Origin of the sequence: Mycobacterium sp. 94-17, assembly GCF_035617725.1 — a bacterium.
GTDB lineage: Bacteria > Actinomycetota > Actinomycetes > Mycobacteriales > Mycobacteriaceae > Mycobacterium.
Window position 1 is genome coordinate 57,672 of the sequence record NZ_JAPIYN010000006.1, and the last position, 56,221, is coordinate 113,892.

The 56,221-nt window shown below is 67.6% G+C and carries 58 protein-coding genes, 1 tRNA gene and 1 pseudogene (2 of these 60 only partly in view); 29 read left to right on the top strand and 31 right to left on the bottom strand.

What is annotated here, in order from left to right; translation table 11 throughout:
* A protein-coding gene (locus tag OQ789_RS09230; RefSeq protein WP_324685434.1) for a DUF881 domain-containing protein crosses the window boundary here: on the top strand, positions 1-16 show its end. It extends 728 nt beyond the left edge of the window; 16 of the gene's 744 nt are visible here — the last part of the coding sequence; the start codon falls outside the window, past its left edge; it ends in the stop codon at positions 14-16.
* A 39-nt stretch (positions 17-55) separates the two neighbouring features.
* Complete coding sequence (locus OQ789_RS09235) at positions 56-754, top strand: aminodeoxychorismate/anthranilate synthase component II (RefSeq protein WP_324685155.1); 699 nt, start codon at positions 56-58, stop codon at positions 752-754.
* Here OQ789_RS09235 and pknB read toward each other — a convergent pair.
* From pknB to OQ789_RS09270, 7 genes are all read right to left on the bottom strand, one after another.
* Positions 732-2,606, bottom strand: a complete 1,875-nt coding sequence (gene pknB / locus OQ789_RS09240; RefSeq protein WP_324685157.1) for a Stk1 family PASTA domain-containing Ser/Thr kinase — start codon at positions 2,604-2,606, stop codon at positions 732-734. The two genes, OQ789_RS09235 and pknB, sit on opposite strands and share 23 nt — an antisense overlap.
* Complete coding sequence (locus tag OQ789_RS09245; protein ID WP_324685159.1) at positions 2,603-3,880, bottom strand: serine/threonine-protein kinase; 1,278 nt, start codon at positions 3,878-3,880, stop codon at positions 2,603-2,605. Before OQ789_RS09245 ends, pknB begins: the two co-directional genes overlap by 4 nt.
* Positions 3,877-5,355: a D,D-transpeptidase PbpA gene (pbpA, locus tag OQ789_RS09250; protein WP_324685161.1), complete on the bottom strand. Its 1,479-nt coding sequence runs from the start codon at positions 5,353-5,355 to the stop codon at positions 3,877-3,879. The genes OQ789_RS09245 and pbpA overlap by 4 nt, the downstream gene beginning before the upstream one ends.
* Complete coding sequence (locus OQ789_RS09255; protein WP_324685162.1) at positions 5,352-6,758, bottom strand: FtsW/RodA/SpoVE family cell cycle protein; 1,407 nt, start codon at positions 6,756-6,758, stop codon at positions 5,352-5,354. The genes pbpA and OQ789_RS09255 overlap by 4 nt, the downstream gene beginning before the upstream one ends.
* Positions 6,755-8,260 (bottom strand): PP2C family protein-serine/threonine phosphatase, encoded by a 1,506-nt coding sequence (locus tag OQ789_RS09260; RefSeq protein WP_324685163.1) that lies wholly within the window; start codon positions 8,258-8,260, stop codon positions 6,755-6,757. The genes OQ789_RS09255 and OQ789_RS09260 overlap by 4 nt, the downstream gene beginning before the upstream one ends.
* Before the next feature lie 52 nt (positions 8,261-8,312).
* Positions 8,313-8,780, bottom strand: coding sequence for an FHA domain-containing protein FhaB/FipA (locus OQ789_RS09265; RefSeq protein ID WP_324685164.1), 468 nt, complete (start codon positions 8,778-8,780; stop codon positions 8,313-8,315).
* Between the two features lie 124 nt (positions 8,781-8,904).
* A complete protein-coding gene (locus OQ789_RS09270) occupies positions 8,905-10,548 on the bottom strand; it encodes a DUF3662 and FHA domain-containing protein (RefSeq protein WP_324685166.1) in 1,644 nt (547 codons plus the stop codon).
* A gap of 254 nt (positions 10,549-10,802) precedes the next feature.
* Between OQ789_RS09270 and OQ789_RS09275 the strand changes: the two genes are divergently transcribed.
* Positions 10,803-10,885, top strand: a tRNA-Leu gene (locus OQ789_RS09275).
* A 178-nt stretch (positions 10,886-11,063) separates the two neighbouring features.
* Here OQ789_RS09275 and OQ789_RS09280 read toward each other — a convergent pair.
* Positions 11,064-11,363, bottom strand: a complete 300-nt coding sequence (locus tag OQ789_RS09280) for a hypothetical protein (protein ID WP_324685169.1) — start codon at positions 11,361-11,363, stop codon at positions 11,064-11,066.
* 509 nt (positions 11,364-11,872) lie between these two features.
* Here OQ789_RS09280 and OQ789_RS09285 point away from each other — a divergent pair.
* The gene (locus tag OQ789_RS09285; protein WP_324685171.1) at positions 11,873-12,487 is read left to right on the top strand and encodes a GNAT family N-acetyltransferase; all 615 of its coding nucleotides are present in this window, start codon (positions 11,873-11,875) and stop codon (positions 12,485-12,487) included.
* A gap of 37 nt (positions 12,488-12,524) precedes the next feature.
* Here OQ789_RS09285 and OQ789_RS09290 read toward each other — a convergent pair whose 3' ends face one another.
* The 4 genes from OQ789_RS09290 to OQ789_RS09305 all read right to left on the bottom strand — a co-directional run bounded on the left by OQ789_RS09290 (position 12,525) and on the right by OQ789_RS09305 (position 15,790).
* Positions 12,525-12,854 carry a GNAT family N-acetyltransferase gene (locus tag OQ789_RS09290; protein ID WP_324685172.1) on the bottom strand — a complete coding sequence of 110 codons (330 nt, stop codon included), beginning with the start codon at positions 12,852-12,854 and terminating at the stop codon, positions 12,525-12,527.
* The gene (locus OQ789_RS09295; protein ID WP_324685174.1) at positions 12,841-13,833 is read right to left on the bottom strand and encodes a pirin family protein; all 993 of its coding nucleotides are present in this window, start codon (positions 13,831-13,833) and stop codon (positions 12,841-12,843) included. Before OQ789_RS09295 ends, OQ789_RS09290 begins: the two co-directional genes overlap by 14 nt.
* Before the next feature lie 64 nt (positions 13,834-13,897).
* Positions 13,898-15,280 (bottom strand): acyl-CoA dehydrogenase family protein, encoded by a 1,383-nt coding sequence (locus OQ789_RS09300; protein ID WP_324685176.1) that lies wholly within the window; start codon positions 15,278-15,280, stop codon positions 13,898-13,900.
* A gap of 93 nt (positions 15,281-15,373) precedes the next feature.
* Positions 15,374-15,790: a WhiB family transcriptional regulator gene (locus OQ789_RS09305; protein ID WP_324685178.1), complete on the bottom strand. Its 417-nt coding sequence runs from the start codon at positions 15,788-15,790 to the stop codon at positions 15,374-15,376.
* Between the two features lie 145 nt (positions 15,791-15,935).
* Here OQ789_RS09305 and OQ789_RS09310 point away from each other — a divergent pair, with 145 nt between their 5' ends.
* The 6 genes from OQ789_RS09310 to OQ789_RS09335 all read left to right on the top strand — a co-directional run bounded on the left by OQ789_RS09310 (position 15,936) and on the right by OQ789_RS09335 (position 19,997).
* Positions 15,936-16,718, top strand: a complete 783-nt coding sequence (locus tag OQ789_RS09310; protein WP_324685179.1) for a helix-turn-helix transcriptional regulator — start codon at positions 15,936-15,938, stop codon at positions 16,716-16,718.
* The gene (locus OQ789_RS09315; RefSeq protein ID WP_324685180.1) at positions 16,715-17,518 is read left to right on the top strand and encodes a C40 family peptidase; all 804 of its coding nucleotides are present in this window, start codon (positions 16,715-16,717) and stop codon (positions 17,516-17,518) included. The genes OQ789_RS09310 and OQ789_RS09315 overlap by 4 nt, the downstream gene beginning before the upstream one ends.
* Before the next feature lie 48 nt (positions 17,519-17,566).
* Complete coding sequence (locus tag OQ789_RS09320; protein WP_324685182.1) at positions 17,567-17,929, top strand: DUF4226 domain-containing protein; 363 nt, start codon at positions 17,567-17,569, stop codon at positions 17,927-17,929.
* Between the two features lie 129 nt (positions 17,930-18,058).
* The gene (locus tag OQ789_RS09325; protein ID WP_324685435.1) at positions 18,059-19,321 is read left to right on the top strand and encodes a DUF4226 domain-containing protein; all 1,263 of its coding nucleotides are present in this window, start codon (positions 18,059-18,061) and stop codon (positions 19,319-19,321) included.
* Positions 19,322-19,371: 50 nt separating this feature from the next.
* Entirely contained in the window at positions 19,372-19,689 is a 318-nt protein-coding gene (locus OQ789_RS09330) for an ESX-1 secretion-associated protein (protein ID WP_324685183.1), read from the top strand.
* Positions 19,686-19,997: a DUF2694 family protein gene (locus tag OQ789_RS09335; protein ID WP_324685185.1), complete on the top strand. Its 312-nt coding sequence runs from the start codon at positions 19,686-19,688 to the stop codon at positions 19,995-19,997. The genes OQ789_RS09330 and OQ789_RS09335 overlap by 4 nt, the downstream gene beginning before the upstream one ends.
* 14 nt (positions 19,998-20,011) lie before the next feature.
* On the opposite strand, the gene OQ789_RS09340 is transcribed toward OQ789_RS09335, so the two are convergent.
* On the bottom strand, positions 20,012-20,155 hold the full coding sequence (locus OQ789_RS09340; RefSeq protein ID WP_324685187.1) for a hypothetical protein: 144 nt from the start codon (positions 20,153-20,155) through the stop codon (positions 20,012-20,014).
* Positions 20,156-20,237: 82 nt separating this feature from the next.
* Between OQ789_RS09340 and OQ789_RS09345 the strand changes: the two genes are divergently transcribed.
* Together OQ789_RS09345 and OQ789_RS09350 are read left to right on the top strand one after the other, a co-directional pair.
* Positions 20,238-21,794 carry a DUF5632 domain-containing protein gene (locus OQ789_RS09345; RefSeq protein WP_420716074.1) on the top strand — a complete coding sequence of 519 codons (1,557 nt, stop codon included), beginning with the start codon at positions 20,238-20,240 and terminating at the stop codon, positions 21,792-21,794.
* A 63-nt stretch (positions 21,795-21,857) separates the two neighbouring features.
* Positions 21,858-22,175, top strand: a complete 318-nt coding sequence (locus tag OQ789_RS09350) for a DUF2710 family protein (RefSeq protein WP_324685191.1) — start codon at positions 21,858-21,860, stop codon at positions 22,173-22,175.
* Between the two features lie 119 nt (positions 22,176-22,294).
* Here OQ789_RS09350 and OQ789_RS09355 read toward each other — a convergent pair whose 3' ends face one another.
* Both OQ789_RS09355 and OQ789_RS09360 read right to left on the bottom strand, forming a co-directional pair.
* The gene (locus tag OQ789_RS09355) at positions 22,295-23,068 is read right to left on the bottom strand and encodes a TIGR03084 family metal-binding protein (RefSeq protein WP_324685193.1); all 774 of its coding nucleotides are present in this window, start codon (positions 23,066-23,068) and stop codon (positions 22,295-22,297) included.
* Positions 23,069-23,118: 50 nt separating this feature from the next.
* A pseudogene (locus tag OQ789_RS09360) lies at positions 23,119-24,451 on the bottom strand (MFS transporter).
* 97 nt (positions 24,452-24,548) lie between these two features.
* Between OQ789_RS09360 and OQ789_RS09365 the strand changes: the two are divergent.
* Entirely contained in the window at positions 24,549-25,157 is a 609-nt protein-coding gene (locus OQ789_RS09365) for a YqgE/AlgH family protein (RefSeq protein WP_324685197.1), read from the top strand.
* A gap of 20 nt (positions 25,158-25,177) precedes the next feature.
* Here OQ789_RS09365 and OQ789_RS09370 read toward each other — a convergent pair whose 3' ends face one another.
* Positions 25,178-25,519, bottom strand: a complete 342-nt coding sequence (locus tag OQ789_RS09370) for a hypothetical protein (protein WP_324685199.1) — start codon at positions 25,517-25,519, stop codon at positions 25,178-25,180.
* A gap of 59 nt (positions 25,520-25,578) precedes the next feature.
* A complete protein-coding gene (locus OQ789_RS09375) occupies positions 25,579-26,682 on the bottom strand; it encodes an LpqN/LpqT family lipoprotein (RefSeq protein WP_324685201.1) in 1,104 nt (367 codons plus the stop codon).
* Positions 26,683-26,865: 183 nt separating this feature from the next.
* On the opposite strand from OQ789_RS09375, the gene leuS reads away from it, so the two are divergent.
* Positions 26,866-29,775, top strand: a complete 2,910-nt coding sequence (gene leuS, locus OQ789_RS09380) for a leucine--tRNA ligase (protein WP_324685203.1) — start codon at positions 26,866-26,868, stop codon at positions 29,773-29,775.
* Positions 29,776-29,782: 7 nt separating this feature from the next.
* Here leuS and OQ789_RS09385 read toward each other — a convergent pair whose 3' ends face one another.
* From OQ789_RS09385 to OQ789_RS09430, 10 genes are all read right to left on the bottom strand, one after another.
* Positions 29,783-30,454, bottom strand: a complete 672-nt coding sequence (locus tag OQ789_RS09385; protein WP_324685205.1) for an SDR family oxidoreductase — start codon at positions 30,452-30,454, stop codon at positions 29,783-29,785.
* 58 nt (positions 30,455-30,512) lie between these two features.
* A complete protein-coding gene (locus OQ789_RS09390) occupies positions 30,513-31,016 on the bottom strand; it encodes a MarR family winged helix-turn-helix transcriptional regulator (RefSeq protein ID WP_324685207.1) in 504 nt (167 codons plus the stop codon).
* A gap of 65 nt (positions 31,017-31,081) precedes the next feature.
* Entirely contained in the window at positions 31,082-31,831 is a 750-nt protein-coding gene (locus OQ789_RS09395; RefSeq protein ID WP_324685209.1) for an amino acid ABC transporter ATP-binding protein, read from the bottom strand.
* The gene (locus tag OQ789_RS09400) at positions 31,828-33,642 is read right to left on the bottom strand and encodes an ABC transporter substrate-binding protein/permease (RefSeq protein WP_324685211.1); all 1,815 of its coding nucleotides are present in this window, start codon (positions 33,640-33,642) and stop codon (positions 31,828-31,830) included. The genes OQ789_RS09395 and OQ789_RS09400 overlap by 4 nt, the downstream gene beginning before the upstream one ends.
* A 49-nt stretch (positions 33,643-33,691) precedes the next feature.
* A complete protein-coding gene (locus OQ789_RS09405; protein WP_324685213.1) occupies positions 33,692-34,429 on the bottom strand; it encodes a GntR family transcriptional regulator in 738 nt (245 codons plus the stop codon).
* A 115-nt stretch (positions 34,430-34,544) separates the two neighbouring features.
* The gene (locus OQ789_RS09410; protein WP_324685214.1) at positions 34,545-35,357 is read right to left on the bottom strand and encodes an LLM class F420-dependent oxidoreductase; all 813 of its coding nucleotides are present in this window, start codon (positions 35,355-35,357) and stop codon (positions 34,545-34,547) included.
* 15 nt (positions 35,358-35,372) lie between these two features.
* Positions 35,373-36,329: an alpha/beta hydrolase gene (locus tag OQ789_RS09415; protein WP_324685215.1), complete on the bottom strand. Its 957-nt coding sequence runs from the start codon at positions 36,327-36,329 to the stop codon at positions 35,373-35,375.
* A gap of 188 nt (positions 36,330-36,517) precedes the next feature.
* Positions 36,518-37,615 carry an inositol-3-phosphate synthase gene (locus OQ789_RS09420; RefSeq protein ID WP_324685216.1) on the bottom strand — a complete coding sequence of 366 codons (1,098 nt, stop codon included), beginning with the start codon at positions 37,613-37,615 and terminating at the stop codon, positions 36,518-36,520.
* Between the two features lie 57 nt (positions 37,616-37,672).
* The gene (locus OQ789_RS09425) at positions 37,673-38,215 is read right to left on the bottom strand and encodes a PadR family transcriptional regulator (RefSeq protein ID WP_163714125.1); all 543 of its coding nucleotides are present in this window, start codon (positions 38,213-38,215) and stop codon (positions 37,673-37,675) included.
* Between the two features lie 146 nt (positions 38,216-38,361).
* The gene (locus OQ789_RS09430; RefSeq protein WP_324685217.1) at positions 38,362-39,240 is read right to left on the bottom strand and encodes a DUF1707 domain-containing protein; all 879 of its coding nucleotides are present in this window, start codon (positions 39,238-39,240) and stop codon (positions 38,362-38,364) included.
* A 122-nt stretch (positions 39,241-39,362) separates the two neighbouring features.
* Here OQ789_RS09430 and OQ789_RS09435 point away from each other — a divergent pair, with 122 nt between their 5' ends.
* The 8 genes from OQ789_RS09435 to dnaB all read left to right on the top strand — a co-directional run bounded on the left by OQ789_RS09435 (position 39,363) and on the right by dnaB (position 47,891).
* A complete protein-coding gene (locus OQ789_RS09435) occupies positions 39,363-39,797 on the top strand; it encodes a DUF5318 family protein (protein ID WP_324685219.1) in 435 nt (144 codons plus the stop codon).
* Positions 39,790-42,411: a transglycosylase domain-containing protein gene (locus OQ789_RS09440; RefSeq protein WP_324685221.1), complete on the top strand. Its 2,622-nt coding sequence runs from the start codon at positions 39,790-39,792 to the stop codon at positions 42,409-42,411. Before OQ789_RS09435 ends, OQ789_RS09440 begins: the two co-directional genes overlap by 8 nt.
* A 14-nt stretch (positions 42,412-42,425) precedes the next feature.
* On the top strand, positions 42,426-44,087 hold the full coding sequence (locus tag OQ789_RS09445; protein ID WP_324685436.1) for a glycosyltransferase family 87 protein: 1,662 nt from the start codon (positions 42,426-42,428) through the stop codon (positions 44,085-44,087).
* Positions 44,088-44,249: 162 nt separating this feature from the next.
* Entirely contained in the window at positions 44,250-44,540 is a 291-nt protein-coding gene (gene rpsF, locus OQ789_RS09450; protein WP_007771721.1) for a 30S ribosomal protein S6, read from the top strand.
* A gap of 126 nt (positions 44,541-44,666) precedes the next feature.
* The gene (locus OQ789_RS09455) at positions 44,667-45,188 is read left to right on the top strand and encodes a single-stranded DNA-binding protein (protein ID WP_324685225.1); all 522 of its coding nucleotides are present in this window, start codon (positions 44,667-44,669) and stop codon (positions 45,186-45,188) included.
* 42 nt (positions 45,189-45,230) lie between these two features.
* Complete coding sequence (gene rpsR, locus OQ789_RS09460) at positions 45,231-45,485, top strand: 30S ribosomal protein S18 (RefSeq protein ID WP_003874730.1); 255 nt, start codon at positions 45,231-45,233, stop codon at positions 45,483-45,485.
* 30 nt (positions 45,486-45,515) lie between these two features.
* Positions 45,516-45,974, top strand: a complete 459-nt coding sequence (rplI, locus tag OQ789_RS09465) for a 50S ribosomal protein L9 (RefSeq protein WP_324685227.1) — start codon at positions 45,516-45,518, stop codon at positions 45,972-45,974.
* A 540-nt stretch (positions 45,975-46,514) separates the two neighbouring features.
* Positions 46,515-47,891: a replicative DNA helicase gene (gene dnaB, locus OQ789_RS09470; protein ID WP_324685229.1), complete on the top strand. Its 1,377-nt coding sequence runs from the start codon at positions 46,515-46,517 to the stop codon at positions 47,889-47,891.
* A gap of 139 nt (positions 47,892-48,030) precedes the next feature.
* Here the strand turns inward: dnaB and OQ789_RS09475 are convergent, their stop codons facing one another.
* The 3 genes from OQ789_RS09475 to OQ789_RS09485 are packed head-to-tail and all read right to left on the bottom strand — an operon-like array spanning position 48,031 to position 49,192.
* The gene (locus OQ789_RS09475; protein WP_324685231.1) at positions 48,031-48,147 is read right to left on the bottom strand and encodes an SDR family oxidoreductase; all 117 of its coding nucleotides are present in this window, start codon (positions 48,145-48,147) and stop codon (positions 48,031-48,033) included.
* A 14-nt stretch (positions 48,148-48,161) separates the two neighbouring features.
* Complete coding sequence (locus tag OQ789_RS09480; protein WP_324685232.1) at positions 48,162-48,671, bottom strand: carboxymuconolactone decarboxylase family protein; 510 nt, start codon at positions 48,669-48,671, stop codon at positions 48,162-48,164.
* Positions 48,668-49,192, bottom strand: coding sequence for a VOC family protein (locus tag OQ789_RS09485; RefSeq protein WP_324685233.1), 525 nt, complete (start codon positions 49,190-49,192; stop codon positions 48,668-48,670). The genes OQ789_RS09480 and OQ789_RS09485 overlap by 4 nt, the downstream gene beginning before the upstream one ends.
* Positions 49,193-49,597: 405 nt before the next feature.
* On the opposite strand from OQ789_RS09485, the gene OQ789_RS09490 reads away from it, so the two are divergent.
* A complete protein-coding gene (locus OQ789_RS09490) occupies positions 49,598-50,296 on the top strand; it encodes a TetR/AcrR family transcriptional regulator (RefSeq protein WP_324685235.1) in 699 nt (232 codons plus the stop codon).
* 63 nt (positions 50,297-50,359) lie between these two features.
* Here the strand turns inward: OQ789_RS09490 and OQ789_RS09495 are convergent, their stop codons facing one another.
* Entirely contained in the window at positions 50,360-50,731 is a 372-nt protein-coding gene (locus OQ789_RS09495) for a DoxX family protein (protein WP_324685236.1), read from the bottom strand.
* A 124-nt stretch (positions 50,732-50,855) separates the two neighbouring features.
* On the opposite strand from OQ789_RS09495, the gene OQ789_RS09500 reads away from it, so the two are divergent.
* The 6 genes from OQ789_RS09500 to OQ789_RS09530 form a co-directional block, all read left to right on the top strand.
* Positions 50,856-51,842, top strand: a complete 987-nt coding sequence (locus OQ789_RS09500; RefSeq protein WP_324685237.1) for an RNA polymerase sigma-70 factor — start codon at positions 50,856-50,858, stop codon at positions 51,840-51,842.
* Complete coding sequence (locus tag OQ789_RS09505) at positions 51,839-52,672, top strand: enoyl-CoA hydratase/isomerase family protein (protein WP_324685239.1); 834 nt, start codon at positions 51,839-51,841, stop codon at positions 52,670-52,672. The genes OQ789_RS09500 and OQ789_RS09505 overlap by 4 nt, the downstream gene beginning before the upstream one ends.
* Positions 52,673-52,783: 111 nt before the next feature.
* Complete coding sequence (locus OQ789_RS09510; protein ID WP_324685240.1) at positions 52,784-53,215, top strand: cellulose-binding domain-containing protein; 432 nt, start codon at positions 52,784-52,786, stop codon at positions 53,213-53,215.
* A gap of 141 nt (positions 53,216-53,356) precedes the next feature.
* Positions 53,357-53,866 carry a GtrA family protein gene (locus tag OQ789_RS09515; RefSeq protein ID WP_324685241.1) on the top strand — a complete coding sequence of 170 codons (510 nt, stop codon included), beginning with the start codon at positions 53,357-53,359 and terminating at the stop codon, positions 53,864-53,866.
* Between the two features lie 344 nt (positions 53,867-54,210).
* Positions 54,211-54,951, top strand: coding sequence for an SDR family oxidoreductase (locus OQ789_RS09525; RefSeq protein WP_324685438.1), 741 nt, complete (start codon positions 54,211-54,213; stop codon positions 54,949-54,951).
* Positions 54,952-55,050: 99 nt separating this feature from the next.
* On the top strand, positions 55,051-56,221 hold the 5' portion of the coding sequence (locus OQ789_RS09530) for an FAD-binding oxidoreductase (protein ID WP_324685244.1). The gene runs 263 nt beyond the window's last position; the window shows 1,171 of its 1,434 coding nt (coding positions 1-1,171); the start codon lies at positions 55,051-55,053; its stop codon lies off the right edge, out of view.

Below are 56,221 nucleotides of genomic sequence, written 5' to 3' on the forward strand. Positions count from 1 at the left end.
CCCGATCGACTACTGACACCCACCGACCCTTCTCGCGTGGCGGTAGCCTGGCACGATGCGCATCCTGGTTGTCGACAACTACGACAGCTTCGTGTTCAACCTGGTGCAGTACCTCGGTCAGCTGGGTGTGGACGCCGAAGTCTGGCGCAACGACGACCCCCGGCTCTCGGACTCGCCGGACGGGCACGCTGCCGTCGCCCGTCAGTTCGACGGGGTGCTGCTCAGCCCGGGGCCGGGCACCCCGGAGCGCGCGGGCGCGTCGATTCCGATGGTTCGGGCGTGCGCCGCCGAACACACCCCGCTGCTCGGGGTGTGCCTCGGGCACCAGGCCATCGGCGTCGCATTCGGCGCAACCGTCGACCGCGCCCCCGAACTGCTGCACGGCAAGACCAGCAGCGTCTACCACACCGATAGTGGTGTGCTGCAAGGACTTCCAAATCCGTTCACGGCGACCCGCTACCACTCGCTGACCATCCTGCCCGAGTCGCTTCCTCCGGCGCTCGAGGTCACGGCGCACACCCGCAGCGGCGTGATCATGGGAGTGCGACACACGGCGTTACCGATTCACGGCGTCCAGTTCCACCCGGAGTCGATTTTGACCGAAGGGGGCCACCGAATGCTGGCGAATTGGCTCGCCGACTGCGGGTGGGAACGTGACGACACGTTGGTGCGCCGCCTCGAAAACGACGTGCACGCCGCGGTGCGGCCGTACTTCCCGGTCGATCCGACCGCTACTGACCGAACTTCAGCGTGATGATGCCGTCCCGGTTGATCCCGGCGCCGGCCGGCGGGTTCTGATACACGACCCGATGGGATTGGCCGCCGCCGGCGTCGACGTCGGGGCCCTTGTCCAAGATCCCCGTCCAGCCCAGCGCGCGTAGCCGCGGTTCGGCGTCGGTCCAGAACATGCCGGACAGGTCGGGCATGACGAACTGATTGCCCTTGGACACCTGCAGTTCGATCACCGAGTCCACCGGAACCATCTGTCCCTTGGGCGGATTGGTGCCGATCACCTCACCGGCCGGGCGGGTGCTGTCCACCTGCACCTGCGTGACCTTGCTGAACCCGTAGACGGTGAGATTCTTCTGCGCGATGTCGACGGTTTGGCCCGCGATATCGGGAACCTGCTTGGTTTCCGGCCCGGACCCGACGATGAGGGTGACGACGTTGGTGATCGCCGACGTCTGGTTGGCCGGCGGGTTGGTCCCGATCACCTTGCCCAGCAATTCCGGGGTCGACGGGGAGTTGGCCTGCTTGAACTTGCTGAAACCGGCGGCTTTGAGCTTGCTGACCGCGTCGGAGTAGACCAGCGACGACACGTCGGGGATCTCGCGCTGCTCGGGCCCGGTAGAGACGTTGATGGTGATCTCGTCGCCGGCATTGACCGACGCGTTGGCGCCGGGATCGGTACCGATGACGTGATCGGGCGGGATCGTCGAATCCGGCTTCTGCAGCGTGCGGGTCTTGAAACCGCGGTTCTGCAGCGCCGCGACGGCGTCGGCGGACACCTGCCCGCGCACGTCGGGCACCTGCACATCACGGGCATTGCCGCCGAACGTGTTGAAAGCGATGACGACGACGATCGTCAACACCGCGAGCGCGGCCACGGCGATAACCCAGCGGCCTACCGAACCGACGCTGCGGTCCTCCCCCGCGTCGGAGAGAACCTGGCGCGGCAGCGGGTCGGTCCGCTGTGGGCCCGCGGTGGCCGACGACAGCAGGGAGGACCGGTCGGCGTCGGTGAATACCTTGGGCGCCTCCGGTCGTTCACCGTTGTGCACCCGGATCAGGTCGGCCCGCATCTCCGCCGCGGTCTGATAACGGTTGTCGGGATTCTTGGCCAGCGCCTTGAGCACCACGGCGTCGAGGTCGGCGGAGATGCCGTCGTGGCGCTGCGACGGCGGTACCGGGTCTTCCCGAACATGTTGGTAGGCAACGGCTACGGGTGAGTCACCGACGAAAGGCGGTTCACCCGTGAGGATTTCGTAGAGCACGCAGCCCAGTGAGTACACATCCGAACGCGCATCGACGCTGTCGCCGCGGGCCTGCTCGGGAGACAGATACTGCGCGGTCCCGATCACCGCGGCGGTCTGGGTGACGCTGTTGCCGCTGTCGGCGATCGCACGGGCGATCCCGAAGTCCATCACCTTGACCGCGTTGGTGGTGCTGATCATGATGTTGGCCGGCTTGACATCGCGGTGGATGATGCCGTTCTGGTGGCTGAAGTTCAGCGCCTGGCACGCGTCGGCGATGATCTCGATGGCCCGCCGCGGGGGCAGCGGGCCGTCGGTGTGCACGATGTCGCGCAGGGTGACGCCGTCGACATACTCCATCACGATGTAGGGCAGCGGGCCGGTGGGGGTCTCGGCCTCGCCGGTGTCGTAGACGGCGACGATGGACGGGTGATTGAGCGCGGCGGCGTTTTGCGCCTCGCGCCGAAAACGAAGATAGAAGCTGGGGTCGCGGGCCAGGTCCGCGCGCAGCACCTTGACCGCGACATCGCGATGCAAACGGACGTCGCGGGCCAGGTGAACCTCGGACATACCCCCGAAGCCGAGGATTTCGCCCAGCTCGTAGCGGTCGGACAGGTGCTGCGGCGTGCTCATTGCGGTGTTCCGTGTCGGGCCGGCGCGTGGTGAAGGCCGGACGATCCCATTGTCGCGTGAGCGGGCCGGTTGAGCCGTATTTCGGGCCGGGCCCCGAAACCGCTCGGCGTCTTGCTCGGCGCCGAGGTGGGCGGGATCCCGGTGTCCGTCACCGTCGGCGGCTGTTGCTGCTGGTCGCCGCGCGAATTGATGACGATGAGCACCGCGATGATGATCGCCAGCGCGCCGAGCACGCCGGCCGCCCACAGTAACGCGCGCTGGCCCGAGGAGAAGGTACGACGGGCCGGGGGCGGGCGGTGGCCGCCGGTGGTCGGACGCGACCGGCGCGGCGCGGCGCTCCGGCTCGGAGACACCACGGCGGCGCGGGTCGTCGGGCTGGACGGGATCGCCGCCGGCGAGGCGCGGCCCGGGGGCGGCGACTGACTCGGCCGCGGCGGACGGCGACCGGCGCGCACCGCGGCCACGGCGTCGGCGAACGGGCCGCCGCTGCGGTAGCGCATCGCGGGGTTCTTGACCAGGGTGATCTCGATGAGTTCGCGCACGTTGGGCGGCAACTCCGAGGGCAGCGGCGGCGGCGGCTCCTTGATGTGCTTCATCGCCACCGTCAGGGCGCCGTCACCGGTGAACGGCCGCTTGCCCGAAACGACCTCGTAACCAACGACTCCCAGCGAGTACACGTCGCTCGACGGGGTGGCGTCGTGGCCCAGGGCCTGCTCGGGCGCGATGTATTGGGCGGTGCCCATCACCATGCCCGTCTGGGTCACCGGGGCGGCGTCGACGGCCTTGGCGATCCCGAAGTCGGTGATCTTCACCTGGCCCGTCGGGGTGATCAGGATGTTGCCCGGCTTGACGTCGCGGTGCACCAGCCCGGCGGCGTGCGCCACCTGCAGCGCGCGACCGGTCTGCTCGAGCATGTCCAGCGCATGCCGCAGCGACAGCCGGCCGGTGCGTTTGAGCACCGAGTTCAGCGGCTCTCCGTTGACCAGCTCCATCACCAGGTAGGCCGTCCGGCCTTCCCCGTCCAGCTGGCTTTCGCCGTAGTCGTGGACGGCGGCGATGCCGGGGTGGTTGAGCATCGCGGTGGTCCGCGCTTCGGCGCGGAACCGTTCGATGAACTCGGGGTCCTGGGAGAACTCCTGCTTGAGGACCTTGACCGCGACGCGCCGGCCCAGCCGGCTGTCGACCGCCTCCCACACCTGACCCATGCCGCCGGTGGCGATCAGGCGCTGGAGGCGGTATCTGCCAGACAGCGTCACACCAACTCGCGGGCTCATGGTCCTCCCTGTAGCGCGGCCTGGATCACAGCCCGTCCGATCGGCGCGGCAAGTGCACCCCCCGTCGCGGACAGGCGGTCGGCGCCATCCTCTACCAACACCGCCACGGCGACCTTCGGGGTCTGTGCGGGCGCGAAAGCGATGTACCAGGCGTGCGGCGGTGTGTGCCGCGGATCGCTGCCGTGCTCTGCGGTGCCAGTCTTCGATGCGATCTGCACGCCGGGAATGGCCCCTTTCTGTTGTGCGACCTTCTCGGCGCCGACCATCAGCTCTGTTAGCTTAGCGGCGACCTGCGGCGACACGGCGCGCCGCTGCTCATATGGCGCCGTGGTGCTGATCGTGGTCAGGTCGGGCCCCTTGAGGCTGTCGATGAGGTAGGGCTGCATCGCCACCCCGGCGTTCGCGATGGTCGCGGCGATTTCGGCATTCTGCAGGGGCGTCAGGGCGACGTCCTTCTGGCCGATGCTCGACATGCCCAGCGCGGCGGCGTCCGGAATGATGCCCACGGTCGACTCCGCGACCTGCAGCGGGATGACGCTCGGCGTGCTGTCCAGCCCGAACGAGTGCGCCATGTTGCGCAGCGCGTCGGACCCGGTGAGGATGCCGAGCTGGACGAATGCGGTGTTGCAGGACAGGGCGAAGGCCTGCTGCAGGGTCACCGTCGGGTCGCTCCCACACGGCTGTCCGCCGTAATTCTCCAGCGTTGCGGTGCTGTCGGGTAGCGGAATGGACGGCGCGGCGGTCAGCCGCTGGGTGTCGGAGGCGCCGGCCTGCAGCGCGGCCGCGGTGGTGATCACCTTGAAGGTGGACCCCGGCGGGTACGTCTCGGAGATCGCGCGGTTGGTCAACGGGTTGTTGGGGTCGGCACCGAGCTTCTGCCACGCCTGCGCCTGCACGTCGGGATCGTGCGACGACAGCAGGTTGGGGTCATAGGACGGTGAGGACACCATCGCCAGGATCTTGCCGGTCGCCGGTTCGAGCGCGACAACGGCGCCCTTGCACGGCGGACCACCGCATTCCTGTTGCATCGCATCCCAGGCGGCCCGCTGGACCCGCGGCCGGATGGTGGTGTCGACGTTGGCGCCGCGTGGGTCGCGACCGGTGAAGAAGTCGGCCAGCCTGCGACCGAACAGCCGCTCGTCGGAACCGTTCAACAGCTGGTCCTCGGCGCGTTCCAGACCGGTGCTGGAATAGCGCAGCGAGTAGAAGCCGGTGACGGGCGCGTACTCGGCGGGGTTGGGGTAGACGCGCAGGAAGCGGAAGCGGTTGTCGGTGGCGACCGAATAGGCCAGCAGCTGCCCGCCGGCCACGATTTGGCCGCGCTGGCGCGAATACTCGTCGAGCAGGACCCGCTGGTTGCGCGGGTCGGCGCGCAGCGAGTCGGCGGCGAAGACCTGCGTCATCGTGGCGTTGATCAACAACAACACGATCAACGCCATCACGGTCACCGAGATCCGGCGCAGGGAGGCGTTCATACTTTCTCGATCACCTCAGTGCTGGCCGCGGCGATCGCCGGCTCTTTGTGGCGGCCGCGCAGCGGACGGCGGGCGCTGTGCGAAATGCGGACCAGGATGGCCAGCAGCACATAGTTCGCCAGCAGGGACGAGCCGCCGTAGGACATCCACGGCGTCGTCAGCCCGGTCAGGGGAATGAGCTGGGTCACCCCGCCGACGACGATGAACAGCTGAACGGCCAGCGTCGACGCCAAGCCCGCGGCCAGCAGCTTGCCGAAGCTGTCGCGGGTGGCGATCGCCGTGCGCAGGCCCCGCACGATGACGATGGTGTAGAGCATCAAGATGCTGGCCAGACCCACCAACCCCAGCTCTTCGCCGAACGCGGCGATGATGAAGTCGGTGGACGCGGCCGGCACCGTGTCGGGCTGACCGTTGCCCAGGCCGGTCCCGAAGATCCCGCCGGTGGCAAAACTGAAGAGCGACTGGACAATCTGGTAGCCGCTGCCGTCGGGGTCGGAGAACGGGTCCCACCACATGCGTACGCGGACCCGCACGTGGGCGAAAATGTAATACGCGACAACGCTTCCCGCGGCGAACAGCACCAGGCCGATCGCCACCCAGCTGAAGCGTTGGGTGGCGAGGTAGACCACCACCAGAAACGATGTGTAGAGCAATAGCGAAGTGCCAAGGTCTTTTTCGAACGCCATGACGCCGACGGAGATCACCCACGCCGCCAGCAGGGGCGCGAGATCACGGGGCCGGGGCAGCGTCAGACCCATGAAGTGCTTGCCCACGCTGGTGAACAGGCCGCGCTTGGCGATCAGCACCGCTGAGAAGAAGATCAGCAGCAGGATCTTGGAGAACTCGGCGGGCTGAATTGAGAAGCCGGGCAAGCGAATCCAAATCTTGGCGCCGTTCTGTTCCGACAGCGATGCCGGCAACAAAGCGGGGATCACCAGCAGGACCAAGCCGGCCAGTCCGCAGATGTAGCCGTAGCGTGCCAGCTGCCGATGGTCCTTCAAGAACGTGACCACCAACGAGAAGGTCACCACGCCGATGAGGGTCCACAGCATCTGCTGGGTCGCGCTGGGGTGGTGGCGGCCGCTGAGCTGATTGGTGACCAGGTCGAGCCGGTGAATCATCACCAGGCCAAGCCCGTTGAGCAGCGCCACGATCGGCAGCAGCAGTGGATCGGTATAGGGAGCGAAGCGCCTGATGGCCATGTGCGCCGACCCGAAAACGACAAGAAACACCAGCCCGTAGCTGATCGCGTTCCAGTGCAGGTCTCGCTCTTGGTTGGCTTCGACGATCAGCAGCGCGGCGACGGTGATCAGTGCGGCGAAGCCCAGTAGCAGCAATTCGGCGTTGCGCCTGGTGGGCAGCGGGGGTGTGACCGCGACCGGCGGCTGAAGTTGTGTCGTCATGCCACCGTCCGGCAATCGATGCCCGGCTGAGGTGGCGGCCCGGGAAGCGCGGTCACTGTCTGCGACGTGGTCGTCGGGCCTGCTGGCGCGGAGTTCGTAGGACCGCTGGCGCTGGTGCTCGGGGCGGGGCTGGCGCTCGACGAGCTGGGGGGAGGTGCTGGCGATGCTGTGGTGCCGGATTCGGGTGTCTCGCTGCGGGGGCGCGGTGAGCCGGGCGGGGAGGTGGCGCGTGGCGACGGACATATCGGTAAGAGGTATTCGGCCAATAACTGCCGCAGCTGCGACTCGGCCTGGTCCAGGCTGCCGCCCGGCAGTCCGGTCTGCACTTGGACCTGGCCGGGGCGGCGCAGGTCTTGCAGCGTCATCGGCTGGCAGTTGGACTGGCCGGCGGATTGCCCGTAGCTGATCAGGGAGAGCTCGTTGCGGGCGTTGAGACAGCCCACCAGATAGGGCTGCTGCAACGGAACGCCCAGCAGGGTGCCCTGGATTCCGCGGACGATGGAGATCCTGCCGCTGTATTCCGCGACGTAGTAATTGCGCTGGATGATCCACCACCCGACGGTGAGGCCCGCGAACGCCAACAGCACCGCCAGGCCGACGACAAAAAACATCTTGCGCCGCGACCAGCGTGGCCGGCTCGGCAGTTCCGATTGCGGCGCAACACGTTTGGCGGACTCATCGCGGGGCCGAATCGCTGACGCACGCCCGGCAGACGTGTTGGGCAGCGTCATTTGATCCTCGTCACCCGACACCGCGCCGGCGAGGATCGGCTGGGTCTGCCCGTAGTCGTAGTCGACGACGTCGGCGACCACGACGGTCACGTTGTCGGGGCCGCCGCCGCGCAGCGCCAGTTCGATGAGGCGGTAAGCGGCCTCGGCGACGTCGGGGATCTGCAGCGCCTCGAGGATGGTCTCGTCGCTCACCGGATCCGACAACCCGTCCGAGCACAGCAGATAGCGGTCGCCGGCACGCGCCTCGCGCATGGTCAGCGTCGGCTCGACCTCGTGACCGGTGAGCGCCCGCATGATCAACGACCGCTGCGGGTGGCTGTGAGCCTCTTCCCGGGTGATGCGGCCTTCGTCGACCAGGGTCTGGACGAACGTGTCGTCCTTGGTGATCTGGGTCAGCTCCCCGTCGCGCAACAGGTATCCGCGTGAGTCGCCGATGTGCACCAACCCGATGCGGTCGCCGGCGAACAAGACGGCGGTAAGGGTGGTGCCCATCCCCTCCAGCTCGGGTTCGGCTTCCACCTGGGCGGCGATGGCCGCGTTGCCGGAGCGCACCGCGTTGTCGAGCTTGGCCAGCAGATCGCCGCCCGGCTCGTCGTCATCCAGGTGCGCCAGCGCCGCGATCACCAGCTGGGACGCCACCTCGCCCGCGGCGTGACCGCCCATGCCGTCGGCCAGCGCGAGCAACCGGGCGCCGGCGTATACGGAATCTTCGTTGTTGGCGCGTACCAGGCCGCGATCACTCCGCGCGGCATATCGCAGGACCAACGTCATGGGCGCGACTCCTCGATCCCGGCTGTGCCGGCATCATCGTCGTAGGCGCGGGTCACGGGCGCAGCTCGATCGCCGTCTTGCCGATTCGAATCGGAGTTCCGATCGGAACTCGTACCGCAGTCGTCACCTTCGCCCTGTCAAGGTAAGTACCGTTGGTCGATCCTAGATCCTCGACGTACCACTCCGAGCCGCGCTGAGAAAGCCTGGCGTGCCGCGTCGACGCGTAGTCGTCGGTGAGCACCAGCGTGGAGTCGTCAGCCCGTCCGATCAACACCGGTTGTCCGCTGAGGGTGATGCGTCCGCCCGCCAGCGCGCCTTCGGTGACTACCAGATAGCGGGCGGCATGCCGGCGCTGGCGCGACGGCAGCAGCGTGGCGCGCAGCGCCAATCCTCGTCGCACCATGACCGCGCCGGTGGGCGCGTAGATGTCGGTCCGCAGGATCCGCAGCACGGACCAGATGAAAACCCACAGCAGCATCAAGAATCCGGCGCGCGTCAGCTGCAGTACCAGTCCCTGCATCTGGCGTCCTTTCCGTCCTAGCGTGGCATCCCCGGCGCCCGTGACTCCGAGCACATCGGCTACGTCACGATACTTGGACGGTGCACGACACGGGGCGAAGCACGGCAGCGTTGAGCCCTGCGGCTCAGTGGATCCGGACGATGATCTCGGAGTGGCCCAGGCGGACGACGTCGCCGTCGGCCAACTGCCACTCCTGGACCGGCGCATTGTTCACCGTGGTGCCGTTGGTCGAGTTCAGATCCGACAGCAGCGCGACCTGTCCGTCCCACCGGATCTCGAGGTGCCGCCGTGACACACCGGTGTCGGGCAACCGGAACTGGGCGTCTTGCCCCCGGCCCACGATGTTCGAGCCCTCGCGCAGCTGGTAGGTCCGGCCGCTGCCGTCGTCGAGCTGGAGGGTGATCGTGGTGCCGCCGGCGCCGTAGCCGCCCTGGCCGTAGCCGCCGTAACCACCCTGCTGGCCATAGTCGGCGGGCTGGCCGTACTCGGCCTGCTGCCCGTAGTCCGCTTGCTGCCCGTATTCGGCCTGCTGCCCGTATTCGTATTCGGGGCTGGCGGCCTCGGGGTAGCCGCCGTACGTTGCGCCCTGCGCGTGCTCGGAGTACTGGGTGTACTCGGCGGAGCCGTAGTCCTGGCGACCGTATCCCCCGCCCTGCGGGTAGCCCTGTTCGTAACCGCCGCCCTGATCGGGATAGCCGGGTCGTTGCTCGGGCGGAGCGTAGCCGCCCTCGTCCTGGCGGGCCGGGCCGCGACCGTAATCGCCGTATCCGCCGTAGCCCTGCTGTCCCCCGCCCTGCTGACCGCCGCCCTGCTGACCGCCGGGGGGAGGGCCGTAGCCGCCGCCCTGCCGGTAACCCTGGTCGTAGCCCTGGCCGCCGTAGCCGCCGGGCGCGGGCGGACGCTGCTCATACGACTGCGGATAACCGCCCTGCCCCTGCTCGGGGTAGCCACGCTGGTCTTGGTAGCCCTGCTGGGGCGCGTAGCCGCCCTGACCCTGCTGGTCGGGGTAGCCGCGCTGGTCCGGGTAGCCCTGCGCTGGGGGGTAGCCGCCGCCGTGGCCCTGGTCGGGGTAGCCGCCCTGCTCCGGGTAGCCGGCCTGTTCCGGCTGGCGGGGCGGCGGGTAGCCCTGCTGAGGCGGGTAGCCGTGCTGCTCGGGTGGGTATCCACCCCGCTGGTCGGGAGCCCCCTGGGGGTCCGGGCCACCGTGCGCGTCGTCCTGGGGACGGCCGTAGCGCTCGTCGTAGTACTCGTCGCCGGATCGGCCCGGCCCCTGAGCCCCTCGGTAGCCAGAATTGTCAGTCATTGGTGCTACTCCTCGTTCTTCGCCGAACGCGTTATGTGATTGTGGCCGGGCGCAATCGTCGGCCGTCGGTCGGGGCTGGACATCAGGGTTGACAGAACCGCGGGCGCGGTACTGGCCGGTGCGCAGGTCCGATGAGTGCTCGAACCGAACGACCACCTCACCATACGTTTGCCACCCCTGTTCGTGGATGTAGTCAGCCAAGTACCTCGCGAAAGCGCTCGACGTGCGACCCGAATCGGCGCCCACCTTCTCCAAGTCGTGCATACCGAGGGTAATGATGTATTCGTTGGGCGCCAAAAGGCGATTCCCATAAAGCTTTCGCACCCCGGCCCGCGCCTCGCGGCAGAGCAGGGCGTCGACCTCCTGCGGAACGACCGATCCACCGAACACCCGGGCGAACGCGTTGTCGACCGACGCTTCGAGCCTGCGCTCGATCCGCGCGGCCAGCCCCCGTTGGCTACTCATTTCCTACCGCTCGTGCCCACTTGTCTTGAGGTATTGGCGGTGGACGGCAAATGAATCACCCCGGTGCGCGATCACTTCCGCATCGTATCGGGACATCGTGGCGCTGCGGCACTTCCGAAATCGTGAGAACTGTATCGGCGCAGCTCACGGCCGTATTGGCGGACGGTCGCACCGCGCAGCGCGGCCTTTGGGCCCACTTCGCCGGTTCGGGAGCCGGGCCATTAGAGTGATATGGTCCATCGGTTGTTTTTCGCGGGCGAGTGGCGGAATGGCAGACGCGCTGGCTTCAGGTGCCAGTGTCCTTCGGGACGTGGGGGTTCAAGTCCCCCTTCGCCCACATTGAGCGGTTCGACGAATCGCACGCACACAGAGGTCGCGCATCAGAAATGGTGCGCGACCTCTGTGTTGTGCAGGTCGGCGCGCCGATGGGTTCTTAATCGACCGCTTGCGGAGTCGCGCACAAATCCCCGAACCACGCCTGCCGGCCACAACACACTTTCAAAGGCGAGTTTGACCTAGGCCTTTCGTTGCCCCGCAGGCGCCAGCACGTGATTGCCAACAGCTAGCAGAAGGTCGACGCAGTGGTCAATGAACTCGGCCTTGTCCATAGACAGGTCGCCAGCCAGCCAGGTCGTGGTGCATTCCATCAGGGCACCGAACAGATGGACACCTGCAAAGCCAATCCGACGGTTCAGCTCGTCCGGTAGCGCCCCACTCCGGGAAGAGGTGGCTTGTCGCCGCAGCAGTGCGATGAAGATGTGGCGTATTTGCATGCGGTGCGGTTGCGAGCTGTGCGCTGGCGCCTCGACAAACACGACCGGCGCCTTTCGCGGGTCTCCGGTAAGCAGGTCGATGCACGCCGCCAAGCCTGCTCGTGCAACATGCTCTGGATTGTCGCCTGCCGCAGCGATCGCCTGCCTGCCGCTTGCGTGCCTCGGTGACCACGCCATTCAAGCCTCGATGACTGAGCCACCGGGTGGGCATACGGTAGGGGACGACCCCCCATGGCCAGGGTAGCCTTACCTAAATGCAGGCGGTATGGTCTTGGCGCGTGGATCCCCCGATTTTATCCGTGCCCGCGCCGGCAATGATCCATTGGCCGGCGTCCTTTGTGACGGCCTCGGATCCAGGTTCGAATCAGCTACTCACACCGGGTGTTTGATACGTGCACTATGGGGGACGAGCTCGGGCGACTTGATGGGGCCGATTCCGGGGCCCGATGGGCGCTACTGAACACCACGGGTCAGATGGGAATTCGGAGAGAAGGCGGTCGAGTGCACAGCGTTACCATGGGAGAGGCTGTCGCGCCGGCCGTTGTGCCCTCATGACGACCGACCTACCCGCAACCGCACTCCCCCGCGAGCTGGCGGACACCTCCGACAAAGTGCGCAGGGTTCCACCCCCGCCGGTGCCGAAATTGTTGTCGCCCAACGCGATCCGCGTGGCGGATCCCGACGGGGCAGACGCGGAAATGGTGGCGGAGTGGATGAACCGGCCACATTTAGCCGACACCTGGGAGTACGACTGGCCGGTGGAACGTTGGCGTAACCACTTGCGCGCCCAGGTTGACGGCGCCTACTCGAGGCCGCTCATCGTCAGCCTCAATGGTGTGGACCGCGGCTACGTCGAGATCTACCGTGCCGCCAAGGACTCGATCGCCCGGTACTACGACAGTCAACCTCACGATCTGGGACTGCACGGGGCAATCGCAGACGCGGAACTGGTTGACCGTGGCCTGGGGCCGCTGATACTCCGCAAGGTCATCGCCAGCGTTCTGGCTATTGAGCCTGCGTGCCAACGGATTATGTTCGATCCAGACCATCGCAACACGACGGTGCGGCGCCTCTGCGAGTTCCTGCGTTGCGAATTCCTCGGCGAACACGACATGCCCAATCGGCGGATGGCGCTCTACGCGCTGGAGCGGACGACCATCCGATAGGTATTCGGCGAGTCAGCGCGCAAGAGACGCCTCGCTTCTACGAGCGCACCCACCGCGTGATCTCCGGAGTGACCGGGTCGGTGATGTCGTCGAATTCGGGATGCTTCTTGAGCACCGTGCCGATCATCGAGCACACCGGAACAATGCGCTTGCCCTCACTGCGCGCCTCATTGAGCGCCTCATTGACGAGGATGGTCGCCAGGCCGCGCCCGCCGTACGCGGGATCGATTTCGGTGTGGTAGAAGACGCGCTGATCGCCGCGGTCGGCGAAATCGGCCAGCCCCACCGTCTTACCGTCGACGGCGATCGTGTACTTGCCGTCCTGCATGCTTACCGTGGTTTCGGCGCCGGTCTTATCGGTTGTCATTTGTGCTTCCCTTTCTTTGCGGTACAGGCCGTGGCCGCAGCCGTGCGGTCGGCAGCGGCGGGGCGGGCAATCGGGCAACCCTGCCCCGGTATCCATGGACGGCGCCGAATCGATCGTCGGCGTCCTCCCACAGTCGGCGATAGGTGACGATGTCCTCGTGGCTTCGCCCGACGAAGTTCCACCACATCACCAACTCTTCAGTGAACGGCGTGCCGCCGAGGAGCAGCACGCGCGCGGGCCCCTCCCCCGCGTTGTGCACTTGCAGCCGGGCCAGGCCGGGGCTTCGGTAGGCCAACTCGGCGCTCGACAGGGCCGCCCCGTCCACGCGCACGGTTCCGGCATCACACAGCACCCCGTGCTCGAAGGCCGGGTTGACGTCGATGTCCAGGTCGGCGCCGCCCTCGAGGTCGATCTGGCTACCCAGCAACGGGGTGAACGTCGGCACCGGCGAGCGGCTGCCCAACAGCTCGCCCAGAAACACCCGCGCGGTCGCGCCGGGCAGCTCTACAGCGGCGGGCGTGTAATGGGCGAAGTCACGGCCGGTGTCGCGATTGGAAGCGGGCAGCGCGACCCAGAGCTGCACGCCGTGCAGCGGGGTGCCGGAATCGACGGACACCTCGGAATGGCAGATGCCGGCCCCGGCGGTCATCAGATTCAGCTCGCCGGGCCGAACGGCCGCGTGTACGCCGGCGCTGTCGCGGTGTTCCACTTCCCCACCGAACAACCAGCTGACGGTTTGTAGTCCCGTGTGCGGGTGGGGCGGGACGTCCATTCGTGCGCTCACCGGGCCGTAGTGGTCGACGAAACACCAGGCACCGATGAGCGAACGCTGACGCTGCGGAAGGGTGCGGCGGACCCGGATCGCCCGGGGGCCGCCCAACGGGACCTCCCGAGGCCGCAGCACCTCGAGCGTCGCGGAGCCCAGGGTTGGCGAAGCGGCACAGTCGAATTCGGCCGGCGCAGCTTCAAGGTTGCTCATCGTCCACTCTCCCGTGGCGGGGCCCACAGTGCAGCACCGCCAATCGCGACCGTACCCCGCGGGCCTACTTGCGCGGGGGCCGCAGCACCTTCATGGCGAGGCGCATGACGGGCTCGGGCACGCGATCCTTGACCGACAGGGCGCTGTCGGCGGCGCGGGAACGCAGCGGGGTCCCCCGCCCGAACACCCGGTTCAGCGGACCGCCGGACGGCTCGAGCACCACGTGCAGCGGCGGGGTACCGACGGCGGCGCCCAGCGCGTTGGAGATGACCATCCGCTGGATCTCACTGGTTCCTTCAAAGATGGTGTACAGCTTGGCATCCCGATACCATTTCTCCACCGGATGGTCGGTGATGTACCCCCAACCGCCCATGGTCTGGATAGCGCGCTCGGTGGCCTTGACCGCGACTTCGCTGGCGGCCATCTTCGACATCGAACCCTCACCCCGTTCGAAGGCGATGTTATTGGCCGCCATCCATGATGCGCGCCAGGTGAGCAGCCGAGCGGCATCGATCTGGGTGGCCAGTTCCGCCAGCGGAAACGCGATGCCCTGATTGTCGATGATGGGACCGCCGAAGGCCTCGCGCTCGGTGGCGTAGGCGGTGGCATATTCGAGTGCCGCGCGGGCGATGCCGATGGCCTGGGCCGCGACCATGGGCCGGGTCTGCTCGAAGGTACCCAATGTTGCTGAGCCGGAACGCTTTCCCCCTGCCACCACTTCCCTGGCCTTGGCGAGCTTGTGTTCCAGCTTTTCTTCTCCGCCGAGCAGATTGGCGCCTGGGGCGCGCACACCTTCGAAGAGCAACTCCGCGGTATGAGAGGCGCGACAGCCCAATTTGTCCAGCTTCCGCACCAGCTTCAGCCCGGGCGCGCCCCCCGGCACGATGAACAGCGCCTGGCCGCGATGGCCGAGCTCCTCGTCGACCACGGCGTTGACCACGTGCACGTTGGCGATTCCGCCATTGCCGATCCACATCTTGTGGCCGTCGATGATCCAGTCGTCACCGTCGCGTCGCGCATGGGTGCGCAGGTTGCGCACATCGCTGCCGCCCTCGGGTTCGGAGATGGCCAGCGCGGCAAGTTTGAGATCTCCTGGGGTGCCGAAACATTCGGGCGCCCATTCCAGCATCTGTTCCGGGGAAGCGGCCTGGCCGATCGCCGACAGTGCCAGCGCCGGCATGACGATGGCTAAGCCGATACCCGCGCAGCCCCAGAACAGCTCCTCCATGAACATCGGCAGCGAGATGCCGGTCGGATCGCCGATCAGATCGCGGTAGAACAGCGGGCTGTAGAACCCGCGCTGGGCCGCCTCTTCCAGCACGGGCCAGGGAAATTCCTGTCGCTGGTCGTAGTCGAGCGCCACCGGGCGTATCACGGATTCGGCGAACTCGTGCGTACGCCGGGCGAGGTCGTGCTGTGCTGCCGTCGGGGTCAGGTCGAACGTCATGGGTGCGCCTCTGGGTCGACAGACTGGTCTTGCCGAGCCGGACTACCCCGTACACCGGGCGAGCAAACTGCTGCGCCGGCGCTCGACGAAACGTCAGGCGGCCGAACGGGGTTTGGCTTGCGCCAGCGGCAGGTGCAGCACGACGGCGGGCGCCGGAACGGCCTCGTGTTCGTGGCGTGCCAGCAGCGCGACGTTCTCGGGTAGCTGGCGGGCATTGATCTCGCCGGCGGCGATGCGTCGCAGGATGTCGTGTGCCTGGGCGAGCTGTTCACGCTTGCGGTATTGGCCGCCCGGCAGCTTCACCCCGGCCCACACGCCGTACTCCTCGCGCTGAGCGATGGCGTGCGCCGCGCAGCGGCGCTGCTGCGCCAGCGGGCAGCGGCGCAGGCACTGAATCCGCGCTTCGGTGGCCGACCGCTCGTATGCGCGCGCCTTCGCGGCTCCGTCACCGCCGTCGTCGTCGGGATAGCCGAACCATAATTCCGGATTGGCTGCGCAGGGGTGTCCCATGTCGGTCTCCTATGTCTAGCGTGAAACGTAGGCGAAAGCGTATACAGAACCAGGCCGCGGATGCAAGATAAACGTGACGAAAACGTATATACCCGTCAGCGCGACTCCCCCTGTGTAATATCCGCCTCATGGGCCGGAGCCTGCGGTGACCCGTGAATCGGCGGGTGCGGCCATCCGCGCTTTGCGGGAATCACGCGATTGGTCATTGGCCGACCTCGCCGCCGCCACCGGGGTCAGCATCATGGGACTCAGCTTCCTCGAACGCGGTGCCCGAAAGCCGCACAAAAGTACAGTTCAGAAGATCGAAAACGGTCTGGGCCTGCCGCCGGGCACCTACTCGCGGCTGTTGGTGGCCGCCGATCCGGAGGCCGAGCTGGCGCGCGTGATGTCCGCGCAGCCGTCCACGGCCATGCCGGCGCGGCGCAGCGGACCGGTCGTGGTCGACCGTCACAGCGACACAGAAGTGCTGGAAGGCTATGCCGAAGCGCAACTCGATGCCCTCAAATCCGTCATCGATCGGCTGCCCGCGACAACATCAAACGAATATGAGACGTATATTCTGTCTGTGATCGCGCAGTGCGTGAAGGCCGAGATGCTCGCCGCCAGCTCGTGGCGGGTGGCCGTGAACGCGGGCGCCGACTCAACCGGCCGGCTGATGGAACATCTGCGAGCTCTGGAGGCTACGCGCGCGGCGCTGTTGGAGCGGCTGCCCACCAGCTTGAGCGCCCGTTTCGACCGGGCGTGCGTACGGTCGTCGTTGCCGGAGACCGTCATCGCCGCACTGATCGGCGTGGATGTCGACGAGATGTGGGACATCCGCAACCGGGGGGTGATCGCGCCGGGTGCGCTGCCCCGCGTGCGCGCCTTCACCGACGCGGTCGAGTCGGGCCGAACAGAAGAAGGCCGGGACGCCGAGGGGGCATCGTGAGCCGAGGCGAAGTCGAGATGTTGAGCCGTGCCCATCAACTCTTCGCCGGCAGCACCGAGCCGTCGGCCCTCAAGACGGATACCACGCATTACCGCCGTGTGTTGCAGCAGGCCGCCGGGCTGAGCGGCACGATGACGCACGGCGGTTACCGCCTCGCGGTGGACCACGCCCGGCAGCGGTTGGCCGCCGCGGGCGACACCGACGCCGCGGCCACCGGCATCATTGCTGCAGCGCACCGCGACCGGGCCCGAGCCGGCGACCTCACCCGAAGCGTCGTGGACGCCGCCCGCGCGGATGCGGACCCGCCAGCGACGCCCTTGGCTCAACGGGAGGCGTTGCGCCGCCGGGCGGCTCGCCTGCGGGCCCAGCGGGCACACGTCGTGTCGGCCCGCTCGCGGGCGCGCCGCCGCCACGCCGAACTTCGGGCCCTGCGTTACCGGTTGCTGTGGCGGGGGCTGCCGAACGACCGCGCTACGCGCGCGGTACGCGCCGCACTGTCTCGTCTGGGCCGGCCATATGTGTGGGGCGCGACCGGACCCGACCGGTTCGACTGTTCGGGACTGGTGCAGTGGAGCTACGCGCAGGCCGGTGTGCACCTGGATCGCACCACCTATCAACAGATCAACGAGGGCATCCGGGTGCCCCGCTCCCAGGTGCGGCCGGGCGATCTGGTGTTTCCGCACGCCGGCCACGTGCAGCTGGCCATCGGGCACAACCTGGTGATCGAGGCGCCCTATGCGGGCGCCTCGGTGCGAATTAGTCGACTGGGCAACAACATTGCGATCCGCCGTCCCGTATGACAACCCAAGACCGCCCGACCAGCCGGGCACGACGAACAGGGTGAGCCGATGCCGGAACAACCCGAGCCCCCGTTAGAGGCCGTTGAGGCGCGGCGGTCCACGCTGGCGGGTCAGCGCGACGCCGCGTCAGAAGCCGATCGCATGCTGATCGACGTGCTGACCAGCGCTCACGATGCAGCGCGTGCCGGCGTCAGGCGACTGGACGCCATTGCCGAGGAGATCGAGCGCGCGACCGTGAACCAGGCGGACCTCGCGATCGATACGCCCATGGGGGCGCGCGAGTTTCGAAAGTTCCTGGTGGCCAAGCAACGCGAGATCGCGTCGGTGGTCGCCGAGGCACGAGAATTCGGGCAGGCGAAAAGTGCTGTGTTGCAAAGCCTTCAGGACCAATATGCCCCCGATGGCGACTAACCGGCATCAGTCCACACCGTGCAATACAGTGAATTGTCGGTGGCGATGCCCCTGAGTACCGTCGCCGAACATGAAGGGGCCGCGCCATTTCCCGCAGCAGTGTTCGAGCAAACCGCGCCGGTTTGGCTGATGTCGGCCTACGACGACCTGCTCGCCGCGGTCAGAGACGTCCGCTCCGCCGAGGCCACTTCACCGCCGGACCGCGAGTCAGGCGAAGCCGCCGATGCCATTGCCAGAGCGGAATCGGCCCTGGCGCGACAGAACTCGGCGAGCTCGCAGCTGGACATGCAGGTGGTATCGGCCATCCTGAACGCGCACTTGCGTGCGGTCGACGGCAGGGAAGCCCTCACCAGGTTGCAACAGGAAACCGAGGCCGCGGTGCGGGCGAGGTCGGACCTGGATACCCCGGCCGGCGCACGGGATTTCCAGCGGTTTCTCATCGGCAAGCTGCGCGATATTCGCGAGGTCGTCCTGAACGCGAGCCTGGACGACACGTCGAAGTCGGCGCTGATGGCCGCCTGGACGTCGCTCTACGACTCCTCCAAAGGCGAACCCAATGCTCCCGGTGAACGGCCGCAAGCCGGGGTGCCGGTCGACGATGCCGCCGCGGGCGACACGACCGACGACTTCGACGCGGAGTGGGACCCGCTGCTGGACTCTCTGGGAGACGGCGACGGGCCGTTCGATGATGTCCCGGGCCCGGCCGCCGCCTCCGCGATGCCGGCCGCACCGCAGCAGCCAATGGCGCCCACGATGCCCGGCCTTGGCGGCGGGTCGCTGCCGGGGCTCGGTTCGATGGCCGGCTGGGAAGGGCCCGGCGGCCTGCCGCTCTCGGGGCGGCAAGGCGGCGACCCGACCGATCCGGCTCTGGAGGATCTGGCCGACGACGAGCCGCCGGACGACGAAGACCAGGACACGAGCGCGCGCGACGCCTCGGACGAGGCGACCGACGGAACCGGCGCCGAGCAGGACGCGTCATCCGATGAGCCGGCGGCCGGCCCCACGCCGGTGACGTTGCCCGACGGGGAGACCGTCACCGCCGCCAGCCCGCAACTGGCGGCCGCGATCAACGCCGCCCTCGGCGGCACCCCGATCGCCGAAGCGTTCCAGCGGCAGGGAATGACCATTCCCGCACCGGGAACCGCGGTGCCCAACCCCGTCGAAGCCCTGCAGCTCGTGCCCGGCGACATCGGGATGTTCACCGATCGCCACGCGCTGGCCCTGGGTCCCGGCAAGGCCCTGCTCGAGGGCCAAATTCAACCCATCGCCACCGTGCGCGGGCCGAGCTTCCTAGGCTGGGAGCATCCGCCGGCGGCGACCGCGGCAGCACTGACGCCGGCCAAGCCCGATCCACCGACACCTACCCGGCCGGCGGCCTCGTCGACCACCTGAAAAAACTGAACTCGCCGGCGTGGCCGGCGGACGTCAACAGGAGACATCGGATGGCAGATTCGATCCATGTAGTGCCCGCGCACCTACGTCAGGCCGCCGCGCATCACCAGGACACCTCGGAGTACTTACGAAGCGTTCCGTCGTCGCACGCGGCGATCCAGGAGAGCCTCGATTCGCTCGGGCCGATCTTCGGCGATTTGCGCGACGCGGGCCGTGAGCTGCTGGAGCTGCGACGCCAGTGCTACGAGCAGCAAGCCGCCGACCACGCTGATCTGGCGGACAAACTCACGGCGTCGGCGGCGATGTGGGAGCAGCACGAGCAAGAGGCGGCAAGGAAGTTCGGCGACATCGTCGACCCCGGTCGATGACCGACGCGGATCCCGCTTTCGACACCGTTCACCCGAGTGGGCACATCCTCGTCCGCTCTTGCCGCGGCGGCTATATGCACAGCGTCGCCCTGAGCGAAGAGGCGATGGAAACCGACGCGGAGACGCTGGCACGGGGAATTCTGTTGACCGCCGACGTGTCATGCCTCAAAGCGTTGCTGGAAGTTCGCGACGAGATCGTCGCGGCCGGACACACCCCGTCCGCGGAGGTTCCCACTCCCCGAGATCTCGACGCGGCCATCGAAAAGTTGTTGGCGCACAAGTTGCGTCGTCGTAAGGGTGCGCGCTAGGGGCGGCTGCCGTCCTAGCGCAGCCACGGCTTGGCCGCGCCGGGATCCGGCGCGATGCCTGTCGGCGGCTCAACGGGGTTGGGGCCGAACAACTCTCGCGCGCGGGCGAGCAGGGTCCGTACCTCGTCGAGTTGCTGCTGCAGTGCAGAGTCAGCCATGCCCTTACGCTACCCAGAGCCTTGCGACCGCACAATTCAGTGACCGTAAGAGTCGCGCGGCGGATCCCGGTACGCTTAGCCGGTGGCGGTCTTCGGTCGGATGTCAGCGCGCCAGCGCCTCCGGAGAGCTACCCGGGAATCACTGGCGATGCCGGCTTTCAGCTCCCCTATCGACTGCACCCCGTGGGTGACAGGCGGGTTGTGGCCCGCCGAATTGTCGACGGTCACGCCCGAAACCGACACGCTCTCTGAGCATCTCAAGGCGGACCTGCAACGAATTGCCCGCTCCGCCAACGACGAGCTCAAGTTGCTCAAGCGATCGGGCATGGCCGAGCCTTCCCGTCAGGCGGCCGAGGCGCGAGTCATCGAGGAGGCGCGCGGTCGCGCGGTGCGCCGCGTCGAGTCGACGATTCGCTATCTGCACTCGGTGCAGAGCGGAGCCCAGCCCCCCACCGCTCCCCCACCGCGGCTCGACCCGTCCGATACGGACCTGAACACGACGCAGGTGCTTCCGGCAATCCGCGAGGTCACGCCCGCCGCCGAGGCGCCCACGCAGCGTCCATCCGAGGCAGCAACACGATCGGGAAGGCGGCGGCGTCGCGAGTCCGCCCTCGAGCCCGTCGCCGACGACACCGCCGACCCGTCATGTCTCGACGAGACACAAGTCATCCCGCTGGTCAGGGACCAGCCGGCCGCGGACCGGGCCGACGCCGGTCGCCACCACGCCGTCGTCGAGCCGGACAATGCGGACGAACAGGAGGCGGCCGGCGCCCCGACCTCTTTCGCGGATGCGGACCCCGCTGATGTATCGCATCTCGAACAGACGCAGGTCATTCCGGTGGTCACGCAGCCGGAGCCGGTGTTCGAGGCACCGGTGCAGCGTGCGCCCGAGCCGGCCGCGGACCCCGCCGACGCCGGTCGCCACCATGCCGCCGTCGACGAGGCCCACGCCGGGGACGCGGAACCGCGGGTGGCCGCTCGGGAACCCGTCGCCGACGTGAAGGCTGAAAAGTCGTCAATTGCAACAGGATTCGATAGTGCACGGCTGAACAGGCTGCTCGAGTTCGTGGTCCGCCAGGAGCCACGCCTGAATTGGGCGGTCGGAGATCGCGCCGACGGCACCACCGTATTGGTCACCGACCTCGCCCACGGATGGATACCGTCGGGCATCACCCTTCCGGCGGGCGTGCGGCTGCTGCAACCCGAGCGTCGTAGCGGCAGGGTTGGCGCACTGATCGGCGAAACCTCGCGCGTCGTCACTTACGCGCCCGGTGACTCGTTGCGCCGCTCGGTGGACTTCGCCGCGACCAAGTCGTCGGTGGAGCCCCGCACGCTGCCCGACATCGGCGACTTGGCGAGCGTGCTGAGTGCGGCCACACGTGGTCGGGACGATCTGCCCAAGATCGTGCCGAGGTTGGCGGAAGCCGCCGCCGCGGGAACGGTCGTGGGCGACCAGGAGGTCGACGTGCTGCGGGTCCATCTCGACACCGCGCGCTACCAGCTGCTCGTGCAATATCCGAACGTCAACCCCGCACTCCTGCTCAAGTGCCTGTTGATGGCGGCCACCGAGGGCATCGCCAGCGGGGACGCGGTGTCCGCCAACTACCACCTCTCCTGGTTTCACAAGCTGAACGGGTGAGCGCCCGACGACCTGCCCTGGTGTGAATTGACGCTGGTCGGAAGGGTCGACGATACTGTCACGGTGGCGGATTCGGGCGCTCGCGCGAATCTCAGCGAGAAGGATCTCGTCGGATCGGTTCTTCGGGAACTGAGCGAGGCGGCTGATAAGTGGGAAGCCCTCGTGGCGCACGCCGAAGCCGTCACCTACAGCGTTGACCTGGGCGACATTCACGCGGTCGCGAATTCCGACGGCCGGTTGCTGAAGCTGATGCTGCATCCCGGGGTGATGACCGGCTACGGGCACGGAGAGCTGGCCGAAAGGCTGAACCTCGCGATCACCGCGCTGCGCGAGGAGGCCGAGGCCGAAAACCAGGCGAGTTACGGCGGACCACTGCACTGACGGTTACGCGCTCATCGACCGGCGCGGGGGTGATGGGCGCCGGCTCTCTTCGCGCGCTTGCGCGCTCATCGACCGGCGCGGGGGTGATGGGCGCCGGCTCTCTTCGCGCGCTTGCGCGCTCATCGACCGGCGCCGGGAGGCCCCGCGAACGCCTGGGCGATCTGCAACCAGCGCCGGGCATCCGGACCCTCGGCGGTGATGTCGAGGGCGCTCAGCGGACGCCGTTGGGTGACCAGGAAGCAGAAATCCTCCGCGGACCCACCGACCCGCTGCCCGGCATCGGGCGGTCCCCAGGTCCAGGTGTCACCGTTGGGTCCACGCAGCTCGACCAGGAACGGCTCGGCCGGCGGCGTCAGATTGTGGACGGCGAAGGCGAAATCGCGGGTGCGCACCCCGAGATGAGCGATCGATCGCAGGCGCTCGGTCGGCGGCCGGGTGACGCCCAGGGCGTCGGCGACGTCGAGCCCGTGCGCCCAGGTCTCCATCAGGCGAGCGGTGGCCATCGAGGCCGCACTCATCGGCGGCCCGAACCACGGGAGCTTGCGACCGGGCGGCACCGCCAGCAGCGCGTCGTGCAGCCGGCCGCGGGTGACTCGCCAGTCGGCGAGCAACTCGGCCGGGGCCAGGGCCGCCAGCTCCTCGGCGCCCCTGTCGACGAAATCCGCCGGTTCGGCGGCGGCGCCGGCCAGCACCTCGGCGAACCCGGCCTCGTCGGTGACCGCGATCAGGGCGACGCGATCGGTCCACAACAGGTGGCCGATCTGGTGTGCGATGGTCCAGCCGGGCGCCGGCGTCGGGTCGGCCCAGCGGTCGGGCGGCAGCGGCGCGACCAGCTCGTCGAGGACGCCGCTTTCGGCGCGCAGGTCGTCGACCATGGGCCCGGGACCGGTCATCGCCAGCCTTGACCGTTGGTCGGGGCCGTCGAACACATCACGTCTGTACCTTAACGATCGCCCGCGGTCTCGCCCCGGCGCCCGATGATGCTGTGTACGGCCAGGCCGATCAGGTACATCGCCGATCCGCACAACGCGAGCGCGGGCGGGGGTCCGCCGTCGGGAATCACGGTGGCGGCCAAGGTGATTGCGACGATGAAGGCGACCCAGAACAGCGCGTCCTGCACGGCGAACACGTGCCCGCGAAGAGCGTCGTCGACGTCCATCTGGATCGCGGTGTCGGCGCAGAGCTTGACCATCTGCCCGCTGATGCCCAGCAGGAAGCCGCACGCGACCATGACCGGGACGAGCAGCTCGGCGCCACCGACCTCGATGACCGCCGACGCCGCCAGCGCGCCGTTTGCCGTCGCGTAGCGACCCCAGCGGCGGATCGCCGACGGCGTCAGCAGGTTGGCCAAGAAGGCGCCCAGTCCTGCGGCGCCGAAGAACAGCAGGGCGGTGCCGAATCCCCCACCCGCGAGGCCGGGCATGTGGTGGACCAGCAACAAGACCAGCAACGAATTGATTCCGACCACCATCCGGTGCGCGGCCAGGCCGGAGAGGGTGGCCGCGACCGTCGGACGTTGCGCCACCGTGCGCGCCCCGTGCAGCCAGCCGGTGATCACCGCGTAGAAGACGGGTCCGTGGATCGCTCGCCGGGTGTCGTCGGGACCCAGCGCCCGCGCACCGAAGCGCCACGACAGCAGCAACGCGATCGACACGGGTACGGCCGTGATGAACACGATCGCCGCGGCGCCTTTGTCGCTCGCACCCAAGATGGACCGGGGCACCAGCATGAAGTTTGCGCCGAAGAACGCTGCGATGGCCCCGGCGGCGGTGGCGACCGAGTTCATCGTCACCACCTGGTCGCGCGGCACCACGTGGGGCAGCGACGCCGACAGTCCCGACCCGACGAATCGGGCCAAACCGTTGGCGAACAGGGCGCCCAGCAGCAACGGCAGGTCACCGGCACGCACCGCCAGGATCGTGCCGATCGCGGCGAGGAGGATCAGCCGGCCCACGTTGGCGCCGACGAGCACCAGCCGCCGATCCCAGCGGTCCATCAACGCACCGGCGAATGGGCCAAGCAGCGAATAGGGCAGGAACAGAACCGCGAAGGCGCGCGCGATGGAAAGCGGGTCGGCTGCCCGATCGGGGCTGAACAGCAACGCCCCGGCCAGCCCTGCCTGGAACAAGCCGTCACCGAACTGGCTCGCCACCCGAACCTGCAGCAGCCGCCAGAAGTCTGGCAAGGCGCGCACCGACCGCCACGTGCCGACCGGTGCGCCGGGCTGCATCCGGGTAGGGTTCACCGAAACCGACTTCCACGATTGGGGCTGGCAAAGCTCGCGCGATCAGAACCGTCCCAATCACAGTACAAATCTCCGTGGCCCACGCTCTCGATTGGCCCAGGCCACCATCCACCAGATGCGATGATGGTGTGGTGCCGCCGCCGGAGGATCCAGAGGACTACGTCGCGCCCGCCGCGCAGCGGGTGCGCGCGGGCACGCTGTTGCTCGCCAACACCGACCTTCTCGAGCCGACGTTCCGGCGCAGCGTGATCTACATCGTCGAACACAATGACGGAGGCACGCTGGGTGTGGTGTTGAACCGGCCCAGCGAGACCGCGGTGTACAACGTGCTGCCGCAGTGGACCAAGCTGTCGGCCAAGCCGAGGACCATGTTCATCGGAGGGCCGGTGAAGCGGGACGCGGCACTGTGTCTGGCGACACTGCGCGTGGGCGCGGACCCCGCGAACGTGCCTGGCTTGCGGCATGTGGACGGCCGGGTGGTGATGGTCGACCTGGACGCCGACCCCGACGTGATCGCGCCGGTGGTCGAAGGGGTGCGGATCTTCGCGGGGTACTCGGGGTGGACTATCGGTCAGCTGGAAGGCGAGATCGAGCGCGACGATTGGATTGTGTTGTCCGCCTTGCCATCCGACGTGCTGGTCGGACCGAGGTCTGACCTGTGGGGCCAGGTCTTGCGTCGCCAGCCGCTACCGCTGTCGCTGCTGGCCACCCATCCCGTCGACATCAGCCGGAACTAGGGCCCCTCCCCCGGTTCAGATCAGTGGCACGACAGTGTGCAGGCGGCGCAGCCGCCGGTGCAGGCGGGCGTCGCCGTGTCCTGGCTGAGTACGAAGCGCGCGCTCTGCCACGAGCCTGCGGCCAGCGTTCCCAGCGCGCCCACCACAGAGACGATGAGCACCACGAGCGCGGTGTCCGGGACGGCGGCCATGGCGACCGCGCCGCCGGCCGCCAGCATCACCGCGGCCGCCAGCTGGGTCGGCGCCATCGCGCGCAGCGCCAGCGCGGCGGCGCCCGGATTCCGGTTGTGCGCGAGCGACCAGGTGCCGAACCCCGCCGAGGCCACCGCCCCACACATGCACAGCACGCCCGCAATCAGCATTGGCCCACAATAACGAGCCATGCCGGCTGCCCGCGCGCCCGGCTCTGCGGGTGCCGACGTCAGTGCTGGAGGAACGAGAAGTTCGGCAGCGGGGGCAGGCCGGGCACCATGGCCAACAGGCTGGGGGTGCGCTGCGGGTTCGGGGCCGGCGCCTGCGCGGGGAGTCCGACCGGGGCGGCGGGTGCCGTCTGGGCGAGCGGCACCGGCGGCGCCGCGGCGGGCACGGGCGCCGGCGCGACAGGAGCCACCACCGGGGCCGGCGCGGCCGGAGCGGCGGCGGGAACCTGGGCGGGCAGCGCGACCGGGGAGGCGGCGGGAGGCTGGGCCGGCGCCGGGGCGGCCGCGCCGGGGGCGCTGACGCGGAATCCGTTGACGATGGCGTCGGTGGCCGGTGCGTCGGCGACGGCGACCGCGCGATCGGTGGTCACCGACAGCGATACGAGGTACTTGTCGGGCCCCGAGCTGGCAATGACCTGGCGTCGCGACGTGTTGAGCGTCAGGTCACCGTCGCGGTAGGTGCCTTCGATGATCGACGACGGGAAGCCGCCGAAATCGCTCATCGCGGCGTTGGTGGTCTGCCACGCCAGCTGCTTCTGGCTGTCGACGTAGCCGTGGGTGATGGCCTCTTTCGGATCGAAGGCACCGACGAGTTTGTACACCACGACCTGCGCGTTCGATGAATAGATGCTGCTGCCGTTCCGGTCGGCGATCACCGCGAACGCGTCGGGCACGTTGGGATCGGGCACCTGGGTCCAGCGCGCGGGCACCGGCAAGGTGATGTCGAGCGCTTTGAAGCCCTGCGGCTTTTGCGCCTCGAGCCGGACGCCCTTCGACTGCAGGAAGTCGCGGATCGTGCCGGACGTCGCCGGAACCGGAGCCGCCGGGGTGACCGCGGCGGGAGCGGCGGTAGCCGGGGCGGCGGCGGTTGCCGGCGGGACGATTTGATTTCCGGCCGGCGGGGCCGCGAGGTACCTGCTCGGCGGCACCAGCTCGGGCCCGAGGTTCTGCTGCGCCGGTGTCGGCGCCGGAACCGCGGGGACGGGCGCGGGCGCCGGGGGCAACGGGTCTGCCGATGCCGTGCCGCCCACGACTACCGCCAGGCCCACCAGGCCGGCGACCATACCGCCGAGGAGTGCCCGGTGGACGGGGACGATCTCAATCATCTGCGTCGGTCCTTCCAGTGGCTCTTCTACCAGAACCCGTCGATAGTGGCTGACTGTAACTAGAGGTCAGACGCGGAAACAGGCTCGAAACACACCTGGGATGAACCTCTGATCGGCGCGCGACGGAACCGAGACCAACCTGTAGCCGGGTGGCCCCGCCGGGGCTCCCTCTACCCTGTTCAGGTGACCGAATCCCCGACCACTTCGCCGGCGAGCAGCTCCGGCGCCGCCGCGCCCGATTCCGACGCGCCGCCGCATCGCTACACCGCGGCGCTCGCGGGCCGTATCGAGAGCCGGTGGCAGGAGGACTGGACGAAGCTCGGGACGTTCAACGTGCCCAACCCGGTCGGTTCGCTGGCCCCGGCGGACGGGACGCCGGTGCCGGACGACAAGTTGTTCGTGCAGGACATGTTTCCCTACCCGTCGGGGGAGGGGCTACATGTCGGCCACCCACTCGGCTACATCGCGACGGACGTCTACGCCCGCTACTTCCGGATGACCGGACGTAATGTGTTGCATGCGTTGGGATTTGATGCGTTCGGGCTGCCCGCCGAGCAGTACGCGGTGCAGACGGGGACCCATCCGCGCATCCGGACCGAGGCCAACGTCGTGAATTTCCGGCGCCAGCTGGGGCGCCTGGGTCTTGGCCACGACAGCCGGCGCAGCTTCTCCACCACCGATGTCGAGTTCTACAAGTGGACGCAGTGGATCTTCCTGCAGATCTACAACGCCTGGTTCGACGTCGCCGCCAACAAGGCCCGCCCCATCGCCGAGTTGGTCGCCGAATTCGACGCCGGCGCCCGTCGCCTCGAGGACGGGCGGGACTGGGCCGCGCTATCGGCGGGGGAGCGGGCCGACATCATCGACGGCCACCGACTGGTCTACCGCGCCGACTCGATGGTGAACTGGTGTCCCGGTCTGGGCACCGTGCTGGCCAACGAGGAGGTGACCGCAGACGGCCGCAGCGACCGTGGCAACTTCCCGGTGTTCCGGAAACGGTTGCGGCAGTGGATGATGCGGATCACGGCCTACTCCGACAGGCTGCTCGACGACCTCGACGTTCTGGATTGGCCCGAACCGGTCAAGACCATGCAGCGCAACTGGATCGGCCGGTCCACCGGTGCTGCGGCGCTGTTCGCGGCGACCGCGCGCGACGGCGAGACCGCCGACATCGAGGTGTTCACCACCCGACCGGACACGCTGTTCGGCGCCACCTATCTGGTGCTGGCGCCCGAGCACGATCTGGTCGACCGGTTGGTCGCGCCCGCCTGGCCCGACGGCACGGACCCACGTTGGACGTACGGCGGCGCCACACCGGGTGAAGCCGTCGCCGCCTACCGGCGGGCGATCGCGGCGAAGTCGGACCTGGAACGGCAGGAGGGCAAGGCCAAAACCGGCGTCTTCCTGGGCAGTTACGCCGCCAATCCCACCAACGGGAAACCGGTACCGATATTCATCGCCGACTACGTGCTGGCCGGATATGGCACCGGGGCAATCATGGCGGTGCCCGGCCACGACCAGCGCGACTGGGACTTCGCCCATGAGTTCGGTCTTCCGATCGTGGAAGTCATTGCCGGCGGTGATATTTCGGAGTCCGCCTACGCCGGTGACGGGGTGCTGGTCAACTCCGGTTACCTCGACGGATTGGATGTGGCCGCGGCCAAGGAAAAGATCACCGCCCGCCTGGAAGCCGAGGGCCGCGGCTGGGCGCGTGTCGAATTCAGGTTGCGCGACTGGCTTTTCGCCCGCCAGCGGTACTGGGGCGAACCGTTTCCCATCGTGTACGACGTAGACGGTCGTGCGCACGCGCTCGACGAAGCCGCGCTGCCGGTCGAGCTGCCGGACGTCCAGGATTACTCGCCCGTGCTGTTCGATCCCGACGACGCCGACAGCGAGCCCTCGCCGCCGCTGGCCAAGGCGACGGAATGGGTGCACGTCGAACTCGACCTCGGCGACGGCTTGAAGCCTTACAGCCGGGACACCAACGTGATGCCGCAGTGGGCCGCCAGCTCCTGGTATGAACTGCGCTACACCGACCCGCACAACTCGGAGAGGTTCTGCGACAAGGAGAATGAGGCCTACTGGATGGGCCCGCGGCCGGCTGAGCACGGGCCGCAGGATCCCGGTGGCGTCGATTTGTACGTCGGTGGCGCCGAACACGCCGTGCTTCATCTGCTGTACGCGAGGTTCTGGCACAAGGTCCTCTACGACCTGGGGCACGTGAGCTCTCGGGAGCCCTTTCGCCGGCTGGTCAACCAGGGCTACATTCAGGCCTTCGCGTACACCGACGCGCGCGGCTCGTACGTCCCGGCGGAAGAGGTGGTCGAACGGGATGGCGCCTTCGTCTACCCCGGGCCCGACGGGGATGTCGAGGTCTTCCAGGAGTTCGGGAAAATCGGTAAGAGCCTGAAGAATTCGATATCGCCCGACGAGATCTGCGACGACTACGGCGCCGACACGCTGCGTGTCTACGAGATGTCGATGGGCCCGCTGGAGGCCTCCCGGCCCTGGGCGACCAAGGACGTCGTAGGGGCGCACCGCTTCCTGCAGCGCGTGTGGCGGCTGGTGGTCGACGAGCAGACCGGTGCCCCGCGCGTGGTCGATGGCCCCGCCGAAGACCTGGCGGCCGATACGCTTCGCACGCTGCACAGGACGATCGCCGGAGTCGCGGAAGACTATGCCGCACTGCGCAATAACACCGCCGCAGCCAAGCTGATCGAATACACCAATCACCTCACCAAGGAGCATCGCGACGCGGTGCCGCGCGCGGCGGTCGAGCCGCTGGTGTTGATGTTGGCTCCCCTGGCACCGCACATGGCCGAAGAGTTGTGGTTTCGGCTGGGCCACCATACCTCGCTGGCGCGCGGTCCCTTCCCGGTCGCCGACCCCGCGTATCTGGTCGACGACACGGTGGAGTACCCCGTGCAGGTGAACGGCAAGGTGCGCGGGCGGGTGGTGGTGGCCGCCGACGCGGATCGGGACACGCTCGAGGCCGCGGCGCTCGCCGACGAAAAGGTCCGGGCGTTCTTGGCGGGCACCAGCCCACGCAAGGTGATCGTCGTGCCGGGCCGGCTGGTCAACCTGGTCGTATAGCGGCCGACTAACGCTGCGCCGGCCGCAGCACCACCTCGTGCATGTGACCGTCGGGTGGGGTGGCTATCGCGTTGGCGACCGCGGCGGCGACCGTCTCGGGCTTCAAGAAGTCGGCGGGATCGTAGCTGCCGCCCTCGAACTCGACGAGCTCTCGCTGCATGGCGCTGTCGGTCCGTCCGGGATAGACCGTCGTCACCCGCAGTTGCGGCTCGTCGCTGCGCAGCGAGTCGGCGAAGGCCCGCACCGCGAATTTACTGGACGAGTAGGAAGCCATTCCTCGCGAAGCGGCTCGGCCCGCGCCGGAGTTGATGAACACCACCTGCCCGCGGGCACGCCGCAGCGCGGGCAGCAGCGCCAGCGTAAGTTCCACCGGCCCAAAGACGTTCACGGCGAAGGTGGCACGCCATTCGTCGACGTTCGAGTCCGCGACACTTCCAGGAATGGACACCCCGGCGTTGTGCACCAGCACGTCGAGCTCGTCCACGATCTCGCAGGCGGCCTCGATATCCCCGGAGTCGGTGAGGTCGAGCGGAAACGTGGTTGCGCCGAGCCGGTTCGCGACCGCGTCGAGCCGCTCGGACGGCCGGCCCGCCAGCAGCAGGGTGTGCGTGGGTGCCAGGGCAGTGGCGATCGCCGATCCGATACCGCCGCCAGCGCCGGTGATGAGTGCATTGGGCATGCCCCGCAGTTTACCGACGCCGCGGGGCCATACGAAAAGCCTTGAGAAGAAGTATTTTTCAGGCTTCCTTGCGCGCCGGCGGCACGCCGGCGGGTCCGGACGTCGGGTCACCGGAGGCCAGCCGTTCCAGCGGCGCCAGCGCCTGCATCAGGGTGTTGAGGTCGGACGTCGGCAGCTGGCTCAGCATCGCGGCCAGCGCGGCGCGCCGATTGGCCAGCGATTCACCGTGCACGGCCCGCCCCCGCGGGGTGATGTCCACGAGCACCGCGCGCAGGTCGGACGGGTCGCGGGACCGCTTCACCAGTCCCACCTTCTCCAGCCGGCGGATCGCCACGGTGGTGGTGGGCGTCCGCACCCGTTCGTGCGCGGCGAGATCGGTCATCCGGATCGGGCCCTGGTCGAGCAGGGTGACCAGGATGGACAACTGTGCCAGGGTCAGCTCCCCGGCCGCCGCACCGCTGGGGTCTCCACGGCGGAGAATGGCGAACAATTTCGACAGCGCCCGGTGCAAACCTTCGGCGAGCTCGGCGACCTCGGCCGGGTTCGATTCGCTGTCTGCCATAGATCGGGAGTCTAACCCGATGTGACGTCCTTACAAGGGCGCTACTGCCCAGTAGATAGCCGAGGTCAAAGCACTTGGGACAAAAACCGCTGCAGCCGTTCGGTCTCTGCGGCGTCGAATATCTGCTCGGGAGGGCCTGATTCCACGACCTTGCCGTGATCCATGAACACGACCGCGTCGGACGCCGAGCGCGCGAAACCCATTTCGTGGGTGACGACAACCATCGTCATGCCGTCGGCGCCAAGGTCGGTAATGAGTTGCAGTATTCCCTTGACCATTTCAGGATCCAGCGCCGAAGTCGCCTCATCGAAAAACATCACCTGCGGCGCCATTGCCAGCGCCCGGGCGATCGCCACCCGCTGCTGTTGTCCGCCGGACAGCATGCCGGGGCGGGCACCGGCCTTGTGCTTCAGCCCAACTCGATCCAGCTGGGTCAGTGCCAGGTTGCGGGCCTCGGCGGCCGGCAGGCGCCGCAACCTGCGCGGTGCCATCGCAACGTTGTCCAGCACGCTGCGGTGCGGGAAGAGATTGAAATGCTGGAAGACCATGCCGATACGCTGGCGCAGCTCGTCGGGATCGTCGTTGAGCACGGATCGGCCATCCAGCAGAATGTCGCCGCTGTCGGGTTCATACAAGCGGTTCAGGGTGCGCAGCAGTGTCGACTTGCCCGACCCGGACGGTCCGATAACGGCCACGGTGCTGCCCGCAGCCACCTCGATGTCGACGCCGCGCAGCACCTTGCTTGCGCCCAGTGTTTGGTGAACGTCTTTGGCCGCCAGCGAGACTGACGCACGCGCGTGAACGCCGGAGGTCACGTGATTTCCTGGCCGAATGTCGCGGCAAGCATGTCGGCGTCATCCTCGGGCACGGCGGCGCGCCGGCCGCGGCGAAGGCGGCTGTCGAAGTAGTTGACCAAATGCGTTAGCGGGATGGTCAATAGCAGGTAGAACAGACCTGCGGCCACCAACGGCGACAGGCTCCCGGTCTGCGCGTTGAGGTCTCGTCCGACCTGGAACAGCTCTCGCTGATCGGCGATGAGGCCGAGGAAGTACACCAGCGCGGACGCCTTCAACAGGCCGATGGCCTGATTGACCAGGGCGGGCAGCACGCGCCGGATTCCCTGCGGCACCACCACCAGCCGCATCGCGGTGGCATAGCTGAAGCCCAGCGCCCGGGACGCTTCCAGTTGTCCCGGGTCGACGCTTTGAATTCCGGACCGCAGGATTTCACCGATGTAGGCGGCGGCCATCAACCCCAGCGCGGCGATGCCGAGCGGGTAGGGGTTCTTGTTCGTCAGGCCGTTGACCAACGGGCCGACGCCCATCCCGATCAGCAGGATGATCACCACTTCGGGCAGGCCGCGGAAGACGTCCGTGTACACCCGTGCCGGCCAGCGCAGCCAGCGCCGGTGCGAGATACCCGTTATCGCCAGCACCATCCCGAGCGCCAGGCCGATCACGAGGGCGCTGAGGGTCAGGATCAAGGTGTTGGGCAGTCCGGTGCTGAACAGGATGGGAATGGCCTGCCGGTACATGTCCCAGTCGAAGAACGAGTCGGCCACCTGGGCCAGCGGCGATTTCGGGGCGGGCGGGCCGGTGGGCGAGTGGTGCCGTTTGGCGATCGCGGCGAAGTCCGGCAGGTGGGGGACGAGCGCGGCTTTGGAGCCCGGCTTCCATCCGGGCGGCAACGACCGCGGCACCCATTGGGTGTAGAGCTGTGACCAGGTGCCGTCGGCGATGACGGCGTCCAGTCCGGAATTGAGCGCGTCGATCAGCGGCTTGTTGTCCTGGGCGATGGCATACGCCACGAAATTGCCCGGGCTGTAGGTATTCGCGGCGATCACCGCAGGATCGCCCGGGCGAATGACGGTCGCCGCGAGGGTTCCTGGCGCCACCCACGCGTCGACCTGGCGGGACTTGAGACTGGCGTACAAGGTGGCGAAGCCCGGGTACTTCACGGGTTGCAGGTGCAGGACGTCGACGACGTAGGACTCCTCGACGGTGCCTTGCACGACGCCGATGCGCGCGCCGGCCCTGAGGTCGGTGAATTTGCGGATGGCCGAACCGGGCGGCACCACCAGCGAATAGAACCCGAAGTCGTAGCCGTTGGTGAACGAGACGGTGTGCCGACGTGCGTCGGTGGCCTTCACCGCGGCCGAACCGACGTCGAAGCGCCGGTACGCCACCTGGGCCAGCAGCGCGGAGAAGTCGGTGCTGACGAAGCGGACCTGCAAATCCAGCTTGCCGGCGATGGCGCGCAGCAGTTGGTTGTCGAAGCCGCTGAATTCGCCGGTGGCATCGATGCAGATGTTGGGTGGGGCGTCGGACAGCGTGCCGACGGTCAGGACGCCCGGCGTACCGAGGCCCAAGGCGTCGGCGTCGACCGCGCCCAGTGGTTTGGTGGACGCCGTCGTGTCGCGGTCGTCCTCGCCGGAGGCCGGGTTGTCGGTCAGATCCTTGGGTAGGGTCCGGGCGCTGTCGACGCCGGGCGGCGCGCACTGGTCCCAGTCGGCGGCCGCCGGTGCCACCGGCCCGGCCAACGCGACGCCACAGGCCAGGAGGATGGTCGCGGCCAGGCCGAATGCCCTGTCACGGCGATTGGGGTGCCGGCCCGCGCGCGAACTCATCCGTGTCACCGTAACGACCCGACGGCGACGCGGCCCGCTCAGCGTCGGTTCACAGCGCCAGCGATGCTTCGCCGCGGACGGTGGTCCCGTTGGCCCTCACCTGCGGCGGGCCGGGCACCAACCGGCCGTCGTCGGGTGGGGTGAAGACCCGCCGCCGGTACAACTCGGCCAGCATGGTCTGCGCCATCCGCGAGGAGCGGTCGATGCACGCGGCGCGCGCGGCTTCGGGGTCGCGCCGCTGTATCGCCGCGGTCTCGTCTTCGTAGAACGGCAGCATGTCGGCGCGGCCGCTCTGATGGGTCGTCCAAAACAGCCGGGGGATCAGGTTCTGCGAGGCGCGGATCGTGGCATGCAGCCGTGGACCGGCGTACTCGTCGTTGACGGTGCGCCGATACTCGGCGGCGAGGTCGGCGAAGGCCCGGGAGTCCTTGGCGGTGCGCATCGAGCGCATCAGCGTGTCGAGCTGTCCCAGGATGCGTGGCGTGGGGCTGGCCGCCGCGCGCGCCGACGCAATCCCGTTGAGCATCCCGTCGAGTTCGTGGTGCTCGAGAACGGTGGCTTCATCGAACCGCTCGACGAATGCGCCGCGGTGATAACGCGTGGACACAATGCCGTCGTGTTCGAGTTGGACCAGCGCCTCTTGAATAGGAACCCGGCTCACTCCCAGGGCGACCGCAATTTCATTGCGGTCGACGCGATCCCCACTGCGCAGCCTGCCGGTCAGCAATAGGTGGAGGATGTGCGAAACAACCAGGTCTTTTTCTTTGACCCCGTATTTCTTCGGCATCTCTTCGTCGAGTCTCTTTCACACCGGTACGGCCATCCAGCGCTGAGAGTTTCTCACGAATTAACCCCGAGGTTAAGGCGTTTGGCCGACCAACCTGACGCGGATTCCCGCCCGCTCAACGGCCGTCGCGCCACGCGCACAGCGCTTCGGCGGCGGTCAGGTCGTAGTCCGGGCCCGTCACGCCGACGGTCAGCAGGGTCACGCCCAGCGCGGTGAGCCCTTCGGCGTTGGCGATCAACCCGTCGAGGTCTTCGCCGCGGCGAACACCGCTGTTGTCCTCGACGCCGGCCGACCTCTCGATGGTGGATGGGTCGCGCCCTACGGCCGCGCAATGTTCTTCCAGCACGGCCGCGGCGGCCGGATAGCTGTCGACGGTGGTGAAGCCGTGCCAGATGTCGCCGTATTCGGCGACCATGCGCAGCGTCTTTCGCGGGCCCTTGCCGCCGATCAGGATCGGGAGGTCGCGGGTGGGAGCCGGGTTCAGTTCGGCCAGCCGGGACTGGATCCGGGGCAGGGCGGTCGCCAGGTCGTCCAGGCGGCCGCCGACGGTGCCGAATTCATAGCCGTATTCGTCGTAGTCTTTGTGTTTCCAGCCCGATCCGATGCCGAGGATGAGCCGGCCGTCGGATATGTGGTCGACGGTGCGGGCCATGTCGGCCAGCAGCTCCGGATTGCGGTAGGAGTTGCACGTCACCAGCGCGCCGATCTGAATGCGCGACGTCTGTTCGGCCCAGGCCGCAAGCATCGTCCAGCATTCGAAGTGCGCACCGTTGGGGTCGCCGTAGAGCGGGAAGAAATGATCCCAGTTGAAGGCGATGTCGACACCGATGTCTTCGCAGCGCCGCACCGCGTCACGGATCTGGCCGTACCGCGGCGCGTGTTGCGGCTGCAACTGCACACCGATACGGACGCCGAACTCAGAAGTCATCTCCCAACCGTAGGCTCAGCGCGCGTCGAGCACTCCACGCAGGATGTCGATCAGCGCGCGCGGCTGGTCGCTCTGCACGGAGTGGCCCGAGTTAGCAACAACGTGTGCGGAGCGGAAATGCGTTGCGCGACGGGCGAGTTCGGCCGCGTCCTCGTCTCTGACGAAGCCCGATAAGCCACCACGCACCAGGGTCACCGGTGCGGACAACGCGTCGACGTCGTCCCACAGGCCGGCGAAGTCGGGGAAGGTGCGGATGGCGTCGTAGCGCCACGCCCAGTTGCCGTTGTCCAGCTTGCGCGAGTTGTGGAACACCCCGCGGCGCAGTGCCTTCACCTCGCGGTGCGGCGCCGCGGCGACCGTCAGGTCGAGCATGGCCTGAAAGCTGGGGAACTCGCGTTCCCCGTGCATCAGCGCCACGGTGCCCTGTTGCTCCTTGGTCATCTCGGAATGCCGTTGCAGCGCTGACGGGGTGACGTCGATCAGCACCAGCTCTTTGACCAGTTCGGGCGCCACCGCGCCCAGCCGGATCGCGGTCAGTCCGCCCAGCGACATGCCCACGACGAGGTCGGTCGAGGCGGCTTGTTCGCGCAGGATCGGCAGCAGGGTGTCGGCGTTGCGCACCGGCGAGTAGTCGCCGTCCTCGCGCCAGCCGGAGTGGCCGTGGCCGGGCAGGTCGACCGCCAGCGCGGGTTCACCGACGCCGACGACGATGGTGTCCCAGGTGTGCGCGTTCTGGCCGCCGCCGTGCACGAACACGATCCGCGGGGGAGTGCTGCCCCAGCGCAGGGCACTGATCTTGTTGTCACCCGCGCCGTGTTCGACGCGCTCGGCCTCGGGCAGGGGACCGGAGACCCCGGCCTGCTCGGCGTTTTCTTGTAACAGCGCGAATTCAGATAACTCCGCCAGCCGGTCCTCAGATACTTCGGTCACGATCTTTGACACTAGCGCCGTCACAATCGGCCTACAGCACATAGCGCCGAGCGTCACGTTGGCGTGGCTCTCGACACCGAGCGTCACACTGGCGTGACCGAATAGCCCCGCAAAATGCTGGCGTGACCGAATAGCCCCGCAAAATGCTGGCGTGACCGAAAAGCCCCGCAAAACGAAAGTGCGGTGAAGCCGCAACAGCGCGACCTCACCGCACGATCGGTAGAAAGGATTTAGCCCGAGATGATGAACTCTTCGAGCTGCGTGCGCGCGATGTCGTCGGGCAGCTGCTGCGGCGGGCTCTTCATCAGGTAGGCCGACGCCGGGATCACCGGGCCGCCGATACCGCGATCCTTGGCGATCTTGGCCGCCCGCACCGCGTCAATGATGACGCCCGCGGAGTTCGGCGAGTCCCAGACCTCGAGCTTGTACTCCAGATTCAGCGGCACGTCGCCGAAGGCGCGGCCCTCTAGCCGCACGTAGGCCCACTTGCGGTCGTCGAGCCAGCCGACGTGGTCGGACGGGCCGATGTGCACGTCGCGGGTCTTGAACTCGCGCTGCACATTCGACGTGACGGCCTGGGTCTTGGAGATCTTCTTGGACTCCAGCCGCTCGCGCTCGAGCATGTTGAGGAAGTCCATGTTGCCGCCGACGTTGAGCTGCATGGTGCGGTCGAGTTGCACGCCGCGGTCCTCGAACAGCTTGGCCATCACGCGGTGGGTGATGGTCGCGCCGACCTGGCTCTTGATGTCATCACCGACGATCGGCACACCGGCGTCGGCGAACTTCTTGGCCCACACCGGGTCCGAGGCGATGAACACCGGCAACGCGTTGACGAACGCCACGTCGGCGTCGATCGCGCACTGGGCGTAGAACTTGTCCGCCTCTTCCGAACCCACCGGCAGGTAGGACACCAGGACGTCGACGTTGGCCTCGCGCAGCGCCGCGACCACGTCGACGGGCTCGACGTCGGACACCTCGATGGTGTCGGCGTAGTACTTGCCGATGCCGTCGAGCGTCGGGCCGCGCTGCACCGTCACGTTGACCGGCGGCACATCGGCGATCTTGATGGTGTTGTTCTCCGACGCGAAGATCGCCTCGGACAGGTCGAAACCGACCTTCTTGGCGTCCACGTCGAACGCGGCGACGAACTTCACGTCCCGGACGTGGTACTGACCGAACTTCACGTGCATCAGGCCCGGCACGGTGCTGTTGGGGTCGGCGTCGTAGTAGTACTGCACGCCCTGAACCAGCGAAGACGCGCAGTTACCGACGCCGACAATGGCGACCCGTACCTCCGACTGCGTCTCTGGCGCGTACTGCTCACTCATATGGGCGTTCTCCTAACCTCTGACCACTGACTGGGATGCTGGTTTTCGTGCAGGGGATTACGTTTGCTCGGAGAGGCCGGGCATAGCCCGCTCCGCAGCGATGAGCTCGTTGAGCCACTTGACTTCGCGTTCACTGGACTCGAGCCCCAATTGATGAAGCTGACGGGTGTAGCGGTCGAACGAGCTACTGGCCCGCGCGACGGCTTCACGCAGACCCTCCCGCCTTTCCTCGACCTGACGGCGGCGGCCTTCCAGAATGCGCATCCGCGCCTCTGCCGGAGTCCGGTTGAAGAAGGCCAGGTGTACCCCGAAGCCGTCGTCGGTGTAGTTGTGGGGGCCGGTGTCGGCCACCAGCTCCCCGAAGCGCCTCCGGCCCTCGTCGGTCAGCTGGTAGACGCGCCGTGCCCGCCGGACCGGCGTGCCGGCCGGGGCGGCGTTCTCGGCAATCAGCCCTTCGGCCTGCATGCGCCGCAGGGCCGGGTAGAGCGATCCGTACGAGAACGCACGGAACGCACCGAGCAGACCGGTCAGCCGCTTCCGCAACTCGTAGCCGTGCATGGGCGATTCGATCAGGAGACCCAGGATGGCAAGCTCCAGCAATCGAATCACCTCCCTGATGAAAGATTTGCGCGGCTGGTTACGACGGTCCGACGCCTCGCGCAATCGTATCGTCTCGATATATTAGCCACAACACCACCGACTGTTGGCCCGCAGTTCGCCGCGGTGTACGGCTGTCGAACGCGCCGTTACGACGGCAGAATCAGCTGCTTGACGGTGCCGTCGCCGGAAAAGGAGATGTGCCCGCCGCCGTAATCGCTGGAGACGTACAGCGACAGGGACAGCGCGCCCGGCGTGGTCGGGTCGGTCGCCGGCTCGACGATCAGGTAGGCGGTTTTGACGTCGGACGCCTTCATGCGCAGGGTCTCGGCGCCGCCACGCATGATGCCCACGGTTTTCGTCACGTCGAATCTGCTCAGGTCGACGGGCGCCGGACCGTCCGAGGGGCTCTTGGCCGAGCTGGTCGGATCGCCCCAGCCGCCGCGGTAGGTGTAGGCCAGCACCCGCCGGTCGTCGGCGGGGTCCGGGCGGTCCAACGCCGCATAGGTCGGGTAGATCACCAGCCGGTAGCCGATGGTGTCCCCGAATCGTCGGCGCATCTGCTCGAGCAGCCCGGTGAGCCCGCCGACCGAGTGCAGCTGGGTGGGCGGTGTCAGCACCACGGCACTCACCCCGTCCGGCTTGGCCCCCGGGTCGGTGGTGAAGTCCAGCGGCGAGCGGGTGTTCCCGGAGAGCCCCCACCCGATGCCCATGCCCAGCACCACCGACGCGACGAGGGCGGCGGCCGGCACTGCCCACCCGCGGGCTCGCGCTCCCTTCGGCCGCGCGTCGACGTCGGGCGGTTGCCGTCCGGCGCTCGACTGCAGATCGCCCACCAGGGCGCGCAGGTCGCCCAATGTCACCGCCTTGGTGGCCGCGCTGACCCGCTGCCGGTGCTCCTCGGCGGTGAGCTCGCCGTCGGCCAGGGCGCCGTCCAGGACCGTGCAGGTGTCCTGGCGGTCGGTGTCCTTGGCACGGGTCGTCGTCGGCACCCCGCCGGCCGACGGGATCCCCAGCCATTTCGCCACGGGGACGATCGTAGAAGTCCGGATCCCGGTTCGGCGCGGAACACCACCGTCGAGGGCCCCGGGCGGAGCGCCACGGTTCGGTTGCGTATCCACGGTCGGGATCGAGACGTACTCTGGTGGGCGTGCGACTGCAGCGACAGGTGGTGGACTACGCGCTCCGGCGGCGCTCACTGCTGGCCCAGGTGTACTCGGGCCGCACCGGTGTGTCCGAGGTGTGTGACGCGAACCCGTATCTGCTGCGCGCCGCCAAGTTTCATGGGAAGCCCAGTCAGGTCATGTGTCCGATCTGCCGCAAGGAGCAACTCACGCTGGTGTCGTGGGTGTTCGGGGAGCACCTCGGCGCGGTGTCGGGCTCGGCGCGCACGGCCGAAGAGTTGGTGATGCTGGCGACCCGCTTCGAGGAGTTCGCCGTCCATGTGGTCGAGGTATGCCGGACCTGCAGCTGGAACCATCTCGTGAAGTCATATGTGCTCGGAGCGGCGCGCACGGCACCTCCTCCCCGAGGCACCGGCCGTTCGCGGACGGCACGCAACAACGCCCGCACGGCCATTGAATAACGAAGGGCGCCATAGCCAGTCGTCCGGAGATGAACGTGGGCCGGGGACTGAGCGTGGCGGGAAGAGTGCTGGGGAGCGTCCGGACGCCGACCCCCGGGCGCCCGAACGCCGGGAGGCGCCGCCGGCGATCAGCCGTCGGCGCCAGTCCCCGCCCGACGATCGGATGACGACGATCCTGCCGCCGGTCACCGACGACCGGGCGCCCCGGCGCGCCGATCCCATCGAGGAAGTCAAGGCCGCACTCGCCGGCCCGCCGTCGACTCCGTTGCGGCGCGACGCGCTCGACGAGGTCAAGGCGGCACTGGATGCCCGGCGTCCGGCGCCGGGCCGGCGCGAGCGGGCCGGCCTCGGCGGTGGCCCGTCCGGCGGCCCGCCCCCTCCGCCGCGGCCCCCGCGCCCGGGGGGAGACGGTGGCTCCGGTGGGCGGCCCATCCCGCCGTGGCGCGACTGGGCATGGACCGAGCGGATCAACTGGCTGTGGGTCCGGCGCGGGGCGTACATCGGCGCGGCGGTGCTGGTGCTGCTGCCGATCGTCACGTTCGCGATGGCGTACTTCATCGTCGACATCCCCAAGCCGGGTGACCTTCGCACCAACCAGGTTTCGACCATCCTGGCCAGCGACGGCTCCGAGATCGCCAAGATCATTCCGCCGGAAGGCAATCGGGTCGACGTCAACATCAACCAGGTGCCAGTGCATGTGCGCCAGGCGGTGATCGCCGCCGAGGACCGCAACTTCTACTCCAACCCGGGATTCGACCTGAGCGGATTCGTGCGCGCGCTGAACAACAACCTGTTCGGCAGCGGCGACCTGCAGGGCGGGTCGACGATCACCCAGCAGTACGTGAAGAACGCGCTGGTGGGTTCGGCCCAGCACGGAATCAGCGGCCTGATGCGCAAGGCCAAGGAACTCGTCATCGCCACCAAGATGTCGGGGGAGTGGTCGAAAGACGATGTGCTGCAGGCCTATCTGAACATCATCTACTTCGGGCGGGGCGCCTACGGGATCTCGGCCGCGGCCAAGGCCTACTTCAACAAACCCGTCGAACAGCTCACGGTCTCCGAGGGCGCGCTGCTGGCCGCGCTGATCCGGCGGCCGTCCTCACTGGACCCGGCGATCGACCCGCAGGGGGCCCGCGCCCGCTGGGCGTGGGTGCTCGACGGCATGGTGGAAACCAAGGCGTTGTCCCCGAGCGACCGTTCCGCACAGGAGTTCCCGCCGACCGTGCCGCCCGATGAGGCGCGCGCACAGAACCAGACGACCGGACCCAACGGGCTGATCGAGCGTCAGGTGACCAAAGAGTTGATGGAGCTGTTCAACATCGACGAGCGGACCCTGAACACCCAGGGCCTGCAGGTCACCACCACCATCGACCCGAAGGCCCAGCAGGCGGCGGAGAAGGCGGTGTCGAAGTACCTCGACGGCCAAGACCCCGATATGCGATCGGCGGTGGTCTCGGTCGACCCCCACGACGGCGCGATACGTGCGTACTTCGGCGGCACCGACGCCAACGGGTTCGACTTCGCTCAGGCCGGGCTGCAGACCGGGTCGTCGTTCAAGGTGTTCGCCTTGGTCGCCGCGCTCGAGCAGGGCATCGGCCTGGGTTACCAGGTGGACAGCTCGCCGCTGACGGTCGACGGCATCAAGATCACCAACGTCGAGGGCGAGAGCTGCGGGACGTGCAACCTCGCCCAGGCGCTGAAGATGTCGCTGAACACCTCCTACTACCGGCTGATGCTCAAGCTCAAGGGAGGACCGCAGGCCGTCGCCGACGCAGCACACCAGGCCGGCGTCGCCGCCGGCTTCCCGGGGGTGGACCACACCCTGTCCGAAGACGGCAAAGGCGGACCGCCGAACAACGGAGTTGTGTTGGGCCAGTACCAAACCCGGGTCCTTGACATGGCCTCGGCGTATGCCACCCTGGCGGCCTCCGGCGTCTACCACCGCCCGCACTTCGTGCAAAAGGTCGTCAACTCCGACGGCCAGGTCCTGTTCGACGCCGCCAATTCCGACAACAAGGGCGAGCAGCGCATCCCCAAGGCCGTCGCCGACAACGTCACCGCGGCCATGGCGCCGATCGCCAGCTATTCGCGGGGTCACGCCCTGGCCGGCGGCAGGCCGTCGGCGGCGAAGACGGGCACCACCCAGCTCGGCGACACCACCTCGAACAAGGACGCGTGGATGGTGGGTTACACGCCGTCGCTGTCGACGGCCGTGTGGGTGGGCACGGTCAAAGGAGACAGCCCGCTGGTCACGGCTTCGGGCGGACCGGTCTACGGCTCGGGGCTGCCATCGGACATCTGGAAGTCCACGATGGACGGCGCGCTCAAGGGCAACTCCAACGAATCCTTCCCCAAGCCGACGGAGATCGGCGGTTACGCGGGCGTGCCGGTGGCGCCCCCGCCGCCCCCGCCGCCGTCGGAAACCGTCATCCAGCCCACCATCGAAGTGGCGCCGGGCATCACCATCCCGGTCGGTCCGCCCACGACGATCACCGCGGCGCCACCGGCACCCGGCGGCGCGCCGGGCGGGCCGGAGCCGGGCGGCCCCGCTGGTGGCGCCCCGGGCGGTGGCGTCCCGCCGGGCGGTCCCCAAGCGCCGCCGCCTGCGCCGTGACCGACGCCTCCGCCGTGACCGGCGCCGCCGAGCATGGCGCCACCACATCACCGCAGCGGGCGGCCGCGGACCGGCGCAGCGCCGACAACCGGGATTGCCCGAGCCGCAACGACTTCCTGGGCGCCGCGCTCGCCGACGTCGTCGGCGGACCGGTGGGCCGGCACGCGCTGATCGGCCGGACCCGGCTGATGACCCCGCTGCGGGTGATGTTCATGATCGCGCTGGTCTTCCTGGCGCTGGGCTGGTCGACCAAGTCGGCGTGTCTGCAGAGCACCGGCACCGGAACGGCTGATCAGCGGGTGGCGAACTGGGACAACCAGCGCGCGTACTACGAGTTGTGCTATTCCGACATCGTGCCGCTCTACGGCGCAGAGTTGTTGAGCCAGGGCAAGTTTCCCTACAAGTCGAGCTGGGTCGAGACCGACTCGAGCGGTGCCCAGCAGATCCGTTACGACGGCAGGCCCGCGGTGCGCTACATGGAGTATCCGGTGCTGACCGGGGTCTATCAGTATGTGTCGATGGCCCTGGCCAAGACCTACACCGCGCTGAGCAAGCTTGGCCCGCTTCCGGTGGTGGCCGAGGTGGTGATGTTCTTCAACGTCGCGGCATTCGGGCTGGCGCTCGCATGGCTGGCCACCGTGTGGGCGAGCGCGGGCCTGGCCGGGCGACGGATCTGGGATGCGGCCCTGGTGGCCGGCTCGCCGATATTGATCTTTCAGGCATTCACGAATTTCGATGCGCTGGCAACGGGATTCGCGATGGCCGGGCTACTGGCCTGGGCGCGGCGAAAACCGGTGTCGGCGGGCGTGCTGATCGGGTTGGGCGCCGCGGCCAAGCTGTATCCGCTGCTGTTCCTGGGGCCGATGCTGCTGCTGGGCATCCGGACCGGGCGGCTGCGCGCGTGGGTCCGCACCGCGGTGGCGGCCGCGGCGACCTGGCTGTTGGTGAACGTGCCCGTGCTGGTGTTCTTTCCGCGCGGCTGGTCGGAGTTCTTCCGGCTCAACACGCGTCGCGGGGACGACATGGACTCGCTGTACAACGTGATCAAGTCCTTCACCGGCTGGCGGGGATTCGATTCCAGGCTCGGGTTCTGGCAGCCGCCGACGGTGCTCAACACCGTGGTCGCGGTGCTGTTCATCTCGTGTTGCGTTGCAATCGCGTTCATCGTGCTGACCGCACCGCGGCGGCCGCGGGTGGCGCAGCTGTTGTTCCTGCTGGTTGCGGCCTTCCTGCTGACCAACAAGGTGTGGAGCCCGCAGTTCTCGCTGTGGCTGGTGCCGCTGGCGGTGCTCGCACTGCCGCATCGCCGGGTGTTGCTGGCGTGGATGACCGTGGACGCGCTGGTGTGGGTGCCGCGGATGTATTACCTGTACGGCAACCCCAACCGCTCGCTGCCCGAGCAGTTCTTCACCACGACGGTGCTGCTGCGCGACATCGCGGTTATCGTGTTGTGCGCGTTGGTGATTCGCCAAATCTACCGTCCTGGGGAGGATTTGGTGCGATGGGGCGGGCGGGTGGACGATCCGGGCGGCGGACCGTTCGACCGCGCACCCGACGACCCGCCCGGGTGGCTGCCGGACTGGCTGCGGCCGGCCGGGTCGCGCCGCCCGACCGGCCAGGAGTCCGGGCACGCCGACGAGCAACCCGCCGTGGCGAGCGCCGCCGGGCAGGCGTAGCGCGCGCCGGCAGAACGCCCGGCCGTTGCGATGTTGCCCCGATGGCCGGATTTTTCTGGTCAGCCCGTTATCCGGTAGCCTGGTGCGGTTGCCGACGCAGGCGACCCTCCTGCCACGGAATGTCCGTGGCCGCTTGAGACCAGAGGAGGTGGTGAGGTTTCCATGCGTCCATACGAAATCATGGTCATTCTTGACCCCACGCTCGACGAACGCACCGTGGCCCCGTCCCTGGAGACGTTCCTCAACGTCGTCCGCAAGGATGGTGGCTCCGTCGACAAGGTCGATATCTGGGGCCGGCGCCGCCTGGCCTACGAGATCGCCAAGCACGCCGAAGGCATCTACGTCGTCGTCGACCTGAAAGCCGAGCCGGCGACGGTATCCGAGCTCGACCGCCAGCTCAGCCTCAACGAGTCGGTACTGCGCACCAAGGTGATGCGCACCGACAAGCACTAACAGCCTTGGCTGCGCCGCGCGCTTCGTGTCGGCGCAGCTGCCTAGGCTGTGGGGAGCTCAGCGAAAGTACGCTCATGACACCCACCACCCGAGCGGCGAGAAGCAGCGTGGACCGAGGAGGAAACTGTGGCCGGTGACACCACTATCACTGTTGTCGGAAACCTGACCGCCGACCCCGAATTGCGGTTCACCCCGTCGGGTGCCGCCGTCGCGAACTTCACCGTGGCGTCGACACCCCGGATCTACGACAGGCAGAGCGGGGAGTGGAAAGACGGCGAGGCGCTGTTCCTGCGGTGCAACATCTGGCGGGAAGCCGCCGAGAACGTCGCGGAAAGCCTCACGCGGGGTGCCCGGGTGATCGTCACGGGCCGGCTCAAGCAGCGCTCCTTTGAGACCCGGGAAGGCGAGAAGCGCACCGTGTTCGAGGTCGAGGTCGACGAGATCGGACCCTCGCTGCGGTATGCCACCGCCAAGGTCAACAAGGCCAGCCGCAGCGGCGGTGGCGGCGGGGGCTTCGGTGGTGGCGGTGGTGGCGGCGGATCTCGCCAGCAGTCGGCGCCCGCGAGCAACGCACCCGCGGACGACCCGTGGGGCAGTGCGCCCGCCTCGGGCTCGTTCGGTGGCGGAGACGACGAACCGCCCTTCTGATTCACGAAACTTCAGTAACAGAGAACGGAAAGAAAGACAGACATGGCCAAGTCCAACAAGCGCCGGCCGGCTCCGGAAAAGCCGGTCAAGGCACGCAAGTGTGTGTTCTGCGCCAAGAAGGATCAAGCGATCGACTACAAGGACACCGCGCTGCTGCGCACCTACATCAGCGAGCGCGGCAAGATCCGCGCGCGGCGCGTCACCGGCAACTGTGTGCAGCACCAGCGCGACATCGCCATCGCGGTAAAGAATGCCCGCGAGGTGGCACTGCTGCCCTTCACCTCCTCGGCGCGATAGTCGCCGCAGGCCTACCGAAAGTACGAAACGATGAAGCTGATTCTGACGGCTGACGTCGACCACCTGGGTTCGGTCGGCGACACGGTCGAGGTCAAGGACGGTTACGGCCGCAACTTCCTGCTGCCGCGCGGCATGGCGATCGTCGCCTCCCGCGGCGCGCAGCGGCAGGCCGACGACATCCGCCGGGCGCGCGAGACCAAGGCGGTGCGCGACCTCGGGCACGCGAACGAACTCAAGACCGCGATCGAGGCGCTCGGTCCGGTCTCGCTGCCGGTGAAGACCGCGGCCGATTCCGGCAAGCTGTTCGGCTCGGTAACCGCCGGCGATGTGGTCGCGGCGATCAAGAAGGCCGGCGGGCCCAACCTGGACAAGCGGATCGTGCGGCTGCCCAAGTCGCACATCAAGGCCCTCGGGACTCACCCGGTGGCGGTGCACCTGCACCCCGAGGTCGACGTCGAGGTCGCGCTCGAGGTCGTCGCGCAGGGCTGACCGCCCGTCGTTGACGCTTTCCCGGCGGTGGCCCCGATGAGTCGCCGCCGGGCTTTGTGTGTGTGTGTGTGTGCTACCTGCCCGGCCGCATTCGGCTGATGCGGGTCGCGGACAAGCTCCCTGGCGAACACTTTCTGGGGTGTATTTCGCCGGCCCGCTTTACCGGCCCGTAACGCTGGGAAAACGCGGCGGAAAACCAACACGCCCGGGGCAGTAACCTGGCCCGACACGCCGGAGAGATTCTTGTCCACACGAATTCGAGGGCGTTGTATGGCCGGTATCTGCACCGATGTTCCCACCGTTCGCATTAATCCACAGGTTCTCCACACCCCGCTCAACACAGGTGTCGACAGATATGCACACACGATGCACAGCTTCATGAACAGCACCCCCTTTGCCTAGTGGCCAGCAACGTTTAACGTCGTCCCGGCGCCGGGCGTGTGGGTGCTGTGAGGCGCAGGTTGTCGGGACCTTGACCTACGCTCAACGTCGAATATCGAATATACGTTCGGATGCGTGACTCAGGGGAGGAGGGAATCCGTGGCGGTCGTCGATGACTTGGCGTCGAGCATGGATTCCTCGCCGCCGAGCGAGGACTTCGGGCGACAGCCACCGCAGGATCTGGCGGCCGAGCAGGCCGTCCTGGGCGGCATGCTGCTGAGCAAGGACGCCATCGCCGATGTGCTGGAAAGGCTAAGGCCCGGCGACTTCTATCGCCCCGCCCATCAGAATGTCTACGACGCGATCCTGGACCTCTACGGACGTGGCGAGCCGGCCGACGCGGTGACGGTCGCCGCCGAGCTGGACCGCCGCAACCTGTTGCGCCGCATCGGCGGGGCACCGTATCTGCACACGCTGATCTCGACGGTGCCGACCGCGGCCAACGCGAGCTACTACGCGACCATCGTGGCCGAGAAGGCGCTCCTGCGGCGCCTCGTGGAGGCCGGTACGCGGGTCGTGCAGTACGGCTACGCGGGCGCCGAGGGCGCCGACGTGGCCGAGGTGGTCGACCGCGCGCAGGCCGAGATCTACGAGGTCGCCGAGCGGCGCACGTCCGAGGATTTCGTCCCGCTCGAGGATCTGCTGCAGCCGACCATGGACGAGATCGACGCGATCGCCTCGAACGGGGGCGTCGCGCGTGGCGTGCCGACCGGCTTCACCGAGCTCGACGAGGTGACCAACGGCCTGCACGCGGGGCAGATGATCATCGTGGCGGCCAGGCCTGGAGTGGGCAAATCGACGCTAGGACTGGATTTTTTGCGGTCGTGCTCGATCAAGCACCGCATGGCCAGCGTCATCTTCTCGCTGGAGATGAGCAAGTCCGAGATCGTCATGCGACTGCTGTCGGCGGAAGCGAAGATCAAGCTCGCCGACATGCGGTCCGGTCGCATGAGCGACGAAGACTGGACGCGGCTGGCGCGGCGGATGAGCGAAATCAGCGAGGCGCCATTGTATATCGACGACTCACCGAACCTGACGATGATGGAGATCCGCGCCAAGGCGCGCCGGCTGCGGCAGAAGTCCGATCTGCGCCTGGTCGTGGTCGACTATCTGCAGCTGATGTCGTCGGGGAAGAAGGTCGAGTCGCGGCAGCTCGAGGTGTCGGAATTCTCGCGCCAACTCAAGCTTTTGGCCAAGGAGCTCGAGGTTCCCGTCGTCGCGATCAGCCAGCTCAACCGCGGACCCGAGCAGCGCACCGACAAGAAGCCGATGTTGTCGGACCTGCGTGAGTCGGGGTCACTGGAGCAGGATGCGGACATGGTGATCCTGCTGAACCGGCCGGACGCGTTCGAGCGCGACGATCCACGCGCGGGAGAGGCGGATTTCATTCTCGCCAAACACCGTAACGGCCCCACCAAGACGGTGACTGTCGCGCATCAGCTGCATTTGTCGCGGTTCACCAACATGGCGAGGTAGTCGGCGTTCATCGGGGCTTGTAGAGCCTCGCGGTCCTCTGTACTGCTGGCGCCGCCGGTATTCGTTGGTGCAGAGGCTCAACCACATGCCGCGCAGGAGTTCAGTGCCGGGCAGAGCGGCCGTACGATCGCGGCCCGATTCAGATGAGGAAACCGCCATCGAGAGGGATGGTCACGCCGGTGATGAACCGCGCTTCGTCGGAGGCGAGGAATTGCGCGGTGTAGCCGATCCTGTCCTGCAGACGCCCCCGGCTCACAGCTGCCCGCCTTCTTATTCAGGGGTGACGCCGAAGACGTTCAGGAAGTTGCAAACCTGTTGGTAGAAGCCCACTGTGAGCACAAATGCCGCCAGCTGGTCGATGGTGAATACGTCCAGCGCCTCGGCGCGCTCGGCCTCGCTGAGGGTGTGGTTGTCAAGCAGCAAATCGCTCAGTCGCACGATGGTGGCCGCGTCATCATCGAGCCCGTCCGTATTGCCGGATTCCGCGGCGGCAATTGCTTTGTCGCTCAGCCCGATTGCACGCCCGATCGCGACGTGATGGTGGGTTTCGTAGCCGGCACGGTATCGGAATCCCACGCGCAGTATCGCCAGCTCCCGCCACTTGGGCGGGAGTTCGTTGCGGAGGAACATGTCGGTGGCCATCGTCAGAAACGAGGGCGCCAGCCCGGGGCTGTGGGTGACCATGCGGTAGACGTTGATCGATCCGCGGCTTTCGACCGCCTCGCGTAGTTCGGATGGTAGGACGTTCAGGTCGGGGTAGGGCATCGGGGTCGTGGTCATCCGATCACCCGGATGGGGTCGGTGCCGTCCCAGCCGGCGGCGATGTCGCGGATGTACTTGAACAGCTGGCCCTTTGGCCCGCTGATGTCACTGATCTCGATAATTGTGCCTTGGTCGAATTCGGTGTCGAAGTAGGCGAATCGGCCCTTTTCGCCGCCGATCGATCCCTCGTGCAAAACGGTGAACCCGGACTCGAGGGCCCGGTCGTACAGGCCTTGGAAGTCGTGTGTCCAGTACGCGATGTGTTGGGCGCCGTCGCGGCCGGACTTGATGAAGTCTTGGTATGCCGAGGGCGCGTTGTTGCGCTGCTGGATGAGTTCGAGTTGGACATCGCCGGAGTTGGCGAGTGCCACACTCATTTCCAGCGCCGAGTCCTGGCCGCGGTATCTGAAGTAGTCGACAGCGACGTTCTCGACGTAAAACCACGGCCCCACTCCGTAGCTGACCCAGCGCCGCATCGATTCCTCGATGTCGCGAACGACGTATCCGATTTGCGCTATCCGGCCGAATAACTGGCTCATGGAATCCTCTCTAGTTCGTTGCCGCCGCAATGATCGAAGTGCAGGGCGAATTGATGACAGTTGAGGTTGAGGCCGGTGCCGAACCCCCCCGGTGGGTGCTCGCGTATTGCCTTCCCGATCGGCTCGCAGCATGACAGTCGGGATCGTGACGTAGCCACAAGTGATGTGTAGCGCTGGACCGTCACCGGCACTCCTCGACATCGCGAACCCAACGGGTGCCGGCGCGTGCATTTGTTGCAACTCAGCGTTGGCTCGCTCTACCGTAAATCTACGGTGTAGATTAAAGCAATACCTACGGCGTAGATTTCCGAGAGTGTTGGGAGAATGGCGGCCATGGCAGGTGAGCGGCACCGGGCAGCACGGTCTAAGTCGGTTCCGCGACGCGGACGACCGCGGGGAGCCCCGGTGCTGTCCCGCGACAAGGTCCTGGAGGTCGCGTCCGGGTTGCTCGAGGAACTCGGTCCGGACGCGCTGACCATGCGCCGCATCGCGGTCGAACTCGCGGTGGACCCGATGAGCTTGTATAACTACGTCGACAGCCGCGAGGCGCTCCTTGATGGCATCGCACTGCACTTCTTGGAGAATCTGGAATCCGTTGAGCCCACGGGCGATCTGCAGACCGACATGCTGGCGGGCGCCAACGCTTTTCGTCGGGCCGCTGCACGTCGCCCGCGAGCGGCGACGCTGCTGTTGACCCGCGAGCTCGGTTCCATGACCAGCCTGGCGAACACTGACGCCGCTCTCGGTGTGCTGCGGCGGGCGGGCCTGACACCCGAGCAGTCAGTGCGCGGTTTCCGTGCGGTGTTCGCCTTCCTGGTCGGCACCGTGCTGCGTGAAGTGTCGGTCGGCCCCACCTTCAGCGGACAGGACCTCGGCGGCCTGCACGAGCGCCGCGACGAACTGCGGGACGCCGGTTTGCGCTACGCGGCCGAATCGGCACACCTGCTGGCGGTCTGTGACCACACGGACGAATTCGACTTCGGAATACACCTCATCCTGCGTGGCCTCGAGGACTTAGCCCGCGAAGCTGCCGAAACCTCTGGCGGACAGTCGGTCTCGGCAGCCGGCGCCGTGCAACGCCGACACGGACCCGACGCTCGGTAATCTGGGCCCGGGCTCGTTGATTCCACACCGGCGAGTTGCTGCGTCTGGCGCTGCTCGAGCGACTCAGTGCAGCAGCGCCGCTCGGCAGAGCGCCACGAATAGTGCTAGACCGAACAGCACGATGTTGACCGCGACCGCGCGGGGTTCGTGCAGGCGAGTATGGGCCCATGCCGCCCCGATCATCACTACGCACAGGCCTGCCGCTGCCAGCGGCGTCCAGATCAGTCCAAGCCCCGTAAGCCCGGGCGCGATCAGTCCTACCGCTGCGAGTATTTCCGACGCAGCGGTGAAACGCACGACCGGCATGGGAAACATGGCGACGCCGGTTTGACCGGTGTCCAACAGCCGTTGTCGGCTGAGGGTGATTTTGGCGGTGCCGGACAGGGCGAATGCCCCGGCCAGGACGATTTGTGCGGCCCACAGCGCAGCATTCATTTTTCTTCCTTCCCCTTGTGAGCGGACCACTTTTAGACGAACGACGGGCGCCGGATGTGACATCGCCCCGCGGCTGGAATGACCCTGCCTGTCACATCTTTGACGGCCCGATCGTCTACAGAACGTGACGACTCAACCATCGACCAACCATTCGCCCGGGGAGGGCTCCGAAGGGCACGAGGATTACGCCGATCTGCGGCCGCTGCTCTTCTCCATCGCCTACCGAATGCTGGGCAGCGTCAGCGATGCCGAGGACGTGGTGCAGGGGACATACTTGCGCTACCTCGACTACTTACAGCGCGGCCACCACGTCGAGTCGCCGCGGTCGATGCTGACGACGATCACCACCCGGCTGGCGATCGACCAGCTGCGCTCAGTGCGCGCCCGGCGCGAAAATTACTTTGGCCCTTGGCTTCCCGAGCCGCTACTGACGCCGGCACTTCCCGACGCCGCTGAGTTGGCCGTGGTATCGGACTCGCTGTCGATGGCATTTCTTGTGCTGCTGGAGACGCTGTCACCGGTCGAGCGAGCCGTTTTCTTGCTCCGCGAGGTCTTCGCCTACGACTACGATGACATCGCCCGCATCGTCGACAAGACGCCGGCCAATTGCCGCCAATTGCTCAATAGGGCTCGTCGACACATCGCCGCCGGTCGGCGTCGATTCGACGCCGACACCGCACGTCAGAATCAACTCGCACAACGGTTCTTCGCCGCAGCCGAGAATGGAGATTTGGACGATCTGGTGAACTGGCTGGCCGAGGATGTGGCTTTCTACGGCGACGGGGGTGGCATCGGGCGCGGACTGCCACGACCGATATTCGGCCGACACCGCGTCCACCGGGTCGTGGCCGCGATTATGCGTGGCTACCGCAGTCTTGGTGTGCGACTTCAGCGTTCGCAGGTCAACGGACAACCGGGGATGTTGGCCTTCGACTCCGACGGCGCGCTGATCAACGTGCTCAGCCTGGACGTCTATGGCGGGGCCATCTGCACCATCCGCTCGGTGATCAACCCGCACAAACTCAAACATCTCGGGTTCGCCCTGTCACCCCTGGCATGTCGGGATCCCCGGACCTGTGAATCACCGGTCAGGAAGCCACCCCGCGCATGAACCACGACTACGCCACCATCGTTTATGAACGCCGCGCTGACGTGGGCACGCTGACCCTGAACCGACCGACCAAGCTCAACGCGCAGAACGAGCGGATGCGTGACGATCTGCGCGACCTGAGCAAGCATCTGTTGGCCGACGCAACGTTGCGCTGCCTCGTGGTGACGGGCGCCGGAACGTCTTTTTCTGCCGGCCTCGACCTGGCCGAAGCCATGTCAACGATTCTCCCGCAGTTCGGCACCGGCGCGCCCGACGAAGAGACGATCGAGCTTGGCCTGCGGTTGGCCGGCGTCTTCGAATTCATTCCCAACCTGCGCTGCCCGAGCGTCGCTGCGGTTCGCGGTCACGCCTACGGCGCCGGACTGCAGTTGGCGATCGCCTGCGACTTCCGGATTTTCGCGGACAACGCACGGGTCGGCCTCACTGAAACACGCTACGGCTTGCTGCCCGATATGGGGGCCACGTTTCGTCTGCCGCGACTCATCGGGGAGGCCCGTGCGCGGCAAATGGTGCTACTCGGGGAAGTCATCGATGCCACCGAAGCGCTGAACGTCGGGCTTGCCAATCGTGTCGTACCCGAAAACCGTCTGGAACCTGCGGTGGAGGTTTTTGCCAAACGCCTTGCAGCTCAGCCACCGGAGGCCATCGACGGCGCACGCCGGGCCATCGACGCCGGCTGGCTTCTGCAGCCCACGGCGAGCTTGCGGGTCGCCGTCGAAGCGCAAGCTCGTTGCTTGAGGTCACCCGCCTTTCGTGCCGCGCGACAAGCGTTTATCCAGCAGGGCGGTGACCGTGTGACTACACCGGCCGGCCCCATGACCGATACATGACCAAGGGCGGCTCGAGGCAAAAATTTCACGACGGTTTCAGTTGGGCAAAGGTACGGCAGCTTAGCCGCGCCGCGCCGGCTGATACCGAGTGTCCGGCCTAGTGTTGGTGCCATGGCCGCCTTGGAAAACTACGTGAAACGCTGGCGCCCAGCGCTTCACCTCACCGTGTCGGGTCTGCTGGCTGTCATGTTCGCGCTCACCGGCACCCCCGCGGCCAACGCGGCTGCGGCCACGGCGACGCTGTCGGTTGACCACGCGTGGCAGACCGGTTTCATCGCTCGCTTCGCCATCATGAACTCGAGCGCGGCGCCGATGACCGATTGGCGGCTCGATTTCGACTTACCGGCAGGCGAATCGGTGGTGCACACGTGGAATAGCACTATTACGCAATCCGGCACGCACTACGTTCTCACCCCGGCGAATTGGAATCGCACCATCGCACCCGGTGGTTCGGCCACGGGCGGCCTACGAGGGCTGCTGACCGGCACCTTCACGCCCCCGGCGAATTGTGTGTTCAACGGGCAATATCCCTGCGCCACCTAGAGGCTCGGTCGTGGCCACCGGCCACGCCCGCACTGACGCATCTCGTCCGCAGCCCAATCCGCTGCAGTGAAGATTGCATCAGTTGACCACAGTTGGCCAACTGATCACGCGGTAGATACCTGGGCATGTCACGGTGCTCAGGTGTCAGTGGAACCGTCGGCCGGCCAATCACGCGCGGCCGCCCGGTTCGCACACTGGTGTGGGGCGTTCGCCGGCCGGTTGCCGTTGGGGCTGGCGGCCATCGTCGCGCCGACGTTTGTCGGCTTGTGCGTGATCAACGGCCTGACCTTCGGCGTCGACCTGACGATCCTCACGGGCTTGCGCGGGGCGCTCGGCCTCCCGGTGCCGGTCGCCGTCACCGTGGCGTACGGATGCACGTTGACGCTGAGCTACGTGCTCAACCGCACCGTCAACTTCCGGTCCCACGCGCCCGTCGGTCCGCAGGTCGCGACCTACGTCGACGTGGTGGCCGTCAACTACGCGGCATTCATTCTCGGGGTGACCACCGCGCTGACGGCCCTCGGAGCCCAATACCAGCTGTCGCGACTGGCGGCGGGGGTTTGTGAGGCGGTGTTCATTTACACCGCGATGAGGTGGGTGGTCTTCCGCAGCCGACGTGCGCGCAGCCCGCACTTGGTGGCCGAGGTGTAGCCCCGGCGTGACCTTCCCGCGACGGCGACGCAGGACGCTCGACACGTGACGGTTATCGCGGCGCTCGCCGCGCTCGCGGCGGCAACGTGCGTCGGCTACCACTTCGGGCGGCGCGCGGCCTCGACGGCGCCCGGCTGGCGGAAGCGGACGACCCGGATCGCGCTGGGCAGGCAGGCCATCGGCCTCCTCGCGCTGATCACTGCACGCCGAATCCAACGCCGCTTCCGGGTCGAGCGAATCCTTGCGGACACAGCCGCCAGATACGTGCCGCGAGCGTTTGCGCCACCACAAGTTCGACGCGGTACCCTGCTGCGATTGCGGTCATATCAGTGACGGGACTCGGCATGGCCGCACTACAGGACAGAGTGGCGCTGGTGACCGGAGCGTCGTCGGGCCTGGGTGCCGAAACGGCCAAACTGTTCTCCCGCCTGGGCGCAACGGTTTTCGGCATCGGTCGTGACACCGATCGCCTGGCTGAGGTATTCGCCGGGGTGGAGCGCGGCGGCTTTGCCTTGGTGGACATCGGTTCGGTGCGGGCATGCCGGGACGCGGTCGAGCGGTGCGTGCGTGAATTCGGCGGCCTGGACATTCTCGTCAACGTCGCCGGGCGCCACCAGATGCGCCGCACGGAGTCGATGACCGACGACGATTGGGACCAAGACCTCGCGGTCAACCTCAACGGGCCGTTCTACCTGTGCAGGGCGGCGCTGCCGCAGCTGCTGGAACGCGGCGGAAACATCGTCAACGTCAGCTCCATCGCCGGGGTCGAGGGCCAGGCGTATTCGGCCGGCTACTGCGCCGCCAAGCATGGCCTGGTCGGTCTCACCCGCGCGTTGGCCGTGGAGTACACCGCGGATCGGTTGCGCGTCAACGCGGTATGCCCCGGCGGCATGCTCACCCCGCAGATAGAACAGTTCAGCGCGCCGGACAATCCCAACTACGACCTGATCCTGCGCACCGCGTCACCGCGCGGAATGATGCAACCGCTCGACGTGGCCAACGTGATCGCCTTCCTCGCCAGCGACGCCGCTGCCGCGATCCACGGCGCCGTCTATCGGGTCGACAACGGCAAGGGCGCCGGGTAACGGTTCGGGCACGTTTGGATCACCCCCCGACACGTCATGCGGCACCGCGCTTTTCGTGGTCGACAATTCGGGGCATGACGCAATCGCGGGAGTCCGACGATGGCGCGTGAATTCTCGCGGCAGGCGTTCCTGCGGGGCGCCGTCGGGGCGTTGGCCACCGGCGCGGTCCTCGGCGCACCCCGGGTCGCCGCCGATCCGAGAGCTACCGGCTGGGAGAGCCTGTCGACCGCGCTCGGCGGGAAGGTGCTGCTTCCAGACAGCCCCCAATTCGCTGGGGCCAAACAGGTTTTCAACACCAACTACAACGGGTTGACGCCCGCGGCGGTCGTCACCCCGACGTCGGCGGCCGACGTGCAGAAGGCGATGGCATTCGCGGCCGCCCACAATCTCAAGGTCGCCCCCCGCAGCGGCGGGCACTCCTATATCGGCGCGTCCACCGCCAACGGCGCCATGGTGCTCGACCTGCGCCAGCTGCCCGGGGACGCCAACTACGACGCCGCCACGGGACAGGTGACGGTGACGCCGGCCACGAGCCTGTACACGATGCACCGGACCCTGGCGGCGGCCGGCCGGGGCGTCCCCACCGGCACCTGTCCGTCGGTCGGTGCCGCGGGGCACGCGCTGGGCGGCGGCATGGGGGCCCAGTCGCGGCACGCCGGCCTGCTCTGTGACCAGTTGACCTCCGCGTCGGTGGTGCTGCCCAGCGGCCAGGCGGTCACCGCGTCCGCCGCCAACAACCCCGACCTGTTCTGGGCGCTGCGCGGCGGCGGGGGCGGCAACTTCGGTGTGACGACCGCGCTGACCTTCGCCACGTTCCCCACCAAAGACGTCGACGTCGTCAACCTGAACTTCCCACCACAGTCCTTCGCGCAAGTTCTCGTCGGCTGGCAGAACTGGCTGCGCACCGCCGACCGCAACAGCTGGGCGCTGGCGGACGCCACCGTCGACGGGATGGGCACGCGCTGCCGGATCCTGGCAACCTGTCCGGCCGGCTCGGGCAACAGCGCCGCGGCCGCGATCACCCAGGCAGTGGGACTGCAACCCTCGGGTACCGAGACCCACACCTTCAACTACATGGACCTGGTGAACTACCTGGCCGTCGGCAACCTCAACCCGCAACCGCTCGGATACGTCGGCGGATCCGACGTCTTCGCCACCGTCAACGCGGGCGTGGCACAGGGCATCGCCTCGGCGGTCAACGCCTTTCCCCGCGGCGCAGGCCGCATGCTCGCCATCATGCACGCCATGGACGGTGCGCTGGCCACGGTGG

Coding starts and splice junctions, on each gene's coding strand:
- OQ789_RS09385 (WP_324685205.1), bottom strand. CDS start 30,454: ATGCCCAATGCACTCATCACCGGCGCTGGCGGCGGTATCGGATCGGCG.
- OQ789_RS09300 (WP_324685176.1), bottom strand. CDS start 15,280: ATGACGTTCGACCTGACCCCGACGGCAGCACAGCACGACCTCGCCCGG.
- OQ789_RS09495 (WP_324685236.1), bottom strand. CDS start 50,731: ATGAATGCTGCGCTGTGGGCCGCACAAATCGTCCTGGCCGGGGCATTC.
- OQ789_RS09285 (WP_324685171.1), top strand. CDS start 11,873: ATGACGACCGACCTACCCGCAACCGCACTCCCCCGCGAGCTGGCGGAC.
- OQ789_RS09335 (WP_324685185.1), top strand. CDS start 19,686: ATGACCGACGCGGATCCCGCTTTCGACACCGTTCACCCGAGTGGGCAC.
- OQ789_RS09290 (WP_324685172.1), bottom strand. CDS start 12,854: ATGACAACCGATAAGACCGGCGCCGAAACCACGGTAAGCATGCAGGAC.
- OQ789_RS09355 (WP_324685193.1), bottom strand. CDS start 23,068: ATGACCGGTCCCGGGCCCATGGTCGACGACCTGCGCGCCGAAAGCGGC.
- OQ789_RS09400 (WP_324685211.1), bottom strand. CDS start 33,642: ATGAGTTCGCGCGCGGGCCGGCACCCCAATCGCCGTGACAGGGCATTC.
- OQ789_RS09330 (WP_324685183.1), top strand. CDS start 19,372: ATGGCAGATTCGATCCATGTAGTGCCCGCGCACCTACGTCAGGCCGCC.
- OQ789_RS09270 (WP_324685166.1), bottom strand. CDS start 10,548: ATGAGTAGCCAACGGGGGCTGGCCGCGCGGATCGAGCGCAGGCTCGAA.
- OQ789_RS09235 (WP_324685155.1), top strand. CDS start 56: ATGCGCATCCTGGTTGTCGACAACTACGACAGCTTCGTGTTCAACCTG.
- OQ789_RS09245 (WP_324685159.1), bottom strand. CDS start 3,880: ATGAGCCCGCGAGTTGGTGTGACGCTGTCTGGCAGATACCGCCTCCAG.
- OQ789_RS09480 (WP_324685232.1), bottom strand. CDS start 48,671: ATGACCACGACCCCGATGCCCTACCCCGACCTGAACGTCCTACCATCC.
- OQ789_RS09325 (WP_324685435.1), top strand. CDS start 18,059: ATGTCGGCCTACGACGACCTGCTCGCCGCGGTCAGAGACGTCCGCTCC.
- rpsR (WP_003874730.1), top strand. CDS start 45,231: ATGGCCAAGTCCAACAAGCGCCGGCCGGCTCCGGAAAAGCCGGTCAAG.
- OQ789_RS09390 (WP_324685207.1), bottom strand. CDS start 31,016: ATGGCAGACAGCGAATCGAACCCGGCCGAGGTCGCCGAGCTCGCCGAA.
- OQ789_RS09260 (WP_324685163.1), bottom strand. CDS start 8,260: ATGACGTTGGTCCTGCGATATGCCGCGCGGAGTGATCGCGGCCTGGTA.
- OQ789_RS09485 (WP_324685233.1), bottom strand. CDS start 49,192: ATGAGCCAGTTATTCGGCCGGATAGCGCAAATCGGATACGTCGTTCGC.
- OQ789_RS09340 (WP_324685187.1), bottom strand. CDS start 20,155: ATGGCTGACTCTGCACTGCAGCAGCAACTCGACGAGGTACGGACCCTG.
- pknB (WP_324685157.1), bottom strand. CDS start 2,606: ATGAGCACGCCGCAGCACCTGTCCGACCGCTACGAGCTGGGCGAAATC.
- pbpA (WP_324685161.1), bottom strand. CDS start 5,355: ATGAACGCCTCCCTGCGCCGGATCTCGGTGACCGTGATGGCGTTGATC.
- OQ789_RS09375 (WP_324685201.1), bottom strand. CDS start 26,682: ATGATTGAGATCGTCCCCGTCCACCGGGCACTCCTCGGCGGTATGGTC.
- OQ789_RS09265 (WP_324685164.1), bottom strand. CDS start 8,780: ATGCAGGGACTGGTACTGCAGCTGACGCGCGCCGGATTCTTGATGCTG.
- OQ789_RS09370 (WP_324685199.1), bottom strand. CDS start 25,519: ATGCTGATTGCGGGCGTGCTGTGCATGTGTGGGGCGGTGGCCTCGGCG.
- OQ789_RS09405 (WP_324685213.1), bottom strand. CDS start 34,429: ATGCCGAAGAAATACGGGGTCAAAGAAAAAGACCTGGTTGTTTCGCAC.
- OQ789_RS09510 (WP_324685240.1), top strand. CDS start 52,784: ATGGCCGCCTTGGAAAACTACGTGAAACGCTGGCGCCCAGCGCTTCAC.
- OQ789_RS09505 (WP_324685239.1), top strand. CDS start 51,839: ATGAACCACGACTACGCCACCATCGTTTATGAACGCCGCGCTGACGTG.
- OQ789_RS09525 (WP_324685438.1), top strand. CDS start 54,211: ATGGCCGCACTACAGGACAGAGTGGCGCTGGTGACCGGAGCGTCGTCG.
- OQ789_RS09410 (WP_324685214.1), bottom strand. CDS start 35,357: ATGACTTCTGAGTTCGGCGTCCGTATCGGTGTGCAGTTGCAGCCGCAA.
- rplI (WP_324685227.1), top strand. CDS start 45,516: ATGAAGCTGATTCTGACGGCTGACGTCGACCACCTGGGTTCGGTCGGC.
- OQ789_RS09320 (WP_324685182.1), top strand. CDS start 17,567: ATGCCGGAACAACCCGAGCCCCCGTTAGAGGCCGTTGAGGCGCGGCGG.
- OQ789_RS09415 (WP_324685215.1), bottom strand. CDS start 36,329: ATGTGCTGTAGGCCGATTGTGACGGCGCTAGTGTCAAAGATCGTGACC.
- OQ789_RS09420 (WP_324685216.1), bottom strand. CDS start 37,615: ATGAGTGAGCAGTACGCGCCAGAGACGCAGTCGGAGGTACGGGTCGCC.
- OQ789_RS09295 (WP_324685174.1), bottom strand. CDS start 13,833: ATGAGCAACCTTGAAGCTGCGCCGGCCGAATTCGACTGTGCCGCTTCG.
- OQ789_RS09255 (WP_324685162.1), bottom strand. CDS start 6,758: ATGACGACACAACTTCAGCCGCCGGTCGCGGTCACACCCCCGCTGCCC.
- OQ789_RS09305 (WP_324685178.1), bottom strand. CDS start 15,790: ATGGGACACCCCTGCGCAGCCAATCCGGAATTATGGTTCGGCTATCCC.
- rpsF (WP_007771721.1), top strand. CDS start 44,250: ATGCGTCCATACGAAATCATGGTCATTCTTGACCCCACGCTCGACGAA.